Here is a 41870-nt window from a genome sequence, read left to right as displayed (position 1 = left end):
CAGCGCGCCGAGGAAGCCGCCCACAAAGCCCCGGTGAAGATGCTGTTCCCGATGGTGCTCTTCATCTTCCCCGCCTTGTTCGTGGTCGTGCTCGGCCCCGCGGTGCCACGCGTCCTCGAAGCGTTCCAGGCGTTCAACTAGTGGGCCTACGTACGCTCTCGCCCGCCAGCTCGGGTGAACCGGCGGCCCCGCAGCCGGCGACCGCTCGGCAGACCGGAGTACAGGTCACGCGCGGCGCGCTGGCCCTGCTCACTACGCAACCCATCACCTGGGCGAGCAGCCTTGCGACAGCCGTCTTCATCCCGAGGTTCCTCGGCGACGACGGTCTGGGCAGGTACGCGATCGCGTGGGCGGTCGCGAGCTTCATCGGCACGATCTCGACGCTGGGTATACCTGCGCTGCTGCAACGACGCGTCGCTACGGATCCAGAGCGCGCCTCGAGCTACGCGTGGGCCGCCGTCGCTGTGACCACGGGCTGCTGGTTCGCCCTTGCCGCTGGTCTGCTCGGCGGCGTCGAGATCTTCGGTGTCCAGGCATTCGATCTCCGGCTCCTGCCGATCGCGATCGGCGCGGCCCTGGTCGGCTCGATCTTCGCCGTGCTGACGGCGGTGCTCAACGGCATGGGCCGCCACTCGCGATACGCGTGGTCCCTCGCGGGCGCGACGATCGCGAACACCACAGCCTCACTGGGCACCCTCGCGCTCGGTGGCGGCGTCCTCGGCCTTGCACTGGCGATCCTCATCACCCAATCGATCACGGTGGTGGTGCTCTGGTCGACCAGCGGCCTACGGTTCACCCGCGGCGCCTTCGACCTCAGCCTGCTCCGACAGCTGGTGGTCGGAGGACTGCCGTTCCTGGGCTGGAACATCGCGATCCGGGTCCGCGCCGATATCGACGTGATTCTGACCGGCATTCTCCTGCAGTCGAGCGCGGCGGGATGGCTCGCGGCCGCCTATCGGATCATCGGCGTGGCGGTCTTCGTCCCGACGATCATCACCACCCCGTTGCTGCCGGCGTTGAGCCGCAACAAGATCCGGCCGGAGATCTTCCGGACCCTTCTCGGCGAGAGCCTTGCGACCGTGCTCCTGCTGACCGTGCCCATCAGCGCGACGGTGTTCGCGATGGCTCCCCTCATCCCCGGGCTGCTGGGCTGGTCCGATGGACTGCAGAACGCGGTGCCACTCATGATGGTCCTGGCGTTCCAACAGACCCTCGTCGGCGCCGACATGGTCCTCGGGACCGCACTCATCGCCCTGGGACTCGAGCGTCGCTGGCTCGGCGTGGCGACGATCGGCGCGGTGTTCAACCCCACGCTCAACCTCCTCGCGATCCCCGTGGCACAGTCGCTCACGGGTAATGGAGCCGTGGGGGCCGCCGTTGTCGAGCTCGCAACCGAATGTCTCTTCCTCGCAGGTGCATTGCGCCTTCTCCCTCGCGGTCTTCTCGGCCGAGAGAACATCGGTCACGCGGCACGCATCGTTTGCGCGGGCGGCGTCATGCTCGCCGCGCTTCTCCTCGTCCGACCGTACGGTGTCGTGCCGGCGTTGGCCTGCGGCGGTGCCGCCTACGCAGCGGCGGCGACGGCGTTCGGTGTACTCGGCCTCCGACACGTGCGAGCGGTCCGGAGCGCGGTGGGTCTGGCATGAACGTCGCGCAGGCCGAGACGCCGATCCGTACAGCCAAGCGCGCCGCGGCACGGCTGCGCAAAGGCGGCCTCCGCGGCCACCTCCTCGGCCTGATCGTCCGGGCGCGCCTGTCGCGCTCAGGAATCATCGTCGTCCACGGCGGCTGGCATCTCCCTGAGATCGATGACCGGGGCGGATGGATCGAGGTCGGGAACTGCGCGTTCTTCCCCGGGGTCCGCCTCGAGTGCTGGCGTGGGGCGAAGATCCAGATCGGCAACGGCACCTATCTCAATCGAAACGCGGAGATAGTCGCAGCGGGCTCAGTGCAGATCGGGCGCGACTGCATGATCGGACGCGACGTGATCATCATGGATAGTGATCAGCACCCGCTCCCTGGTGAGGAGTTCGCAGCGGCCGCAGTCACGATCGAGGACCGCGTGTGGATCGGGGCACGCGCAATCGTGCTCAAAGGTGTGACCGTCGGACACGACAGCGTCATCGGTGCTGGCGCGGTCGTTACGAGGAACGTTCCTCCGCGATCCATCGCGGCGGGTCAACCCGCGCGGGTCATCAGGACGCTGGATCAGCCGCGCGCGTAGGGTCGATCTGCCGCGGCGTTCCTTCGAGCTCATCGTGAACGCCCTGCCAGTACAAGAGGTTGAAGAGCGCGCTCAGTGACAGGCTCGCGACCTTCTCGGCGCGCAGGAAACCTGCGGCGTGGACTACCCCAACGAATGCTGCCGCCGCGAGGCGGGATCGCAAGTGACTCCCCGCGCAGAGCGCGACGACCGTGCGGCTGAGCATGTGACGCCCCTGGAGCTCTCGGTACGCGATGGTCAACGTATTGCTGCCCTTGTCGCGATGCATCGCGACCTCGGCGCGGCCGTACCGGTAAGGAGTCTGACGCCACGCGCCGAAGGAGCGCGTCGGGTAGTGCCACGCGCGCGCCGACGGCTCGAAGACGAAGCGGAGGCCGCGCCGGGCGAGTCGGTAACCGAGTTCGATGTCCTCCGCGCGGCGAAAGTCCGTGTCGAAGCCACCAGCCGCTAGGAAGTGTGAACGCCGCAGTGATGCGTTTCCGGTGAAGAACTGGCGATACGTGCACTCGAATCGTTGTGCGGCCATCGCGTCGTACTGGCGCACGAGCTTGGTCTCCTCCCAGCGGATCCAGGAAGGCCGGCGCCACTTCGCCGGCGGGAGCATCGGACCCGTCACCACACGGTCGGGCCAGTCGCGATGCGCCTCGCGGTGCTTCGCGATGAGGTCGGCGGCAGGGACAACGTCGTCGTCGAGAAAGATGATGAGCTCTCCCAGGGCGTCGACGACGCCCCGGTTCCGTGCAGCTGCCGGACCGCCGTTCGCCTGCTCCACGACGTGCAGCGCGTACGGGGTGCGCAGCGCACGCAGCCACGCGCGCGTGTCATCCATCGACCCGTCGTCCACAACCACGACCTCGAAGTCCGCTGGCCCCTGCTGCGCTGCGAGCGCGTCCAGTAACCGCCCAAGACTCGCGCGCCGGCCGTACGTGGGTACGACCACACTCACCGCCGGCCGGGTGGATGTCACTGCGCCACCTCGGCGAGACGTTCAGACCTGCGGGGACGGGCCGCGGCGGGCACACCGACGGCGACATGATCGTCCGGCACGTCTCGCAGGACGACGGCATTCGCGCCGATCGCTACGTTGTTGCCGATCGTGATCCCACCGAGAACGCGCGCGCCGGCGCTGACGTACACGTTGTCGCCGATGAGCGGGAACGCCGGCTCGTTGCGCATCCCGATCGTGACACAGCTCACCAGCGTCGCGCCCGCGCCGATGCGTCGCGCCATCACGACCGTGCCGAAGGGATGAGGGACGTAGAGACCTGGGCCGATCGGCACCGACGGCGGGATGTCGATGCCGTGGAGCGTGGCATTCAGCCGACCGACCATCCCCGGCAGCACGTGGATCCCCGAACGGTGGAGGGAGTGGCTGACGCGGTACAGGATCGTCGCGCGCAGACCGAGCTGCGTCCACGCGTAGCGGAGACCCGTTAGGAAGCTCGGGTCTTCGATGCGACCGGCGGTGGGCTGCGACCAGCGACTGACCCACGCGACGACGTCGCTACGGATCAGACCGCCGAGACCCAATTCGCGATCGGTGACCACGTTAGGCGCTCGGTTCCCCGACAACGCGCTTGGCATCCGCGCGCGGGAGGACGGCGATGACTCCCAGCACGGTGCCGAGTAGTACGGTGATGCGACCCGAGACGAATGCCAGGTCGACGTAGCCGTACACCAAGATCCCGACTAATGCGACCAAGCTGAAGAGCGCGGCCGACTTGAGGCGTGGATCCGCCACGCGTTTGGCCGAGTACGCAGCGCGACTCATCGCGGTCCCGAGCAGCGCCCAGAACGCGACATAGCCATACACCCCCGTCTTCATCCACATCCACAGCACGTTGTTGTGGGTCTCGAAGCGCCAGAAGGGCCACCACGAAAGATCGGGCAGAGTGGCCTCGACGATGAACTCGCGGCCGAAACCGACTCCGAGGATCGGATCCGAGTGGATGGTCACGTTGATGTTGTAGGTCTCGAGCAGCCGATAGAGGTTTGACGACGCGTCGCGCGCGTCAGGCTCGTAGAGCGACCGCAGCGCGCGCGCCGGCTGGCCGAGCGTTCCTGAGGCGTCCCAGAACACGCCGAGGTACGCGACGATGGCGACCAGCGCCGGGATCATCCCGATGAAGAACGCCTTTCGCCTCACAACAAGCAAGGTGAGCGCCGTGACGAGAAGGCCAACGAGCAGGACGATGATCCCGGAGCGACGATTCGACGCGAGCAGCGTGAACATCAGGACCGGAGCCGCGACCATCGAGAGGAGCCTGATCCGACCAGCCGTGCGGAAGATGAAGGCCGAGAGGGCAAAGATCAGGAACGTCGCAAGGAAGATGACGTCGTCGTGCTCGTAGAAGAGGTCAGGACTGCTGAGCAGTAGGCCAGGGTTGATCAGTCCGAACTTGCGATAGGCACCTTCGACAGCGAACGCGGTGGCTGCGACCAATCCGGTTCCGAAGAGCGAGGCCACGTGTTGTGCGCTCCTCAGAGAGATCCTCGCGATCGCAAAACATGCCGGGATGTACAGGAGATATCGGCCCTCCCAGAGACCCACGTACATGTCTCCGCCCCCCAGTACGCCACGTGCGAAGCCAGCCACGAGCGCGATGAGGAAGAGCGCGACTGGCCAGCCGAGGCTTGACGCCGCACCGGACCGCCGCTCGGTCGCGGCCGACGCGAGCGCCAGGAGGAGCCCGACGACCACGAGGAGCTCAAGCGGCGAGAAGATGATCGGCAGGCCGGTCCAGCTTCCGATGCCGCGATGGATGTACGTTCCGAGATCCATCAGCGGGTCCGGTGTTTGCGCCTCGAATGCGATCACGGATACGAGTGTCACCTTGAGCACGAGCCGAGCTGCCCCGCCGCGTTGGATCGCCGCCTCAGGGCTGGCTTTGAGCGCGACCGCCGGCAACCGACCGAGGAGGACGTCCTGGGCGATCATCGCCGTCTAGAGGAAGCGCGGGAAGACGAACTGGATCGAGACCAGTACGACGGCGACGACTACGACCAGGCTCTGGTGACGCCAGTCGAAACGACCTGAAGACAGTCCGATGATGATGATGATCGCGATCGCCCCAAGTACAAGCTGCATCGCTGCGACCTACAGGTGGACGAGCTGACGGACCGCGCCCGGTACCGATGAACGCGCGTCGTTCACGATGATGCCGCGAACCTTCGCTCCCTGGATCCGGCCGAGCGCAGAGGTCAGTGCGTGCGCGGGTGTCACCCCGGTGCGGACGACGAAGACGACGTCGTCGACCATACGCGCCAGGAGCGCGACCTCGCTGTGCGCGAGCGCCGCGGGCGTGTCGAGGATGAGGACGTCGTGCGTTCGCCTCAGCTCCTCGATGATCTGGGGCATTCGAGCCGAGCGCAGGAGCCGCTGCGCGCCGGCGACCGCGCCGCCCGCGACGACGAGCGATAGGTTATCGAGCGACGTCGAGCGCAGCGTGCTGAGCACCGGCGCGCGATCGAGGAGACTGTCCACGAGGCCGGGGACCGTCTCGATCCCGAAGTCCTTCGCGAGCACCGGGTGCCACAGATCGGTCTCGACCACGACGACGCGCTTATCCGGTAGGTCCTGTGCGATCGCCAGCGCGAGACCGAGGCTGATGGTGGTCTTGCCCTCACCGGATACCGCGCTGCACACGGCGAAGCTCGCACCTTGCATGACCTCGAAACCCGTATACAGCGAGCGGAAGAGCTCGTCGGCGCCGGGGATCAGCCAGTTCCGTCGCGGCTGAGCGATGCGCGGCCGCAGGTCGATGACGTCCAGGCGACCAGGGGCGAAGCTAGCGGTCTTGCTCGTCATGACGCCTCACGCGCCTTTCCACCGCGCAAGGGGACGATCGCGCCAGCCACGAATGCGACCGCCCGGCGCGTCACAGCTGGTCCGCTCCTGCGTGCCACGCCTTCGGGCGTCAGATGCGGAAGCACCCCAAGGATCACGGTGTCAGGAGCGAGATCGGCGATCGACCGGATCGAGTGGTCGGACAGGGCGAAGAGGAATAACAGCGAAGCGCTCAGGATCACGCCGAACACGAGTGCCGCGATCGGATAGATGAGCGCCTTCTTGAGTTGACGCGATGGGGTCAGCGAGGCCTGCGGTTCGTCCGCCAGCCGGAAGCTGAGCTCGAACCCCTTCGTGCCCGCCGACACATCGAGCTCGGCGCGGTCGAGCGATTCCCGGGCTTTGTCGGCATCACGCTGCGCGGCATCGACTCGACGCTGCGCCTCCGCGAACTGAGGGTCCGCGCGAGCAACGTCGACGCCGCTCCTGCTGAGCGTCGTCGCAATGTTCACGTTGGCCGCGAGGAACTTGGCGAGGTCCGCTCGCGCCGTCGCGAGTGTCGCCTCGGCGTCGCTGAGGTTCGTTTGATAAAAGCTGATCGCCAGCTGCGCCTGGCCGTAGCGATCCGCCGCTGCTCGCGTCCTGAAGGACGTGAAGATCGTGCTGAGGACCTGCAGCGCGAGGTCGCGGCTTTCCGCGCGGAATTTCAACGTGAGCAAATGGTCACCGGTCGCGCTCGACTCAAAGTCACGCGCGAAGATATCCCGCAGATCGTCGCTGCCCGTCGGCCGCGCCGCGATCTCGGCCAAGCCTGTGTTCTTGGCGACGGCATCAAGGAAGCTCCGCGTCTGCATGAGCTCGACGAGCCGGTTGCGCTGGTTCTGCGCTGGCGAGAGATACCGATTGATGTCGTCAATGCTGTAATTGAGGTACGTCGCCTGCTCCACCCACATCCCCGCGGACGCTTCGTACTGCGGCGGTGTCGAAAGCACTGATGCAGCCACATCCAATGGGATCACGATGACCGGCAGAAGAATCAGGAGCCAATGCCGGAAGAACGCTTCGAGCACCTTCTCGATCACGCCACGCTCCTTGCGACCATCGGTCGTGCGACCGACGCAAGAATGTCGAGGATTGCCTGATTGTTCCGCTCAGCGTCGAACCGTTGTCGCGCGAGAGCGTGGCCGGCACGCCCAAACCGCGTGCGCAGGGCCTTGTCTTCGACAAGCGAAGCGATCGCGGACCTGAGACCCCGCGGATCGCCGGGGACAACGACGTGCGCGTTCTGCCCGTCGACGGCCGCTTCGCCGAGCGCACCGACGTTCGTCGAGATGACCGCCATGCCGGCCGCGGTCGCTTCCATCAGCGCGATGGACAGGCACTCGCCGCGGCTTGGAAGCACGAAGATGTCCGACTGTCGAATGAGGTCCAGGAGCTCGGTGCTATTGGGTCGAATCCCTCGATGCACAAACACCCCGGGACGAGACGCGACCGCATCACGCGTGACGATGTGGAGCTCAGCCTTGCCGTCGGCGCGCGCTGCGGCAAATGCGCCAAGAAGATCCGCACCACCCTTCCGTTGGAAGTCGCCGCCCACGAACAGCAGACGGACCACGCCACCGCTCGTTGTGCTCGCCTGGCGCTCGGCTCCGATGGCGAAGAACGCGCGAGCGGCACCTGGCGCGATGACCGAGATCTTCGCCGAGTCGATGCCATAGTCCGCCACCAGCGACGCGGCCGCCCACTCGGACCAGGTCACGAGCGCACGCGCGGCCTGGAATGACGCCCTATTCATTGAGGACTTGCGCGCATCGAGCCACGTATGACCGGCGGCGGAGTGCCCGTAGGCCGCTCCGACGGAGTCGAAGTTAATTGGGGTCGCGTCGAGCGACACGACCGCGGGCAGGCGGCGCATGAGTCGAACACTGAAAAGCGACGTCACCTGCGTGTGAAAGAACAGAACGTCGTGCTGCCAGGTAGCGAGCACCTCCGACAACCCGCGCCTGGCGCGATAGCTGGCGCGGACCGACCAGTTGTTCGCGTACGCCGGCACGTATCGCCCGGGGCCACTAACCTCGAAGGGGATCGGGATCCAGCTCGCCTCGATCGTGGTCTGGCGAGCGATTGCGTCCCGGAGGTTCTGGCCGTGCGTCACGTGGCCGAGGGTTTGTTCCATCACGAAAGCAGCCCTGAGCACAGAGTGATGGTCGTGCCAAGCCCGTTCGGGCCTGTTCACAGAAGGTTGAGAAGCGGTTGAGCTAGTACGCGCCCTTGTTCGCGACGACCGCCGGGATGGTCCGCAGCATGATCTCGAGGTCGAGGCCGAACGACCAGTTCCGGACGTAATGGATGTCGAGACGGACCATGTCATTGAAGGGGACTTCGCTGCGCCCGCTCACCTGCCAGAGACCGGTCATCCCTGGCCGAGCGCGCAGTCGCGCCATCTGCCAGTCCTCGTACTTGGCGACCTCTGTAGGGAGTGGCGGGCGCGGACCGACCAAGCTCATGTCACCGCGAAGCACGTTCACGAGCTGAGGAAGCTCATCGAGGCTATAACGCCGGAGGATCCGACCCACGCGGGTCACACGCGGATCGCGTCGCATCTTGAATATCGGGCCGGTCGCTTCATTGTGCTGACTGAGCTCGGCCAACATGCCTTCGGCCTCGACGCACATCGATCGGAACTTCAGCATCTCGAAAGGAACACTGTCTTTGCCCACTCGCCGCTGGCGATAGAGCAGAGGGCCGCGGGAGTCGAGTCGGATCGCGATCGCGATCGCAATAAGGAGCGGTGAGCCCAGCGCAAGAGCAGAGGTCGCGAGCACGATATCGACGGCGCGCTTGAGCCACGTCACCGGAGCCACGGGCGCGAACGCGATGTACGGGCGCGAACCGAATCGCCCCAGCTCCAACCGTCGCGGCAGCTGCTCGCCAAGCTCGGTCACGATCTTCACGTCGACCTGACGGCCGAAACCACGAGCGATCACCCGATCGACCTGCTCGCGCCTGTCCGCGGGTAGCGCGATGACGATCTCATCGACGGCTGCCGAGCGCACGACCGCCTCGAGCTCGGCGATCGGCGACAGAAGCGGACGGTCGAGGGCAAGGAGATCCGTGCCGTTGTCGACGTACCCGAGGACCTCGTAGCGCGCCTCGAGCTCGCGCGCGAGCTCCTGGCCAACGATGTTGGCGCCGACCACAAGCGCCCTGCGCCGAGGAGCGAATCGGCGACGGATAGCCAGGTACGCCGGCGGTGCGGCCGTGCGCCACGCGATGATCGATACGAGCGAGAGCGTCCAACCGATCGCGAGCCACGCGCGAGACAGACGCTGGTCCTGGTCGAACGTTATGACCACGGCCATGACCGTCCCGGTCGAGAGCGCGGACGTGATGGCGCGCAGTCTCGTCGGCCACGAGCGTCGTCGCTCCAGATCGCCTAGCCCCTGGAGAACGAGCAGTGCGGCCGCGATCGCGCCAACGAGGACTCCGGTCCGAAGGTACAACGTGAAAGGAAATGCCTCGGCGACCGCGTCGGAGAGGACGAAACGCACGTCGTACGCGAGCACGAAAGAGACCGCGACGAGCGCCACGTCCACAGCGAGCAGGACCAGCACCGACAGCGACAACAGAGCGCGCGTTGATCGGGCCTGTGCGGCGGCAGGCAGTGGCTCGACGACCGGGAGCTGGATGATGCTCATCCGACGTCCAGCGCGATGCGTCCGCGCGCCGCGCGCGCGCCGAGCCGGAGGATGAACGGAACATCCTCGACCAGATAACGTCGCCAGAGTCGGCGCGGCTCCTGCATCAGCCGCCAGATCCATTCGAACCCGGTGCGCTGCATCCAAAAGGGTGCGCGACGCAGAGTCCCGGCGAAGATGTCGAACGACCCGCCCACGCCCATAGCGATCGCGGCGTCGAATTCGTGCAGGTGATCGCTGATGAACCGGTCCTGACGCGGAGCGCCGAACGCGACCAGCAGCACACAGCGGCCAGCGGCCGAGACAACGCGCACGATCTCTTCATCGCCTTCGGAGCTCGCGGGCCCGAAGGGCGGCGAGTAGGTGCCCGCGATCCGCAGCCCGGGATAGCGTCCGCTCAGCACCCGCGCAGCCTCCGCCGCAACGCCAGGCAACGCTCCAAGGAAGAACACCGGCACGGACTCCTCAGTAGCGAGGCGACAGCACTGCTCGACAAGGTCGATCCCCGCGACGCGCTCCGGCAAGGACGCCGTGCCAAGACGTGAGAACCAGACCAGCGGCATCCCGTCGGCCACTGCGAGGTCGGCGCGGTTCAGGACCGCGCGGTAAGCAGGGTCGCGATCAGCGAGCCGCATGAAGTCCAGGTTGACGGTCACGATCTGGTGTCGGCCTCCGTCACGTAAGAACCCGCGCAGCATCACGATCGCGCTCGCCCGATCCACACGATCGACGAGCACGTCGAACAGCGAGACTCGTGGCCGTCTCGTCCGGACATCGCTGGAATCCAACCGAAACCCCCACCCTGCGCGGCTCTTGGCCTCGGAAACATCCGACGCAGAGCGAGTTTCCGGTTCGCAAGTTCTATGGCGGTCTACCGCCGGTTGACCCGAGGTTGTGTACGAAATTGGTTCAGTCTCAGAATCGCATCAAACCTCAACTGGCCTGATACCTCTACCGGTTTACAACACGTCACGGTCCCGCTAGAAAGTGCGGAGTACTAGTCACGCGTAGTACCGGTGGGGCATAGGTGGGGGCGGACATGGGTGGGATTCGCGTCAATCTGTTCGCATTGCGTTCGGCTTTCTCACAATGGCCGTGATCGTTCACGAGTCTCCAAGTCTGATTGCGACCGTCGCACATGAGCTGCGAGGCCCGCTCACGGCGCTCGAGTCTGCATCTGAGGTCCTCGGACGCGACCTCGACAGTCTCGACGCGGGCCAGGTTCGCGACCTCGTTTCTGCGATACATCGCCGGACCATTTGGATGCGTGGCCTGCTCGAGAACCTGCTCGCGAGTGCGGCGATCAGCGAGGGCCGCTTTCAGGTCCACCTGCGCCCGCTTGACATCCTCGAAGCGATCGGGGAGATCGAGTCGGTCGTTCGACCGAGCTTCGATCGCAAACGACAGACGATCCGCGTCTTCTCGCTTCCGACATGCCCGCTCGTGGAAGCCGATGACCACCGGATCTCTCAGGTGCTTCTCAACCTCCTCTCCAACGCGAACAAGTACGCCGACGCGGGCACGGAGGTGGAGATCGCCGTCTCGACCGTCGCCGGCAAAGTGCGCGTGAGCGTCTCCGACCGTGGTCCCGGTCTTCCGGACGGGGCGCTTCGCACCGCGTTCCGCGCATACGACCGCGCGGGTCGCTCAGGCGGCGAGGGTCTCGGGATCGGGCTTTGGGTCGTGCGGTCGATCGTGCGCGCGCATGGCGGGAGGGTCGGTGCATTCAATCGCGTTGGTGGTGGCACCACGTTCTGGTTCGAGTTGCTTCCCATGATGGGTAAGGCCGTCCCCGCCTCGGAAGAACCCGGTGCAATCGCGGAAAGGATGGACGCGGTATGAAAGTGCTGCTCGTCGAAGACGATGCGGATCTTCTCGATCTGTTGACCTACGCCCTCGGTCGAGAGGGTTACACGGTACTGACCGCGATGGACGGGCAACAGGCCATCCGACGCTGGGAGGAGAGCTCCCCCGACATCGTCCTCCTTGACGCGAACCTGCCCAAGGTGGACGGCTACGAGGTCTGCCGACGCCTGCGTCACGAAGGCGCGACCCCGATCATCATGCTCACGGCACGCGACGAAGAGGAGGACGTCCTTCACGGATTCCGTGTCGGGGCGGACGACTACGTCAACAAGCCGTTCAGCGCCAAGCAGCTCGGCGCGCGCATCAAGGCCGTGCTTCGCAGGGCGCAGGCTGACCCGTACCGCCAGCCCGTGCGCGAAGTGAAGATCGGCGAGGTACGCCTTGATCTGCAGTCCTACGGTGTCACAGCCGGAGATAGGCAGATACAGCTCACGCCGCTCGAGTTCCGGATCCTCTATTTGCTCGGCGTCAACGAGGGCCGTGTCATTCCCTATTCGCGTCTCGTGGAGTACGCCTGGGGCTACGAGGGAGGCGACTCAAGCCTCCTAAAGACCCACATCTGCCATATCCGCCAGAAGCTGAACCTTTCGGCCGGCAAGAACGGCGGTATTCGAGCTGTTCCTGGGGTCGGTTACAGCTTGGCCATGTCATAACTGCTACCGAGGTTGTGTTCGCAATGCCACGTGTTCTGAAGCAGGGGCAACACGCTGATCCGCTCGTGGATCCGGCCCCGGACCGCGCGCTGTGGCCGGCGCGACAGCGGCGCGCTTTCGTCAGCGCCGCTATGGACCTCTATCGAGAGTCACTGCAGTTCACGGGTGCCGGTGACCTCCGCGCGGCGGTGCTCGATGACCTCAGCACCTTCTTTGGCCTGGCAGCGGACGAGTGCGCACGCCGCTGCATCGAATGGGAGCAATGGTCGGTCGAAGAGTGGACAGCAGAGCGGCGCGACTCCGAGGAGGCGATGACCGCCTTCTATCGCGCGACGAAGTCATGGGCGTTCGATCTGCTCTGGTATTCGTATCTCCAAGCGATGGGTTATGCCTATCCCGTGAGCGTGGCGATCGCGCAGAGCGTTCCGCGCGCGCGTTCTGGCGCTCGGCATCTCGATTTCGGATCAGGCATCGGGGCGACGAGCCAGCTTTTTACGCGGCTCGGATACGAATCCGATCTCGCGGACATCTCGACGTCGCTCTTGGATTTCGCGCGATTCAGGCTTGAGCGGCGCGGTGACAGAGCGACGTACTTGGATCTTAATTTCGAAACGATCCGGCCAAGCAGCTATGACGTGATCACGGCCGTGGACACGCTGGTGCACATCCCCGACGTGCCCGCCGCTTGCCGGATGCTTCATATGGCGCTGCGTCCGAACGGTCTGCTCTTCGCGAACTTCGACGTGCGTCCGGCGAGCGCCGAGAACGCACCGCATCTCTATGACGACGACCTGCCTTTGCGCTACCAGCTCCAGCGTGCGGGCTTCGAGCCGGAAGAGAACCTCGACGGAATGGTCACTCGCTATCGGCGCGTTGAGTCCGCGGGCCTCGCGCACGCGCTGCGCGGCACACGCGACGTGGCGCTCTACCTCAGCCCGCTGCGCCCGGCGTATCGGGCACTCCGACATCAGCTCGCAGATTTCTTCGCGCGCGACCGACGAACCAAAGCTTCGGTGAGGATGGGATGAGCGGTGACCAGTCCCGCGCTCGCGTCTGCTTGATCTTGCAGTCCACGGCGGTGGGCGGCATGGAAACGCACTGCGTCGACCTGGCCGCCGAATACGTCCGCCGCGGCATTCCCGTCCGGGCGGTGCTCCCCGAAGGCAGCGCATTCGATGGGCTCGACGCGCGATTCCGATCCGGCGGAGCCGAGGTCGACCGGCTCACGACTGACGCCCGTAGCGGTCGGCGCGCGCAGCTCGCGCGGCTCTCGAAGCTCGCGTCGATCCTCCGCGCCTTCCGTCCGACCGTGGTGCACGTCCAGACCGGTGGCGCGACGGGTGGCCTCGGTGTCGTCGCTCTGTCGCGCGCGCTTACGGGGGCGACCGTCGTCCTCACCGAGCACGATGTCCCGGCGGAGCGGATGGCGCTGCAAGATCGCGCCACGAAGAAGCTGACGGATCACCTGGTCCACGGCCTGGTCGCGGTATCACGACGGAACGCGGCGCTACGCCGCAATCGCGGCGGTGCCCGGGAGCACCGTTTCGGGTCGATCCTCAACGGGGTGCCGATCCCAGCGGTTACCGACACGGAGAAGGCGCGCAACCGCGCCGCCGTTCGAGATCAGATGGGGATCCCGGGTGACGTCGTGGTGATCGGGAGCGTCGTCCGACTCGCGAACGGCAAGGGACTCGACGACCTCTTGCGTGCGTTCGCGATCGTCCGCCGCGAGATGACGACTCAGTTGCTTCTTGTCGGCGACGGCCCGCTTCGCGCCGAGCTCGAGGCTCTCGCAAGTGAGCTCGGCATCCGCGCGGACGTGCACTTCGCCGGACAGCGTGAGAACCCAGGTGTGTTCGTCGACGCCATGGACGTCTTCGTGCTCGCCGTGCCCGCCGGCTCCATGTCGATCGCGCTGCTCGAGGCAATGGCTCGCGGAGCGCCCCCGGTGATCACCTTCTGCGGGCCGGAGGAGGCTGTCATCACCGAGGAGACCGGTCTCAGCGCGCCACCCGCGGATCCACGCGGGCTCGCCGCGGTGCTCGCACGCATCGTGCGCGACGACGCGCTGCGTGCGAGCCTTTCGAAGGCGGCGGCCTCACACGTGAGCACGCACTTCTCGGTCGAGCGTGTCGCCGACGACCTTCTCGAGCTCTATGCCTCGGTCGGCGTCGGACGAGTTCCCGCCCGACTGCGTGCCGACGGTGCCCCGAACCCACGGCCAGGGTCGCGCCAGCGCGCCGCTGTCCGCCCGTAGCGAGTCATCGTTGACCGCGGGTATCGCCAACGCGGGCGCTGCCGAGGGAGTGATCGCACGCGATGGTCGGATCCGGCTCGCGATGGTGGCGTGGATGGTCGCGGGCGTCCAAACGCAATACAGGCACCTGAGGAAAGCCTTCCCCTCCGATCGCTTCGAGGTCGTCGGGGTCGAGACGCGTCCCTACGTCGATGGCGGCTGGCTCGAACGACTCCCGATCCCGCACAAGCCGCGCGGCCACGTGCGCTCGCTCTCGTGTTTGCTCCCGATGATCTGGTCGCGTTCGGTCGACGCCGTCTGGTCGCAGCTCAGTGTTCTGCTGTTGCCGTACACGCTGACGCGGGTCATCCCTCAGAACATCCCGCTGTTCTTCGCCGTGGACAGCACTCCGGCACTCTATGCGGGCCTTCAGGAGCACTACGTGGATCAGACCGATCCGGCCACGCTGAAAGGCCGCGCGAGTGGTGCCCTCCACCGCCTTTTCTATCAAAAGTGCACGGGACTGCTGCCGTGGTCCAAGTGGGTCGCCGACTCGATGATCAATGACTTCGGCGCTCCGCCCGAGCGGATGCACGTCGTGCACCCGGGCGTCGACACGGCGCGATGGCATCCGGACGAGCGCCGGACGAGGAACGAGCGGCCGCAGCTCATCTTCGTCGGAGCTGACTTCGCCCGAAAGGGCGGACCCCTGCTGCTCGACGTGTATCGCACGCACCTGCGCGACCGCTGCGACCTTCATCTCGTGACGCGCGCCGACGTCGCCGAGGAGCCCGGGGTGCATGTGTACCGTGACTTCGGGCCCGATGACGATCGTCTCCTGCGGCTGTACCAGAGCTGCGACGCGCTCGTCCTGCCGACGCTGGCCGACATGTTCTCGATGGCGTCGATCGAGGCGATGGCGTGCGGCATGCCTGTGGTGGTCTCGGCCGTTGGCGGGATCCCCGAGATCGTCAAGGACGGACGCACCGGTCGTTTGGTCCCGCCGGGAGACGGTCCGGCGCTCGCGACGGCGATCGACTCCGTCATCCTGGATGTCGAGCGCGGTGCGAGCTGGGGCCGCGCGGCCCGCGAAGATGCCGTGCGGCGCTTCAGCACCGAAGTAGAGGCTCGTCAGGTCGCGGCCCTCATCGAGGAAGCAGTCGCGGGTCGGAGCAGCCGACGAACGAGGGCGGGCTAGAAGAGGGCCGAACCCGTAGCCACGGCAAGTGGCGGAACGGTGGTCACCATGCATGAGGCGACCGCGTCGAGCACGCTGGCAACCGAGATCGGACGCAGGCCGGCCATCGGGCATTCGTAGTTGTGACAGCCGCCGAAGATGTCCTTCGGTTCTTTGCAGCGGTTGATGCGGTCCTTGAGCTCGAGAGACATCGAGTTCACGACCGAACGTCGTGTCTGACCGTTCGGCGGACGCTCGGCGTCTGACGGGCCGGCGAGCACGACCAATGGGGTCTTCGTGCGCAACGCCAGATCGTGCGCGGCGCTGTCGACGCAGATCATGAGCGTCGCGCGTGCGATGAGCGCTTCAAGCTGGGCGAGCGTCGTCAGACCGGCGAACGACACGGATGCTGCCCGCATCTTGTTCTGGATGCTCGCGATGTACTCCATCTCGCTGGAGATGCCGGTGAAGGCCACCTGCGCGCCATAGTTAGCTGTGATGGCGTCGGCGAGCGCGGCCCAGCGCTCGACGAGCCACTGCTGGCACGCCCAGTCGGAACCCGGATGAAGGAGCACCAGCGAGCGCGCTCCGTCGATCCCTTTCTGGTCGAGCAGCCTCGCGACGTCCCGGTCCTCGGCCGCGGTGCGGAGTGTCGCCTCACCGAGTTCCGATGCCGAGACGCCCAACGTCGCAAGCAGCCGCCGATGTTGGGCGGTCACGTCCGAGTACGGGTCGTAGGGTCCGAGGTGCGACGACAAGAGCCATGGGAAGCGATTCGCGAAGCCGACCGAACGCCGCGCCGCCAAACGGGCGAGGACGTTGAGCACCGTGCTACCGACTCCGAGAGTCATCGCGAGGTCGTAGCCAGAGCCGACGCGAAGAAGCAGCTTCGAGAAGTGGGTGGCTTTCCGCCAGCGCAGGCGGAGCCCTTCCGCGTCTCGTCCCTGGTACAGGTCGCTCGCGATGAGTCGGTCGAACGGTCGGACACGCTCGAAGACCGCGGCTGCGCGTGCATTGATAAGGAGCGTGATGTGGGCGTCGGCGAACGCGCTGCGCATCGTGTCGAGGCAGAACTGAAGACGGATCGCGTCGGCTTCGTGGCAATTGTCGAGGATCACGAGGATCCGCCGCGGGCTCACAGCCATTCGTGCCAACGATCGAACGCACCTGAGAGCGCCGCGCGGAACACTCGATCGCCGTCGTCACGTGTGATGAAGGTCCGACCGCTTGTGCCTGCCGGACGGCGATCTTCGGCCTGCGCGTAGATTAGCTCATACCCAGTCTCGCGCGCAGCCCTCGCTGCCGCGGCTGTCCAGTTGCGTGGGCCGCCAAGCGGGATCGCGAAGGAGGTCGGTGCCACTCCGAGGTTGCGCTCGAGGGTGTCGCGAGAGTCGCTCAGCTCGCGAAGCGATCGGTCGGCGGAGAGCCGACCGAAATCCGCATGGCTCACCGAATGGCTCCCGATCGCGACGCCGGAGGATTGCAGCCGATCGATGTCGCGCCACCCGAGCATGACATCCTGGCCGAAGGAGTGTCGACCGTCAGCCCAATCGGACACCACGAAGAGGGTCCAGGGGATGTGAAGCTCGGCGAGGATCGGGGCGGCGTTCGTCGCTACGCTCGAAAGACCGTCGTCGAAGGTGACGGCCAGCTCTTGGGCGAGACCTTCGCCGCGCGCGATGCGATCAGCGGGCACGAAACGGTAGCCGGCGGCAAGCGCCGCTTCTAGCTGTCGCCGGAAACGTCCGGGTGAGAGGTCGTTGACGCCCCAGGCCGGTGTGCCGATCGAGTGGTAACAGAGGACCCGCCCAGATGAACGCGCGCTCGGTGACGAAAACACAGCGAGCGTGGAACGCTCCCAGCGGAGCCGAATCGACGCGGCCGTCGCGCGCCGGAGGCCAACGCGCCGCGCGAGCGGCTTGAGCGCGGCGAGCGGACGCGCGACCGCCGCAGCGTCCCCCATCTTCACGCCGGGAGTGTCGCGACCTGCGCTCCCACGTCGGACGAGGCGCGATGGCGCTTCGTCTGCCTGCGCTCGCCTGGCCGCGGGAGCCTCACGCAGAAGTATCGCTGCGGCCCGTACGGGCTGGCGTGATCGAACGACTCGATGACGTAGCCGTCGAACCAGCGCGCAAGAGAGTCCGCCCACCCTCGCACGGTCACAGCATCGAAGTCCATACGCTCGTACGAGCGGCGCACCAGGGCCTCCTCAAGCTCCCGCATCATCAGCCAGCCCAAGCGTCCGTGCCGATACCGCTTGTCTGTCGCGATGCTGGCTGCGTATGCGGTCGACGAATCTCGCTTGCTCGGATGCGCGAAGTTGTTGCCGTATATACGGCCCGTGGTATCGCGGATCAGGATCACGACAGTCTTCGGGTCGGAGTACATCTCGCGCAGCACGGACACGCGCATGTGCCGGCCGAATGCCTGGAACTGAAGGCGCATAAGCGTCATTCCGCTCTTCCGCCACAGTTCAGGTGAGCCCGCGCACGAAGAAACGGAGAAGGGCGGCCGCGCCGGGCGTGCGCATGCGCTGAGCGCGCTGAAGAACAACACCACCATGTTCTGAGCGATCGCTCGAAGAAGTGACCGCACCGACCGTGGCAGCAACCTGGCCATCACGTCGTTCCCTTTGGCGCGAACCTTCGCACCGACCCGAGCGCGGAAGCGCCGGCCTTGACGGCGCTGCGCATGAAGTGCAGGTGCGCGGGCGCGACATTGAACATCCAAGCCGTCCCGTCGCGGACAGCCCACCGTTGCTTGTAGCTCTTCCCATAGCTGACGCCCATGTCGATCGATCGCACGCCCGACCCGTACGCCCACGCGACGACGAGGTCGTATAAGCGCGTCTGTGCGGCATGCCAGCGATAGTCCTCGGAGTGGAAGTTCACCTGCGCGAGCAGCTCGTCACCGACCACAAGGAACATGCAGCTTGCGGCCTTCACGCCGCCCTCGCGCAGAACGGCCACATGGCACAGGTCACGCTGCGCGAAGTACTCGGCAGCGAGCAGCAGATCGCTCTCGGCCTCGTACGCATGCCACTTGCGAGCCCAGTTCCGAATCGTCCACTCGGCGGCTCCAGGCGGGTCGATCTCGAACATGAAGCCACGCGTCCGGTTCCGCGCTTCGCGGATCCGCTTCCAGTGACCGGTCTCACGCCAAACCCGCTCGGAGTCTGCACAGGGGATCTTGTAGACCGGAAACTGTGTTGCGCTCCGGACCCGTCCCATCTCGGGGGCAGATCGGGTCACCATCCAGATGTTGAGCCCGGTCGCCGCGAGAGCGGGGAGCAGCTCGGCTTCGTGCGCGGCAGAAGTAAAGCGTTCATTGATCGGACCGCGCCACCAGACCGGTTCCCAGAAGCGCATCCACCGTCGCAGGCCGAGCACCGCGACCGGACGACCGCCACGTGTCACCAGCGCCGTGCGTTTCCGGCCCGTCGTTACGTTCCGCATGAGCAGCCCGAGGAGCTCGTGGGGCGATGTGAGTGATTCGGGCAGGCTCCGAAGTGCAGACTCGAGACTCAAGTCCCATGGCTCGAACCATTCGACGGCGAGACCCTGCCGATCGAGCCAAGGCACCGGCAGCCTCTCGAGCAGCTCCGTCAATTCCATTCGCGGCACCCGACCCTCGGCGTCTCCACAGTGGTGAACCTAGATAACACCACGGCACGCGGCGTTGTTCGGCGGTTGAGGGACGGTTGAGCAGGCAGTTCGGGCTACTGGCCGGCCGCGGAAGCAGCCGTCGTGGCGCGGCCGGCGGCGCCGTTTCTGAACGAGCTGAGACTCGATCGCGCCACGCGCACGGCCTTCTTCACGACGTAGAGCGGCGTCGGGCAGACATTGAAGTACCACCTCTGCCCGTCTTCCGGCGCCCACTTGGCCTTGTAGGCATGGCCTCCGCCGATGTCGACCTTCGCGTAGCCGGCTGCCGCGGCCCAGTCGATCACGAGATCGAACAGACGGATGCCGACGCTGCGGCGTTCGTACTCGGCCTCGCGGTGACCGCAAACGAGCACGATCTCGCCGCGGTACACCGCCCCGACGTAGCCGGCGGCCGGCTGGCCGCCATCGAGCAGCCGGAACGTGTGTAGAAGCCCGCGCGGCTGGAAGTACCGCGCGGCGATCAGTTGATCTTCAACGCAGATCGTCTCTTGACTCGGGTGGTGCCGCCATTGGCGACCCCAGTTTTCGATGACCCATTCCGTCGCGCCCGGAGCATCGACCTCGAGGGTGAACCCCCTGGTGCGATTCCGACCGATCTCGACGGCTCTGGCATTCCCGCTCTGCCGCCAATGCTCCTCGGCGCCTTTCCCGCAGTCGACCTTGTACATCGGTAATGAGAAGGCGCTTCTCACGTTCGGGAGTGATCCTTCCGGGGCATCCTCCCAGCCGCCCGTCCAGACGTCGAGGCCGAGGGCGGCAAGCGCAGGAAAGAGCATCCCGTCGCGCGCGGGCATTTTCGCGCGCGGGCAAACGCTCGCAGAGAACACAGGCTCCCAGAAGTGCTTGCGGCTCCGCAAACCCACAACGGCCACAGGCTCGCCTCGCAGCGTGATGATCGCCGTGCGCTTACGCGTTCGAGTCGGACCTTGCATGAGCTCCGCGAGCAGGTCGTGAGGACAGCTTTCGGGCTCGGGAAGCAACAGCAGTGCCGCGTCGACCTCCGAACTCCAGGGATCGAACCATCGGACGCGCAAACCTCGGCTCATGGTGCCGGCGCGATCGGAAGCGTGTGGCCGAACGGGCAGTTCGATGTTCGGATGCGATCCCACGCCGGTCACGCCGTCACGCCCGGCCTGGATCCAAAGGTGCTGAACCCTGTGGCCACGGCGCGTCTGCCAAAACGCACCCCCTCACGAACGAGGTGAAGATGCAGTGGCGCGACGTTCCACAGCCACGAGCTCCCATCTCGGGGTGCCCAGCGGCGCTTGTATGAGTCCGCTTGGTAGCTGCACCCGAGATCCATCGTCGAGTATCTCGTTCGAGCCCAGGCGAAGACCAGATCGTCGAGGCGCGTTTGAACGCCGTTGCGTCGGTACGCCGCGTCGAAGTAGTTGAGCTGCGCGAGCAGCACGGTTCCGTCGACGATGTAGGTGCAGCCCGCGATCGGCGTGACGCCGTCATACAACCGGAACGCGTGAAACCGTGATCGGTCCGCGTAGAACTCCGCCGCGGCGAGCAGATCGGACTCGGCCTCGTGCGCCGACCACTTCCGCGCCCAGTTGCGTAGCGTCCACTCGGCCGAACCGGGTGCGTCTACTTCGAGCGTAAATGCCGCCGATCGTCGGCGAGCCTGTTTGACGCTGTCCCACTGACTCGAGGACTTCCAGTGCTCTTCGTAGGCGCCGCTCAGCGGCGCGCCGAAACGCGGTAGCTCGGTGACGGCTCTCACCGCGTTCGAGGCGGACGGCCGGTCGCGGCTCATGATCCAGACATTCGCGCCGGTCGCGGCGAGCGCCGCCGACGCGTACCCCTCGGCGACGGCGAGCCGAAAACGCTCGTTCACGCCGCCGCCCCAGACGGGCTCCCAGAACATCTTTCGCCTTCGCAGGCCGAGCACCGCTACTGGACGATCGCGATCCGTGACGAGAGCCGTACGCTTCGCCATTGCCGACGGATTGCGCATCAGCAGACCGAGAAGTTCGTGCGGGCTGGCCTCGGTCTCAGGCAGGGCGGCAAGCGCCTCGTCAAGCGTGCGTTCCCAGCGCTCGAACCAACGGACCCGCAGCCCACGCCGATCGATCGAGGGCACTCGCACACGTTCGATGACGTTGAGCACGTCGACCATGTCGCGATGCCTACGCAGTCTGTCGTCCCGCTTCGAGCGGGGACATCAGCGCATCGCGATACCAGGCAAGCGTCGCGCGCAGCCCTTCATCGATCGGCGTCGTCGCGCGCCAACCGAGGTCGCGCTCGGCCATCGTGGTGTCCGGGCATCGCCGCTGGATGTCCTGCGGCCGTCGGGGCACGAAGTGGATCGGGGTCATCCGACCGGTGGCGCGCGCGACGATCTGAGCGAACTCAAGGACGGAGACCTCGTCCGCTCGGCCGATGTTGTAGACGCTTCCCGGAGTGCCTCGCTCCATCGTGGCGATCAGACCACGCGCCGTGTCCATCACGTAGCAGAGGCTGCGGGTCTGGGATCCATCACCGTGCACCGGTATCGGCTCGCCGCGAATCGCAGCCGCGATGAAGGTCGATGGCATGCGGCCATCGTTCAGCTGCATACGCGGCCCGTAGGCGTTGAAGATCCGCGAGATGCGCGCGTCAGCGCCGCGTTCGCGGACGTACGCGACCACGAGAGCCTCGGCGAAGCGCTTGGCTTCGTCGTACATCGAGCGCGGCCCGATCGGATCGACGTTGCCCCAATAGCTCTCAGGCTGCGGATGTACGAGCGGGTCTCCGTAGACTTCGGAGGTCGAGGCCATCAAGAAGCGCGCTCCAGCGCGGGCGGCCACGTCGAGAAGGTGCTTGGTGCCAGCGCTGTTCGCCATGAGCGTCGCGACCTGATTGCGGCCGTACGCCTCGGGGCTTGCGGGGCTCGCGAGGTGATAGACGCGGTCGAAATTTCCGTCCGGCGCGCTCTCCGCATCTTGCCGCACGAAGTCGAGGCTGGGCCGCGCAAGGTGCGCGAGGTTGCGCGTCGAGCCGGTGAGCAGATTATCGACGACTGTGACGTGGTCGCCTTGCTCGACGAGAAGCTCGACGAGATGCGACCCCACGAAACCGGCGCCGCCCGCGACCAGTACCCGCATACGGATCAGCTCGCGACGGCCGGCAGCGGCTCCTCGACGGCACACTCGCGGATCCCGGCCGTGGAGAAGCTGAAGTAGTCGAGGCCAGCACGATGCGCCGACGCAACATCGAAGAGGCCGCGACCGTCGATGAGCAACGATCCGCTCATCGCCCGACGCACGGCAGCGAGATCGAGAGAGGCGAACTCAGGCCACTCAGTCGCAACGATCACGACGTCCGCGCCCTTGACGGCCGACATCGCGGACCGAGCGAGATGCAGTGTCGGAGCGAGGCTCTTGAGCTGCGGTGCCGCGACCGGGTCGTAGACGGTGACCAGTGCGTGCAGCTCGTCGAGCTGCCGTGCGAGCGCGAGGGCCGGAGATTCCCGCAGATCGTCGGTGTTCGCCTTGAAGGTGGCTCCGAGCAGCGCGATGCGCCGCTCGGCGATGGCGCCAAATCGGTCGTGAAGGAGATCGACGACCCGCGACCGCTGTGCGCGATTCACCGCGGCGACCGCGGTGAAGAATCCGGATGAGTCGGTGAAGCGGCGTGCAAGCTGCTCGACCGCGGCCAAGTCCTTGGGTAGGCAGGACCCTCCGAAGCCAAGGCCGGCTCGCAGGTGACCGGCGCCGATGCGCGGGTCGAGCGAGAGGGCCTTGGCCACACCCTCACCGTCAGCGCCGACGGACTCGCCGATCCGAGAGAGCACGTTCGCGAACGAGACCTTCGTTGCCAGGAAGGCGTTCGCCGCAAGCTTGCTGAACTCGGCCGAGACCGGATCGGTGTGGACGACGGGGGCCCGGAGAGGCGCGTACAGGGTGGCGACCGCTTCCGCCGCGATGCGGTTGCGCGAGCCGATGACGATGCGCGATGGGTGGAAGAAGTCTTCCACGGCCCGTCCCTCGGCAAGGAACTCGGGGTTGGAGACGACGTGGATGTCCTCGCCATCGAAGAGTCGAGCGACCACATCGCCGGTGCCGACCGGGACCGTGCTCTTGTTGACGATGATCGGGCGCGGTGCTTTCGCGTACTGCCGGATGTTCGAGAAGGCACTCCGCAGGTAGCTGTCGTCAAGCGTCCCTTCGCTGGTGGTGGGCGTCGGAACACAGACGAACACGAAGCGAGCGCGCGCCAGACCGGCCGGGTAGCTCGTGGTGAATGTGATGCGCTTGCGCGACAGCCCCCGTGTGAGCAGCTCGGGCAGGCCAGGCTCATAGAACCAGATCCGACCGCTGCGGAGCATGGCAACGCGCTTCTCGTTGACATCGATGACCCTGACCTGGTGACCGAGCTCGGCCAGACCAGCCGCGTAGACGACACCGACGTGTCCCGCGCCAACGATCGAGACGCCACTCATTCGGTTATTCCCACCCCTTGGTGCGGCGAGCGTACGGAGACGTCTTTCCGCTGCCGTTGTCCGAGGGTTGAGTGTCGGTTGAGCGTGACGGGGCGCGAAACGTTAGGGCGAGACGGTGATCTGGACGAACACTCCCTGATCCTCAAGCCACGTCACGCCATCTACGACTGGCCGCAGCCGGAGGGCGTAAACGCCCGGCCGGTCGGGTGCCTGCATTCGGAAGGTGAAGCTTCCGAAGTCGCCGGTCCGGACCGCCGATTCCGTCTGGACAGCGACGCGGTCGGGCGCGGGCCAATCGATCCCAAGATCGGCCCACGATCGGTCGTCGCCGACGACCCCGAGATGCATCTCGCGGGCGGATCCTTTGATCCAGCTTGCGTTGCCCGTGTTCCTGAAGACGACCGTGATCGGCGCGCTTAACTCGCCAGCGCGCAGGACAGGCCACGGGGTCTGCGCGACCCAGGCGCTGTGCAACCCGGCGTCGCTGTTGACGACGATGTAGACGCCTTGGTCTTCCAGCCATGCGACGCCATCAGCGACGAGCGCGAGGTCGATGCGATATTCCCCAGGCGGTCTCGTCGCGCGCACCTTGAAGGTGAAGGTGCCGATGCCTCCTGGCGGCACGAGCGACTCGGAGGTGGTCGCCGGACGATTAGGGCTCAGCCACGCCTCGGCGAGGCCGCGATCTGCAAACTCGGTCGAATCTCCAACGACCCCGATATTCACCTGTCGGCCGGGCACGCCGACTTGCCACGACTCGGTGCCGAGGTTGCGGAAACGCACGGTGACGGCGCCGAGCTCACCCGGAGCCAGCTGCGGATACGCGCTCTGCTCGACCCACCCGCTGTGGAAACCCGGTGTGAGCGCGAGCGTGCCCGGAAGAGTCCCCGGTGGCGTTGGCACGACTGCGACAGGACCCGGCGTTGGCGCGGGCGGCGGTGGGTTTCCACCGCCGGGCGGCGGCGGCGTCGGGTTTCCCCCGCCGGGCGGCGCGGTGGGCAGCGGCGGCACCGTGGTCGGCGCGGCGCTCGCCCAGATCCCCGCGCTACGCACCAGCCATGGCCCACCGTACCAATCGGTCCCGCGGAATAGGACGCTCTTGGTGCCAGCAGGGATCGGCGTCCAGTAGGAATCAAAGTGCTCCTCGCCCAGCTGCTGGCCGTACGCCTGGCGCTGGGCCGCCTGCCACGTCTGACCGCCATCGAAGCTCACGGCAATGTTCCTTCCGATGCCGGCGAAGCGCAGATGCGAGTTCGAGGGAGCGGGTGCCGCGAACGTCATCGCCGAGGAACTCGAGGCACTGGCCGTCGCACGGCTCGCATTGAGGATCGTGAACGGCGTCGCGGGCGAGATCGAAATGTTGTCCCAGTGCCACGTGTTCGCGGAGCAGGAACTGACTTCGACGGGCGGCCCGCAGCCATCGCTCTTTTCGGGGTTGTAGCTGTGGTGGCCGATCTGCAGAACACCGCTCGTCCAAGCCAGATCGGCCATGTCGCTGTCTACCCACCACGCCCCCAACGCCGGGATCCCGAACTTGAGGTGCGTGCGCGACACCCGAAGCTCGAACGTCGTCCGTACCGTCGCTGACGGCACGAGCACCCTCTCCAGTGCGAGAGCGTCATTCGCGCCGACGAGGAACTCGTTGAAGTTCCGCACGACACCGCCGCGGAAGATGGCCATGCGGTTGATCTGGTCCTGACGGATGTGCACCGCGTTTCGCGAATACCCGTTCAGGTCGACGTCGCCGATGTCGCCGACGAGCTGGACGTTCTGGTCGAACGGCGTGATCCAGAGATCGATCCAGTCACGATCGCTCGTGCGCAGCGTGGAGACATCGAAACGAACGACCGCCTCGCCCCCACTGAAGTCGACGAGCTGATTCGGCGTGAGGTACACCACGCCGTAACCGCTCGCCTTGATTGCCGTCATCACGTGATCGCGGCAGAGGAAGACGGCGTCGCCGTACGACGAGATGTCGTGCGTGGCCGGCGGAGCCGAACAATCCACACCGTGACCGGCGTGCATCAACTCCAGCGACGTGAACGTGTCGACGTCCCGCGAATGCACCGTCACGTCCCAGTTCGCAGGGTGCCAGGGCGTAGGCATGTTCGGCGCGCCGTCGAATGTCTCGAGAAAGGTGACGCTCGCCGCGGAGCGCGGAGTGTTGCCGAGCGACAGAGCGGCCACCAGCACGGCCCCGCCAAGGATCAAGGCGAGCCGCTTAATGCGCATGACCGCAAACGAAGACGGATCTGGCTGAAAAGATCGAGATTCTCCTCATCGCGACCCCGCTGCAATTGGCAGTCTACCCACGATCGTTGAAGCGTGATTCGAGTCCCGGACGACTCAACGGCAATTCAACCCCCGAGTAACGCTCCCAGGCGGGCCAGGAACCAACATGCGTGGCGTGCAGGGCTGGCGCGACCGCGTCGTTGTCACGGGCGGGGCGGGGTTCATCGGTAGTCACCTCGTTGATGCGCTCCTCGACGGCGACGCCGTCGAGGTCATCGTCGTCGACAACATGACGCGGGGGCGACCGGAGAACCTCGCCGCCCGGGAGAACGACCCCCGACTCCGGATCGTTCACGCGGACGTACGGGACCTTGCGGAGATGCGGCGCGTCTTTCGCGGGGCGACGCTCGTCTATCACCTGGCGGCCCAGTCCACGGTCATGGGCGCGGCCGCGGATGCCGACTACACCTTCGGCACGAATGTCGTCGGGACCTACAACGTCCTGAATGCGGCGGCAGCCCACGGGATCCGTCGCGTCCTTTTTACGAGCTCACGTGAGGTGTACGGAGAGCCCGTGAGCCTTCCGGTGGACGAGGCTCATCCGCTCTATTCGATCAATCTCTACGGCGCGAGCAAGGTCGCGGGCGAGGCTCTATGCCGGGCGTTCGCGCGCGAACGAGGTGTCGAGACGACCGTGTTGCGGTTGGCCAACGTATACGGGGAACGCGACTTCGGACGGGTCATCCCGCATTGGATCGGCGAAGCTCGGAAGGGCCGTGACCTCGTGGTCTACGGCGGGGAGCAGATCATCGACTTCATCTGGATCGGCGACGTGGTCCGCGCGCTCAGACACGCGGCTGACGCCGATGTCGCGCTTCCCCCGATAAATGTCGCGAGCGGCACGGGCACGAAGATCCTCGACCTCGCGCGACGGATCGCACAGATGTCAGGCGCGAGCATCGAGATCCGTGTTGAGCCACGCCGGTCCATCGAGGTCGTGCGCTTCGTGGGGAGTACTGATCGCATGGTGGCGCTACTTGGGGTGCAGTCACCTCCAGATCCGCTCTATCAGCTCGTGAGCATGATCCGCGGTGTCGCCGGCGCCGCAGCGTGACGAGCCCTCGCGTTCTGCTGACGGTCGGCACAGACACCACCCGCGACACGTCAGACGCGCCCCGGCGCGACTTCACGGTGCTGGCGGCGGACCTTGAGGCAACGCTGCTCGATCGCAGTGCCGTGGAGCGGTCTCGGGTCGCGCGTGCGATCCAAGCCGTGCTGGGATTCGCTCCGGCCCAAGCATGGCTTGCCTACCGGCGCCGCGACGCCTTCGACGTGATCGTCACCGACGGAGAGCACGTCGGCATCCCGCTCGCCCTTCTGCTCAGGACTTCGCGGTCGCCAGTGCGGCATGTGACGATCGGACATCGGTTGACCTCGCGAAAGAAACGCCTCTTCTTCCGCGTCCTGGGCGTGCAGCGCCGCATCGACCGGTTCGCGCTCCACTCGCGTCGACAGCGCGACGTCGCCGTCCAGAAGCTAGATGTTCGGCCCGACCGGGTCGCGCTGATCCCGTATCAAGTGGACACGAAGTTCTGGGCACCGCGGCCGAGCGCCGACGAGCGTCTCATCGTGAGCGCGGGCTTGGAGCACCGTGACTATGGGACCTTTTTCCGCGCCGTCACCGGTCTCGACGCGCACGTAGTCGTCGGCGCCGCGAGCCACTGGTCCAAGCACGCGTTCACGCACGCCAAGCCGCCTGAAAATGTCCGCATTGGAACATTTGACTATGCGGGGCTGCGAAGCCTCTATGCGCGCGCCGCGATCGTCGTCGTGCCACTCAACGACGTCGACAATCAGGCGGGCGTGACGACGATCCTCGAAGCGATGTCGATGGGAAGGCCGGTGATCGTGACGCAGTCGCTCGGTCAGACGGACGTGGTGGAGGACCGTCGTCGCAACGCCCGCGGCGCCATGCGGCAGCGACCGCAGAGCCTCGCCCGATCGCTCGCGACCGACGCGGGCATCCCGATCGAGCCCACGGGCTTCTACGTCGCACCCGGCGATGCCGCCGGTCTCCGCAAGGCCATCGACTATCTGCTCGCGCACCCCGAGGAGCGCGAGCGTCTGGGGCACGCGGGTCGTCGGCTCGCCGATGAGCTCTTCACCGTCGAACGGTTCGCCGAGCGAATGCGAGCACTGGTGACCGCATGCGTACTCGACACGTCCGCCCAAGGTTTCCGCCGCACCGTGTCCTATGGCTGAGCTTGCGGCCGTCGTCGGACTGTTCGCGGCCGTCGTGGCCGCGCCGATCGGCGCAATGGCGGCGTATCTCCTCGCGCTCAGCGCCGCAGCCTTCACGAAACGGCGGGCGCCGCCCGCGGAGGCGGCGCACCGCACGCACTTTGCCATCCTGGTCCCGGCGCACGATGAAGCACTGGTCATCGAGCGTCTTCTAGCGAGTCTCACCGCCCAGCGCTACCCACGCGATCACTACGACATTCATGTCGTCGCCGACAACTGCGGCGACGAAACGGCGGCCCTCTCGCGTCGAGCTGGCGCAATCGTCCACGAGCGGAAGGACGATCAACGACGCGCAAAGGGCCATGCGCTGCGCTGGCTCCTCGACATCGTCCGCGCCGGAGGCTATGGGGCGTATCTGGTGTTCGACGCGGACTCGGTCGTGGCACCGGACTTCCTCGCGCGCATGGATGCGCGCCTGGCAACAGGTTCGCTGGTCCTGCAAGCGCATTACACCGTGCTCAACGGCGCCGACTCCCCTGTCGCCGCGGTGCGCGAGGCCGCGCTCGCGTCACTGCATTACGTCCGACCGCTCGGTCGATCGGCGCTCGGCCTGAGCTGCGGCCTCAAGGGCAACGGCATGTGCTTCGAGGCGCGAACGTTGGACCGTCACGGCTGGGGAAGCGTTGGGCTTGCCGAGGACGTCGAGCTGCACCTCGCGCTCGTGCGGCGTGGAGTGCGGGCCGAGTTCGCGCCAGAGGCTGTTGTGCGCGCCGACATGCCACTGACGCTCGCGGCTGCCTACAGCCAGAACGTGCGGTGGGAAGCCGGTCGCCTCGCCAGCGTGCGCGGCGACGTCGTGTGGTTGCTGCGCGATGGCCTTGTGGCTCGTGATCCCCTGCTCGTCGATGCGGCCATCGAACAGCTTGTACCGCCCCTATCCGTCGCGGTCGCAGTCGCCGCCGCGTGCGCGTTCGTCGGTGTCGTGACGGGGAATGCCGCGGCGGCCGCGCTCGGCGTCTTCGCGATGACGGGCCTGATGGTCCACGTGCTCTCAGGCCTGATGGCCGTTCGGGCACCCGTTACCGTGTATCGCGCATTGCTGCTGACGCCGGCGTACATCGTCTGGAAACTGATCCTCTACGCGCGCGCGACGGTGACTCCGGCGGGTCAAGCTTGGGTACGGACCGAAAGGCGGCGCTCCACGAGCCCTGACCAGTGAGCCGGACGCTCGCGCTGCGCACGATCGCGATCACCACTGCCTTCGCCGCGATCCAAGTGGCCCTCATCCTCGCGGGGCCGTCCTCCGTGCCGCTGCCGACCGGCCTGAACGTGACGATCCTCGCCATCCCGACGATCCTCGCGGGCGTGCTCGCCGGAGTTCTCGGCGGCGGTGTAGTGGGCTTGGTTTTCGGCGTCACGAGCCTCGCTGTATCAACTACTCCACTTTTCCGGGACCCGGTCGTAGCCCTTGTGCCACGGATCCTCGTCGGCATCGTCGCGGCACTCGTGTTCCGCTATTCGCGCTCGATCAACGAGGTCGTGGCGCTGGCCCTCGCGGGCGCCACGGGAGCGCTCGTGAACACCGGCGTCGTGCTCGCTTTCGCCGCGGTCCTCATCGGCCCTACCGGTGCTCCTTATCTGCCACCGGATGCGGCCAGCGACGTCGCGCGCGCGAACATTCCGTCTGAAGCGCTTCTGGCGATGCTCTTGACCATCGCCGGCGGGCTTGCCGCGCGCGCCGCCAGGCTCCTGCTCAAGAGATAGCGCCCTCAACGCCGTCGAGAGGCCCGCAATGTGGTTGTAGCCCGAAAGGACTAGTACGCGCGCGCTTGTGAGCCAAAAGGACTAGGTTTCCTAGCCCATTCACGCTAAAGCCAATGGGGCAGACGGTCAGTTACACGTAGCAGGGCATGAAACTCCGAGGAACGCTGCTCGTCTCCCTGGCCCTCACGATCTCGTTGGTCGGAGCTTTGGGCTTGCCCAGCAGCGTCTATGCGGCCGGGACATTCCTTGAGACCTTCACCGGTGCGCCGTCAGTGCCCACGCCATGGCATGGACCCAACTGGGATGTCACGGTCACGTCCCGTGATGTGGGGACCTTCAACAGCCTCGACGCGATGAACGCCTCGCATGGCAGCGACTGCGGTGCCCCACCGGCAACGCACGTCAACACGAGCTACGAGGGTGTGGTGTTCCAGTGCAAAGACCACGTCATGACGGCGATCAAAGGCGAGGGATACGCGGCGATCTACCTCACCCCGAACCAGCTCGTCGACTTCTCCGCCGGCGAGGCCGTCGTGAAGTTCGACGTTTCGACCCAGAGGACCTCGAACCGTGACTTCCTCGATTTCTGGATCACGCCGTTCGACCAACAGCTGCAGCTTGCTGGTGACATTGGCGACGTTGACCTGAACGGGTTCCCGCGGAACGCGATCCAGATCCGCCAGGACCAGTTCAACTCGGGGACGATCTACCGCGGGAACGTGATCAAGAACTTCAGCGGAGTGCAGGTCGGCGCCAACGACGGCCTCTCGGTCCAGCAGGTGCTGGCTGTGTCCGCCAGTGTTCGCACGACATTCGAGCTTCACGTTTCGCGCACGCACCTGAAGTTCGGCATCCCGTCGGTCAACGCTTGGTGGGTCGACACGAACATCGCGGACCTGGGCTGGTCGACCGGTACATTCACGATCGGCCACCACAGCTACAACCCGGAGAAGGCCGATGGGTGCGGACCACCTCCTGGGATCGCCGCCTGCGCAGCCGGTACCTGGCACTGGGACAACGTCTCCATCTCGCCGGCGATCCCGTTCACGATCCTGAATGCGGACCGTCGTGCGGCGAGCGCGAGCAGCCCGGGCGCGATGTCGTTCCCGGCACCGGCGCCGGCTGACTCGCGTCTGCGCTTCACCGGCATCGGACGCAGCCTCGCTGTGAGCTTCAACGGCGGCCAGACATGGCAAGCGGCTCAGCGCCAGGCGTACAGCCAGCAACTCGGCGAGGAACACTTCGACTCCTTCTGGATGCCGATCCCCGCCGGCACTCAGAGCGTGCAGTTCAAGGGCAGCGATTGGTACGGTGGCCCGTGGGTCGTTCAGAACGTCGGCGTCTGGTCCAGCACCGTCGGCGTCGGCACGACGCCGGTACCGACCAGCCCGCCGCCGCTTCCCACGGTGGCTCCGCCGGCGCCGCCGACCGTCGCGCCAACCGTCGCGCCGACCGTGGCGCCGACCGTGGCGCCGACAGTCGCGCCGACTGCGCCGCCGCTGCCGCCGGGGACGGGTCTTGCCGCCGCCAGCTCGATCCTGTGGCAGGGCGCGCAGTACTACGTGCACGGAGCGAATGTGCCTTGGTACAACTGGGCCTGCGACTTTGGCTGTGGCACCGGCTCTGGCGTCTCGAACTCGGCGGTGAACGCCGCGCTCGACGCGCGGTTCGCGCAGGCGAAGGCCGCTGGTCTCCACACCATTCGCTGGTGGGTCTTCGAGGGGACGGCGTGGCAGGTCCGAACGGACAGCGCCGGAACTCCGACCTCCATCGATCCCGCGGTTTTTCCCGACTTCGATGCGGCTCTCGCGCTCGCAGCGAAGCACGATCTGTACTTCGACTTTGTGCTCTTCAGCGCGCCCTCGGCGTTCCCCGCGGCATGGCAGACCGACGCGACGAAGCGCGCTGCGTTGGCAACAGCCCTAGGGCCGCTGTTCGCGCGTTATCGCACGAACCCGCGCATCCTCTCATGGGAGATCTACAACGAGCCTGAGCTCGACGTGTGGAATGCCAAGATCGACCAGGCTTCGGTCCAGGCGACGGTCCGCGCGATCGGTGCCGCGGTGCATGCGAACAGCAGCGCCTACGTCACCGTCGGCTCCGCCACGCTGGACGGCCTCCCGATGTGGAAGGGCCAGGGCCTCGACTACTACCAGGCCCACTGGTACGACTACATGAGCAGCGGTGATTGGTGCGCGATGTGCACCGATTACGCGACGGTCCGAACGCGGTACGACCTCGATCACCCGCTGGTGATCGGCGAGTACTACGCCGGAGCCGACACGTCGGGCCGCTTCACAAGCTTCTTCGACAAGGGCTACGCCGGCGCTTGGCCGTGGTCGCTCTTCCCGGCGAAGACCTCTGACCAGCTCGCCGTCGACCTCACGCAGGCGACCGCGTTCACCGCGTCTCACGCAAGCGTGGTCGGTCCGCGTGTCGGTGGGACGACTCCGACCGCCCCACCAACGACTGCCCCCACGGTCGCGCCGACCCCAGCGCCGACCGTCGCACCAACGACTCAGCCGACCATCGGGCCGACGCTCCCGCCGACGGTGCCACCGACAATCGGGCCGACGCTTCCGCCGACTCCGGCTCCCACCGTGGCGCCGACCATCGGGCCCACCCGGCCGCCGACCACGGCACCGACCGTCGCTCCGACCCCGAGCGGCGCGCTTCCGACCGTCCCCGCCCCGTCGCAGGTCGTTGGTGGCAGCGGCGGTGGCACCACCGGCGGTGGCACCGTCGTACACATGCCTCCCGCCACCGCGGCGCCCGCGATCGCGAACGTCCAGCCCACGCCGCCGCCAGCGAGCGCGTTCCACTCGCGCTGGGTCGATCAGTCGGACTACCTCACGATGCAGCCTGGTCAGATCGGGCGCGTGACCATGCGCTTCCGCAACACTGGCACGGCCCCATGGGTCAAGGGCGTCCAGGGGCAGCAGGCTCTCCTGGGCGTGAGCGGAGAGCCGACCCCATACGTCTACGCCAGCGCGGATGACTTCTACCGCGCGGTCGCGGCCGATCGTGGATCCGGCATGTCCTTCCAGGCGAGCGCACTCGATAACGTGCCTGTCGTGCTCCCGCGCGTCTCCGAATTGGTTGCGGTGGCGTGGCCGAGCGCGGACCGCACCGCCGTGCAGAGCGAGGATGTCGTGGCCCCCGGCGAGCTCGGCACGTTCGCGTTCAACGTCCGCGCCCCGCTCGAGCCAGGCGTCTACAAGCTCGGTCTGCGTCTCGTCATCGACGGGACTGTCTGGATGGAGAACGCGGGAGCGTTCATCCTCATCACCACGCTTGCCGACTATCACGTCCAATGGGTCGGCCAGAGCGCCTACCCCACCGTTCGCGCGGGCACGACGAGCGCCCCGATGAGCGTGACCTTCCGGAACACCGGGTCAATGAACTGGGTGCGTGGTGTGCTCGGCCAGCAAGTCAACCTCGGCGTGACCGACTCGGCGGACGCGTGGCAGCCGTTCGCTGCGAACTGGCCGACCGGCGACCGCGTCGCGGTCCAATCCGAGGCGAAGGTCTTGCCCGGCCAGAATGTCACGTTCACCTTCCAGGTTCACGCCCCGCCCGCGCCCGGTAGGTACATCCTGCGGCTCCGACCGGTCGTCGATGGGTCCATGTGGCTCGAGGACCAGGGCGTGTATATGTTGATCACCGTCATTCCGTGAGTGGTCGCGTGGCCGATGCCCACACGTTCGTCGCGAGCCTCCGTGCGTCAGAGCAGCAGCGGCCAGCGTTCGCGGCGATCGTCCGCCAGACCTGCGCGCTCGCGCTACTGGTCGCGGCGAGTCTGCACATCGCCGTCGGTCTCGACCACGCCGGGTCGATGTTCGGAAACCTCTCGTTCGCGGCCGGGGTCGCGCAGGGCGTGTTCGCCACACGGATGCTGCGTCGCGGGGCCGGCGCTCTCGCCCTTCGGGCTGTGGTGCTGCTCAATCTCGTCCTCATCCAGCTCTATCTGCTGAACGTGACCGTCGGTCTGCCGCCGGCTATCGCGCACAGTCACGAGAGCGGCGAACGCACGGTGTGGATGTTCACGCTCGCAGTGCCCGGCGCCGTGGAATGGCAAGGCGCCCTTGTAACCGCGGCGCAGATCACGAGTGCCGCATGTGCGGCGTGGCTCAGTCGACCGACTCGGTCGCGCTAGTTCTAAGACTGACGGACTTCGTTGAACACTATTGGAGCTTCCAGAAGACAGGAAGATCCAGATGACCGAACGAGAGCTCTCGCGCTGATATGGCGCGGCCGGTCAACTGTGATCGGTGGAGCGAGCGCAAAAGGGAGCACGCGGACACGTGGCAGCGGCGCTTCGCCACGCTGATATTCGCGGATCTGTCCCGCATGTCGGTGGTACGCCGGAGGCTGCCCCCCACTAGTCACGTGGCTCGGACCGTGGTCCGCCACATAGCTGAAACGGGGATCCCTCCGAAGGGCTCGCCCGCGGGCTCCCAGCTGCGCGCGCCCCAGATGCAGCAACGTTCAGCTCGCGGTCCGTCCGCTCATGAGGCCCCAGACGAGGCCCGCGAGTTCGCGCGCGGCCGCGACCGTCGCGACCTGAGTCGGCTTGCCGCGCTGAGCGATGCGCCAGTACCGCCGGTGCAGCCGCTGCTGCGCGCGCATCACGTACTGCACGACGTCGGGACTCTGACCTGCGACCCGGCGACGGAAGGCCGCGCCAAAGCTCGGCCGGCGCGGCGCGGCCCAGGCCGCCTCGACCAGGATGCGCCGCAGGTGGGCGTTGCCGGTCTTGGTGATCGCGCCCTGGCGGCGCCGCTCGCCGCCGGAGCGCTCGCTCGCGGTGAGCCCGGTGAAGCCCATGAAGTGTCGGGCCGTCGCGAAGCGGGTGAAGTCACCGGCCCTCCACCAGCAGCGTCAGCGCTCTGAGCTCCTTGATGCCGCGCAGGCAGCTGAGCCGCCGCACCGGTTCGGCGTACGGCTCGCTGTGCGCGACAGCGGCGATTTCGGCGTCGAGCGCGCTGCGCTGGGCCAGGCGGGTCTCGATCACCGCGAGGTGATGGTCGAGGAGCGACGCCAGCAGCGCGCTCTCGAACTGCTGCTCGCGGATCCAGCGTAGGTGCTTGGCCGTCCAACCCTTGCCCTCGCGGTACGCGCGGCCGTGGCGCAGCAGCAGCTTGGTGGTGCGATGCCGGGCGCGCAGGATGTCCTCGGTCTGGTCCTCACGCGCCCGGACCAGGTCGCGCACGATCTCTTCGGCGGGGCTCGGCGTACGCACCGCGGTGAGCTCACCCGCACGGTGCAGCCGACAGAGCATCCGCGCGTCGCGGCGGTCGGTCTTCACGCGCTGCCCGGGTCGCTTGGGATCAGCGCCGGGGCGATCACCGCGCAGTCGACACCCGCGGCGAGAAGCTGGCGCTGCAGCTCGTATCCGGTGGGCCCGGCCTCATAGCAGACGCGCCGCGTGGCCGGATCGCCCCAGCGGCGCAGCTGCCTGCGCACCGCCTTGGGCGTGTTCGCGATGGTCTGCTCGAGCGGGACGTGCTCGCCTGGGCGCAACAGCGCGATCGCGATGCTGTGCTTCGAGACGTCCATCCCAATGAATGTGGCGCTACCTCGGTCATGGCCGGCGTCCTCCGTCTGCGTGCTCTGGGTCCGGGAGACCGGACCTAATCCGCGAACATACGGTGCGGCGCCGGCCGCGCCATCCGGACTAGCTCTTTCCCGTGAGCACCGGCACGAGGAGCAGCCGGATCGACTTGTCGCGAAGCACGCTCATCGCGAAATGTGGCGGTGACGAAAGGAACGAGTAACGCATCGCCGTTCGCGCGAGCGCGACGTCCCCAGCGCTGTAGTGCGCCCGGGCGGCCTGTCCGAAGTAGAACGAGTACGTCCCACGATGGGCGATGAACGCCGTAATGGTGCTCAGACGCACGTTCCCTGGCATCCGTAGGGCGTTGCGCCACATGACCGTGCTGAGGTACGGAAGCCTCGTCCACATGAGATGCGTGTCCGTCCCGATCGGTCGCTGTCGAAAGAGCACCGACGGCCGCGGAACGAATCCGATGCGCGCGATCGCGGCAAGGCGGAGCTGCCAGTCCCAATCCTGGTCGCCCTTGAGTCGTTCGTCGAACTCACCAACACGCTTTGCGACGCTCGCGCGGACGATGGTCGTGCCGATCTGCGGGTGGAATGAGAAGAATTGGGTCGCGACGCGACCATCGGAGCGAATGCGCGTCGGCCATGGCTGGCCGAGCTCACGGCCAGTGATATCCGTGTTGACGGCTTGACCAATCGCTGCGTCGAATTCGGGGTGCTCGGCCAGCATGAGCAAGTGCGGTCGCACATGCGACATGAGCCACAGGTCGTCGTCGTCCAGGAACGCGATGAAGTCGCCAGCCGCGAGCCGAAGGCCCACGTTACGTGCTGCGGCGGCACCCCTCGTCTGGACGGCCGCGTATGTCGCGTCGAAACGAGCGGCGACGTCCCCGGCGGGCCGGCTGTGGCCATTGTCGGCCACGATGATCTGGAACCGAATGTCCGGTCCTTCGATCGCACGAATGCTCGCGAGGGCCTCAGCGAGCATCTCGGGGCGGTCGCACGTGGGGACGATGACCGAGACGAGGGTCGGAGTCGCCAACGGCTCAGTCCACGTTCGGCGCGCATCAGGCTGGCCACCACCAAGTGCCGTGCAGCGCTTCTGCCGGCTGCGCACCGTCGACGTGAGCGCGGACATCCTTCGGCGGAGGGCCGCGCCGCGACCACGCCCGAGTGCTTCGACAGCCGACACCAGACCCGCGAGCTCGATCATCGATGCGAGCGGGCTCGACTCAATGGCAGCTGCGAACTGCAATGGGTCTCCGGTCCGGAACGCGACCTGCACGTGCTGGCAATCCCGGAACTGCATGACGAGGGCCGCCGCACGGCACCCGTCGTCGAGGGTGGAGAAGGACGCCGTGTCCGCGGAGCTCCCGGCGCCCGCGTGGTGCGCGCGCCCGGTGTAACCGGCCCAACCAGCGCCCTCGAGCTTCAGCGGGTTATGCGTTCCGTCGTCGCGACCACCGGTCCTGCGGTGCACCACCGCGGCAAATACGGGCGCCATCGCTGGCGACGGGTCCATGCCCTGAAAGCAGGCGAATGCCGCGTTGATGGAGCTGCCGCAAGCGGCGTCGTACGCGGTCAGCCGATCATCGGACCCAGAAACTCGCTGTCCCACCCGCCCGGGAGCCTGACGGTCCGCCGTTTGGGAGTGGATACGGCAAAGTTGAGCGGCGGTTGCGGCGGCCAGCCGCGGAGCCCCGTTAGCCTCCGGGTGTGAGCGCAGAGGAGGCAAGGCGAGCGCCGGCTGGTCGCGTGCTCCTGGCCCTCCAGTCGGTCACCGTCGGCGGGATGGAGGGCCAATGCGTGGACATCGCGGTCGAGCTCGTCGGGCGCGGCGTTGAGGTTGCCGCTCTCGTGCCGGTCGCGCCCGCGTTCGACGGGCTTGCAGGGCGTTTCGCCGCCGCCGGCGCCCGCGTCGAGCGGCTCGACACCGACGCCCGCCACGGCCGCGTGGCGCAAAGCGTCGCGATCGCGCGTGTGATCCGCTTCATGCGCGATTGGCGACCCGATGCCGTCCACGTCCACACCGGCGGCCCAACGGGCGGCGTCGCTCTCATCACCGCGGCACGGATCGCCACCTCGGCGACGGTCGTGTTGACCGAACACAACGTGCCGTTCGCGGAGCCCGGGACGCGACTGCGCCTCGCGACACGGCTGAAGGATCGACTGCTGCACGCGGTCGTCACACTTTCCGCCAGGAATGCCGCGCTGCGCCGTACCTGGCTGGGTGAGCCGCGCAACTTCGTAGGCATCCCGCCGGGCATCCGCATCGCGGAGGTCGATCCGGATGTCCGCGCGGCGCATCGCGCGCGGATCCGTGACTCGCTTGGGATCCCGACCTCGGCCGTCGTCATCGCGTGCGTGGCGCGCCTCGCGGACGAGAAGGGCCTCGACGACCTGATGCGCGCATTCGCCCAAGTGAGGCTCAACGCGCCCTGCTGCCTGCTGCTGATCGGGGACGGCCCGCTCCGGGACCATCTTCACGCGCTTTCCGCGGAGCTCGCGGTCGCGGACAACATTCACTTCCTCGGGCACCAACTCGACCCCGCGCCATTCCTTGATGCGAGCGATGTCTTCGCTCTCGCGGCGCCGCTCGGCTCGGGATCGGTCGCATTGCTGGAGGCGATGGCACGAGGGCTGCCTTCAGTGATCACGTACTGCGGACCTGGTGAGTTCCTGGTGCCCGACCAGACTGGCCTATGCGCGCCGCCGGCCGACCCGGTCGGCCTGGCGCGCGAGCTGCTGCGGCTCGTCCAGGATGCGGACCGTCGAGCTGACCTCGGCGCAAGAGCGGCCGTGCGGGCTCGTGAGAAGTTCCGCATCGAGAATGTCGCGCGCGATCTGCTCGACGTCTACGCGTCGGCAAAGACCGGTATCCCAGAGCGCCTCCGTGCCTCGCGACTCCTCACATGGTGACCCAACCGAAACTCGACCGCTTCCCATCCAACCCGCAGACAATGGATGTCAGTGTGTGTTGGGCATATGGAACCGATCTTGGTGGAGGGCGCAGAAGCTCGCGCGACCAGCGCGGACGCACAGGGACGCGACGAGTCCTCGCGGGAGGAGCAGCGCGCGCGGCGAAGCGTGACAATCGCGATGCGCCTCCTCGGTCCGCCCGACGCCGGGTCGGTGAACAACGTCGAGTAGCTTCGGCGGCAGTTCGACCGCGTGCGCACTGGGGCTCAACCGGATCTCCACCGCGACCGGTTAGGCCTGTCGGACGCGGCGTCGGGTCAGGTGAGCGAGTAGGGCGTGTTGGATCCAGGACGGCCGGGGATGGTGGGATACCCGCTACTCAGCCCTGACCCGATACGCCGTTTGGGCTGCCGAAGCTGGGTCGCGCGCGTCGCGTTCGAGTTGTCGGCCGTGCTCACTAGGATCACACGGCGCGCGTAATCACCGAAACACCTGCTTCTTTGCGTCTCGGCTATCTAGATGAAAGGCGCGGGGCCGCCGCAGCGTTGGTGGGTGAGCGAGCGGTGACCCCGCGCAGCCCAACTAGACCCCGTTTAGTGGTGAGGTCTGCGTCCGCGCTGGTTGCATCTTCGTTGTGAACGTATCTGCGGTGTCTCGATCTCTTGGCGCGCGCGATTCGCGCAGTAAAGAAGAGCCCCGCCGTTAGTTCCGGCGGGGCTCTCTTCCTGCGTCGCCTGACAGCGGCTAATAGTCCATCCCGCCGCCACCGGGCATCGCGGGAGCCTTTTCCTTCTCGGGAAGGTCCGTGATGAGCGCCTCGGTGGTCAGGATCATCGCGCCGATGGACACCGCGTTCTCGACCGCAGACCGGACGACCTTGGCGGGGTCGATCACGCCGGCCTTGAACAGGTCGACGATCTCGTTCTTGATGACCTCGTAGCCCCAGACGTTGGACTTGGTCTCGGCCTGCTTGCGGCGGATGCCGTCCAGCATGACCGAGCCATCGTGTCCGGCGTTCGCGACGAGCTGACGGAACGGCTCCTCGAGCGCGCGCCGCAGGATGTTCACACCGGTGAGCTCATCGCCCTCGGCCTTGACCTTGTCCAGAGCCTTGATGGCGTTGAGCAGGGTGACCTCGCCGCCCGGGACCATGCCCTCTTCGACGCCCGCGCGGGCAGCCGAGAGCGCGTCCTCGACGCGGTGCTTCTTCTCTTTGAGCTCGACCTCTGTGGCCGCGCCGACCTTGATGACGGCGACGCCGCCGGCGAGCTTCGCGAGACGCTCCTGGAGCTTCTCCTTGTCGAAGTCGCTGGTCGTCTCTTCGATCTGTGCCTTGATCTGCTTCACGCGGGCCAGGATCTTGTCCTGGTCGCCGTGACCCTCGACGAAGGTGGTCTCGTCCTTGGTCGCCGTAACACGGCGAGCGCGTCCGAGGTCCTGGATCGTCGTTGAGTCGAGCTTGCGGCCGGCCTCTTCGGTGATGACCTGGCCACCGGTGAGGATCGCGATGTCCTCGAGCATCGCCTTGCGGCGGTCACCGAAGCCCGGCGCCTTGACGCCGAGCACGTTGAGCGTGCCGCGCAACTTGTTCACGACGAGCGTGGCGAGCGCCTCGCCGTCGATGTCCTCTCCGACGATGATGAGGTTCTTGGAGACCTGCACGAGCTTCTCGAGCACAGGCAGGATGTCGGTGATCGCGGAGATCTTCTTGTCGGTGATGAGGATGTACGGGTCCTCGATGATGGCTTCCATGCGGTCCGCGTTGGTGACGAAGTACGCCGAGATGTAACCGCGGTCGATCTGCATGCCCTCGACGAACTCGGTCTCGAACTGCAGGCCCTTGGACTCCTCGACAGTGATCACGCCCTCGCGACCGACCTTGTCCATCACGTCAGCGATGAGCTGACCGATGCTCTCGTCGGCGGCGGAGATCGTCGCGATCTGCGCGATCTCGGCCTTTCCCTTGACTTCCTTTGCGTCGGCCTTGATGGCCTCGACGACAGCCGCGCCACCCTTCTCGAGGCCGCGCTTCAGGAGCATCGGGTTCGCGCCAGCGGCGATGTTGCGCAGACCCTCGTGAACGATGGCCTGCGCGAGGACGACCGATGTGGTCGTGCCGTCACCGGCGATGTCGTTGGTCTTCGTCGCGGCCTCCTTGAGCAGCTGTGCGCCCATGTTCTCGAATGGATCCTCGAGCTCGACCTCGCGCGCGACGGTGACGCCGTCGTGCGTCACGGTCGGCGATCCGAACTTCTTGTCGAGCGCGACATTGCGGCCCTTCGGGCCGAGCGTGGTCTTCACGGCGTTCGCCATGACGTCGACGCCCTGCTTCAGCTTCTTGCGCGCCTCATCGGTGAATACGAGTTGCTTTGCCATGTTTATCCCTCTCCCTATTCCTCGATGCGCGCGAGGACGTCCTTCTCCGACAGGATCAGGTACTCCTCACCATCGAGCTTGAATTCCGTTCCGGCGTACTTCTGGTAGAGGACGCGCTCGCCCTCTTTGAGCTCGACCGGAACGCGCTTGCCGTCCTCGTCACGGTCGCCGGGACCGACCGCGAGGACGCGGCCTTCCATCGGCTTCTCTTTCGCGGTATCGGGTAGGAAGATCCCACTCTTGGTGGTCTCCTCACGGTCGAGGGCCTTGATGACCACGCGGGATCCGAGCGGCTTGAGCTTGATCTTCTCTGCGACTGCTGGCATTCGAATTTCCCCCTTCACTTCGCCCGCGCCGGTGCCCGGCTGGGGCCGTCGTTTTGAATTAGCACTCGCCCTGGTGGACTGCTAACACTGTAGGCAGGGCCGAAAACCCTGTCAAGGCGAGCGGTCGCTAGGTCCCGGCCGCCGCCTCGGTCGTCTCGGTCATGATGCGGTCCTTTCCTGCCCGCTTGGCCGCATACAGCATCGCGTCGGCGGCCTCCACCGTGTCCTCGGCCGTGCGGCCGGTGCGCCACGCGCTCACACCGGCGCTCACCGTGATCGCAGTGTGCGGTTCGGCGCGGCCCTGCGCCGCGAGAGCCTCCCGCACCCGCTCGGCCAGCACGCGGGCATCGTCCAGGCCGCCGCGCGGGATCAGGACCAGGAATTCGTCGCCGCCCGTCCGCACGCCCACGTCCGACCCGCGCGCCGTCTTGCGGAGCACGTTCGCGAATCCGCGGAGCGCGAGATCGCCGGTCTCATGGCCGTAGGTGTCGTTGACCTGCTTCAGGCCGTCGACGTCGAACGCGATGACGGCGTAGCTCTGGCCGTGGCGCGTCGCGAGCGAGTGCAGCAGGCGGAGCTGCTCGCGGAGGAAGTGGCGGTTGTGTAGCCCGGTGAGGCCGTCGGTCGTGGCCTGGCGCTGCGCGGTCTCGAGCACCCGGCGGTTGGCGATCGCGAGCGCGACACGATCGGCGGCGGCGATCGTGAACGTGTCCTC

At 66.7% G+C, this 41870-nt stretch carries 40 protein-coding genes; 15 read left to right on the top strand and 25 right to left on the bottom strand.

The window, feature by feature from the left end:
• The 3 genes from VI056_06560 to VI056_06550 all read left to right on the top strand — a co-directional run.
• Positions 1-141 (top strand): type II secretion system F family protein (locus VI056_06560; GenBank protein ID HEY6202688.1); only part of this gene is annotated, 141 nt, incomplete at its 5' end.
• Positions 141-1646 carry an oligosaccharide flippase family protein gene (locus VI056_06555; GenBank protein HEY6202687.1) on the top strand — a complete coding sequence of 502 codons (1506 nt, stop codon included), beginning with the start codon at positions 141-143 and terminating at the stop codon, positions 1644-1646. The genes VI056_06560 and VI056_06555, both read left to right, overlap by 1 nt.
• On the top strand, positions 1643-2224 hold the full coding sequence (locus VI056_06550; protein HEY6202686.1) for an acyltransferase: 582 nt from the start codon (positions 1643-1645) through the stop codon (positions 2222-2224). The genes VI056_06555 and VI056_06550 overlap by 4 nt, the downstream gene beginning before the upstream one ends.
• Here VI056_06550 and VI056_06545 read toward each other — a convergent pair.
• The 9 genes from VI056_06545 to VI056_06505 all read right to left on the bottom strand — a co-directional run bounded on the left by VI056_06545 (position 2196) and on the right by VI056_06505 (position 10446).
• The gene (locus VI056_06545) at positions 2196-3164 is read right to left on the bottom strand and encodes a glycosyltransferase family 2 protein (GenBank protein HEY6202685.1); all 969 of its coding nucleotides are present in this window, start codon (positions 3162-3164) and stop codon (positions 2196-2198) included. The genes VI056_06550 and VI056_06545 overlap by 29 nt on opposite strands.
• 23 nt (positions 3165-3187) lie before the next feature.
• On the bottom strand, positions 3188-3772 hold the full coding sequence (locus VI056_06540) for a serine acetyltransferase (GenBank protein HEY6202684.1): 585 nt from the start codon (positions 3770-3772) through the stop codon (positions 3188-3190).
• Position 3773: 1 nt separating this feature from the next.
• Positions 3774-5162, bottom strand: a complete 1389-nt coding sequence (locus tag VI056_06535) for an O-antigen ligase family protein (GenBank protein HEY6202683.1) — start codon at positions 5160-5162, stop codon at positions 3774-3776.
• Between the two features lie 6 nt (positions 5163-5168).
• Complete coding sequence (locus VI056_06530) at positions 5169-5312, bottom strand: hypothetical protein (GenBank protein ID HEY6202682.1); 144 nt, start codon at positions 5310-5312, stop codon at positions 5169-5171.
• Positions 5313-5321: 9 nt separating this feature from the next.
• Positions 5322-6032: a CpsD/CapB family tyrosine-protein kinase gene (locus VI056_06525; protein HEY6202681.1), complete on the bottom strand. Its 711-nt coding sequence runs from the start codon at positions 6030-6032 to the stop codon at positions 5322-5324.
• The gene (locus VI056_06520) at positions 6029-7093 is read right to left on the bottom strand and encodes a hypothetical protein (protein HEY6202680.1); all 1065 of its coding nucleotides are present in this window, start codon (positions 7091-7093) and stop codon (positions 6029-6031) included. Before VI056_06520 ends, VI056_06525 begins: the two co-directional genes overlap by 4 nt.
• Positions 7090-8187 (bottom strand): glycosyltransferase family 4 protein, encoded by a 1098-nt coding sequence (locus VI056_06515; GenBank protein HEY6202679.1) that lies wholly within the window; start codon positions 8185-8187, stop codon positions 7090-7092. Before VI056_06515 ends, VI056_06520 begins: the two co-directional genes overlap by 4 nt.
• 82 nt (positions 8188-8269) lie before the next feature.
• Positions 8270-9709, bottom strand: coding sequence for a sugar transferase (locus VI056_06510; GenBank protein ID HEY6202678.1), 1440 nt, complete (start codon positions 9707-9709; stop codon positions 8270-8272).
• Positions 9706-10446 (bottom strand): WecB/TagA/CpsF family glycosyltransferase, encoded by a 741-nt coding sequence (locus tag VI056_06505; GenBank protein HEY6202677.1) that lies wholly within the window; start codon positions 10444-10446, stop codon positions 9706-9708. The genes VI056_06510 and VI056_06505 overlap by 4 nt, the downstream gene beginning before the upstream one ends.
• A gap of 352 nt (positions 10447-10798) precedes the next feature.
• Here VI056_06505 and VI056_06500 point away from each other — a divergent pair, with 352 nt between their 5' ends.
• The 5 genes from VI056_06500 to VI056_06480 are packed head-to-tail and all read left to right on the top strand — an operon-like array spanning position 10799 to position 15662.
• Positions 10799-11551, top strand: a complete 753-nt coding sequence (locus tag VI056_06500) for an ATP-binding protein (GenBank protein ID HEY6202676.1) — start codon at positions 10799-10801, stop codon at positions 11549-11551.
• Positions 11548-12228 (top strand): response regulator transcription factor, encoded by a 681-nt coding sequence (locus tag VI056_06495; protein HEY6202675.1) that lies wholly within the window; start codon positions 11548-11550, stop codon positions 12226-12228. The genes VI056_06500 and VI056_06495 overlap by 4 nt, the downstream gene beginning before the upstream one ends.
• Before the next feature lie 23 nt (positions 12229-12251).
• Complete coding sequence (locus VI056_06490) at positions 12252-13256, top strand: class I SAM-dependent methyltransferase (protein HEY6202674.1); 1005 nt, start codon at positions 12252-12254, stop codon at positions 13254-13256.
• 29 nt (positions 13257-13285) lie between these two features.
• Complete coding sequence (locus VI056_06485; protein HEY6202673.1) at positions 13286-14485, top strand: glycosyltransferase family 4 protein; 1200 nt, start codon at positions 13286-13288, stop codon at positions 14483-14485.
• A 10-nt stretch (positions 14486-14495) separates the two neighbouring features.
• Positions 14496-15662 (top strand): glycosyltransferase family 4 protein, encoded by a 1167-nt coding sequence (locus VI056_06480; GenBank protein HEY6202672.1) that lies wholly within the window; start codon positions 14496-14498, stop codon positions 15660-15662.
• Here the strand turns inward: VI056_06480 and VI056_06475 are convergent.
• From VI056_06475 to VI056_06435, 9 genes are all read right to left on the bottom strand, one after another.
• Positions 15659-16786 (bottom strand): glycosyltransferase family 9 protein, encoded by a 1128-nt coding sequence (locus VI056_06475; GenBank protein HEY6202671.1) that lies wholly within the window; start codon positions 16784-16786, stop codon positions 15659-15661. The two genes, VI056_06480 and VI056_06475, sit on opposite strands and share 4 nt — an antisense overlap.
• Positions 16777-17604 carry a polysaccharide deacetylase family protein gene (locus VI056_06470; GenBank protein ID HEY6202670.1) on the bottom strand — a complete coding sequence of 276 codons (828 nt, stop codon included), beginning with the start codon at positions 17602-17604 and terminating at the stop codon, positions 16777-16779. Before VI056_06470 ends, VI056_06475 begins: the two co-directional genes overlap by 10 nt.
• Before the next feature lie 2 nt (positions 17605-17606).
• A complete protein-coding gene (locus VI056_06465; GenBank protein HEY6202669.1) occupies positions 17607-18095 on the bottom strand; it encodes a hypothetical protein in 489 nt (162 codons plus the stop codon).
• A gap of 164 nt (positions 18096-18259) precedes the next feature.
• Positions 18260-19255, bottom strand: a complete 996-nt coding sequence (locus VI056_06460) for a hypothetical protein (GenBank protein HEY6202668.1) — start codon at positions 19253-19255, stop codon at positions 18260-18262.
• Between the two features lie 104 nt (positions 19256-19359).
• Entirely contained in the window at positions 19360-20340 is a 981-nt protein-coding gene (locus VI056_06455; GenBank protein HEY6202667.1) for a GNAT family N-acetyltransferase, read from the bottom strand.
• A gap of 80 nt (positions 20341-20420) precedes the next feature.
• Positions 20421-21431, bottom strand: coding sequence for a GNAT family N-acetyltransferase (locus tag VI056_06450; protein HEY6202666.1), 1011 nt, complete (start codon positions 21429-21431; stop codon positions 20421-20423).
• A gap of 10 nt (positions 21432-21441) precedes the next feature.
• Entirely contained in the window at positions 21442-22398 is a 957-nt protein-coding gene (locus VI056_06445; protein ID HEY6202665.1) for an NAD-dependent epimerase/dehydratase family protein, read from the bottom strand.
• A gap of 5 nt (positions 22399-22403) precedes the next feature.
• Positions 22404-23735, bottom strand: a complete 1332-nt coding sequence (locus VI056_06440; GenBank protein HEY6202664.1) for a UDP-glucose/GDP-mannose dehydrogenase family protein — start codon at positions 23733-23735, stop codon at positions 22404-22406.
• A gap of 102 nt (positions 23736-23837) precedes the next feature.
• The gene (locus tag VI056_06435) at positions 23838-25967 is read right to left on the bottom strand and encodes a hypothetical protein (protein HEY6202663.1); all 2130 of its coding nucleotides are present in this window, start codon (positions 25965-25967) and stop codon (positions 23838-23840) included.
• A 175-nt stretch (positions 25968-26142) separates the two neighbouring features.
• On the opposite strand from VI056_06435, the gene VI056_06430 reads away from it, so the two are divergent.
• The 6 genes from VI056_06430 (at position 26143) to VI056_06405 (ending at position 34128) form a co-directional block, all read left to right on the top strand.
• On the top strand, positions 26143-27081 hold the full coding sequence (locus VI056_06430; protein HEY6202662.1) for an NAD-dependent epimerase/dehydratase family protein: 939 nt from the start codon (positions 26143-26145) through the stop codon (positions 27079-27081).
• Positions 27078-28229, top strand: a complete 1152-nt coding sequence (locus tag VI056_06425; protein ID HEY6202661.1) for a glycosyltransferase family 4 protein — start codon at positions 27078-27080, stop codon at positions 28227-28229. The genes VI056_06430 and VI056_06425 overlap by 4 nt, the downstream gene beginning before the upstream one ends.
• Positions 28222-29427 (top strand): glycosyltransferase family 2 protein, encoded by a 1206-nt coding sequence (locus VI056_06420; GenBank protein HEY6202660.1) that lies wholly within the window; start codon positions 28222-28224, stop codon positions 29425-29427. The genes VI056_06425 and VI056_06420 overlap by 8 nt, the downstream gene beginning before the upstream one ends.
• Positions 29424-29972 (top strand): ECF transporter S component, encoded by a 549-nt coding sequence (locus VI056_06415; GenBank protein ID HEY6202659.1) that lies wholly within the window; start codon positions 29424-29426, stop codon positions 29970-29972. The genes VI056_06420 and VI056_06415 overlap by 4 nt, the downstream gene beginning before the upstream one ends.
• A gap of 212 nt (positions 29973-30184) precedes the next feature.
• Positions 30185-33649 carry a cellulase family glycosylhydrolase gene (locus VI056_06410; GenBank protein ID HEY6202658.1) on the top strand — a complete coding sequence of 1155 codons (3465 nt, stop codon included), beginning with the start codon at positions 30185-30187 and terminating at the stop codon, positions 33647-33649.
• Positions 33646-34128, top strand: a complete 483-nt coding sequence (locus tag VI056_06405; GenBank protein ID HEY6202657.1) for a hypothetical protein — start codon at positions 33646-33648, stop codon at positions 34126-34128. Before VI056_06410 ends, VI056_06405 begins: the two co-directional genes overlap by 4 nt.
• A gap of 332 nt (positions 34129-34460) precedes the next feature.
• On the opposite strand, the gene VI056_06400 is transcribed toward VI056_06405, so the two are convergent.
• The 4 genes from VI056_06400 to VI056_06385 form a co-directional block, all read right to left on the bottom strand.
• Positions 34461-34799 (bottom strand): transposase, encoded by a 339-nt coding sequence (locus VI056_06400; GenBank protein ID HEY6202656.1) that lies wholly within the window; start codon positions 34797-34799, stop codon positions 34461-34463.
• A 31-nt stretch (positions 34800-34830) separates the two neighbouring features.
• Complete coding sequence (locus tag VI056_06395; GenBank protein HEY6202655.1) at positions 34831-35280, bottom strand: transposase; 450 nt, start codon at positions 35278-35280, stop codon at positions 34831-34833.
• A complete protein-coding gene (locus VI056_06390) occupies positions 35277-35531 on the bottom strand; it encodes a hypothetical protein (GenBank protein HEY6202654.1) in 255 nt (84 codons plus the stop codon). Before VI056_06390 ends, VI056_06395 begins: the two co-directional genes overlap by 4 nt.
• Positions 35532-35649: 118 nt before the next feature.
• A complete protein-coding gene (locus VI056_06385; protein ID HEY6202653.1) occupies positions 35650-37152 on the bottom strand; it encodes a glycosyltransferase family A protein in 1503 nt (500 codons plus the stop codon).
• Positions 37153-37250: 98 nt separating this feature from the next.
• On the opposite strand from VI056_06385, the gene VI056_06380 reads away from it, so the two are divergent.
• On the top strand, positions 37251-38453 hold the full coding sequence (locus tag VI056_06380; protein HEY6202652.1) for a glycosyltransferase: 1203 nt from the start codon (positions 37251-37253) through the stop codon (positions 38451-38453).
• Positions 38454-39197: 744 nt separating this feature from the next.
• Here the strand turns inward: VI056_06380 and groL are convergent.
• The 3 genes from groL to VI056_06365 form a co-directional block, all read right to left on the bottom strand.
• Positions 39198-40829: a chaperonin GroEL gene (gene groL / locus VI056_06375; protein HEY6202651.1), complete on the bottom strand. Its 1632-nt coding sequence runs from the start codon at positions 40827-40829 to the stop codon at positions 39198-39200.
• Between the two features lie 14 nt (positions 40830-40843).
• Positions 40844-41155, bottom strand: coding sequence for a co-chaperone GroES (gene groES / locus VI056_06370; protein HEY6202650.1), 312 nt, complete (start codon positions 41153-41155; stop codon positions 40844-40846).
• A gap of 127 nt (positions 41156-41282) precedes the next feature.
• Positions 41283-41870: GGDEF domain-containing protein (locus VI056_06365; GenBank protein ID HEY6202649.1), on the bottom strand; the 588-nt coding region annotated here is incomplete at its 5' end.

This window comes from Candidatus Limnocylindria bacterium, assembly GCA_036523395.1.
Taxonomy (GTDB): Bacteria; Chloroflexota; Limnocylindria; order P2-11E; family P2-11E; genus CF-39.
The sequence above is the reverse complement of the archived record's forward strand: the minus strand, read 5'-3'. Positions and strand labels throughout refer to the sequence as shown.

Coding starts and splice junctions, on each gene's coding strand:
- VI056_06465 (HEY6202669.1), bottom strand. CDS start 18,095: ATGACGCTTATGCGCCTTCAGTTCCAGGCATTCGGCCGGCACATGCGC.
- VI056_06515 (HEY6202679.1), bottom strand. CDS start 8,187: ATGGAACAAACCCTCGGCCACGTGACGCACGGCCAGAACCTCCGGGAC.
- VI056_06525 (HEY6202681.1), bottom strand. CDS start 6,032: ATGACGAGCAAGACCGCTAGCTTCGCCCCTGGTCGCCTGGACGTCATC.
- VI056_06390 (HEY6202654.1), bottom strand. CDS start 35,531: ATGGACGTCTCGAAGCACAGCATCGCGATCGCGCTGTTGCGCCCAGGC.
- VI056_06435 (HEY6202663.1), bottom strand. CDS start 25,967: ATGCGCATTAAGCGGCTCGCCTTGATCCTTGGCGGGGCCGTGCTGGTG.
- VI056_06475 (HEY6202671.1), bottom strand. CDS start 16,786: ATGGCTGTGAGCCCGCGGCGGATCCTCGTGATCCTCGACAATTGCCAC.
- VI056_06460 (HEY6202668.1), bottom strand. CDS start 19,255: ATGGAATTGACGGAGCTGCTCGAGAGGCTGCCGGTGCCTTGGCTCGAT.
- groES (HEY6202650.1), bottom strand. CDS start 41,155: ATGCCAGCAGTCGCAGAGAAGATCAAGCTCAAGCCGCTCGGATCCCGC.
- VI056_06400 (HEY6202656.1), bottom strand. CDS start 34,799: ATGGGCTTCACCGGGCTCACCGCGAGCGAGCGCTCCGGCGGCGAGCGG.
- VI056_06510 (HEY6202678.1), bottom strand. CDS start 9,709: ATGAGCATCATCCAGCTCCCGGTCGTCGAGCCACTGCCTGCCGCCGCA.
- VI056_06530 (HEY6202682.1), bottom strand. CDS start 5,312: ATGCAGCTTGTACTTGGGGCGATCGCGATCATCATCATCATCGGACTG.
- VI056_06550 (HEY6202686.1), top strand. CDS start 1,643: ATGAACGTCGCGCAGGCCGAGACGCCGATCCGTACAGCCAAGCGCGCC.
- VI056_06440 (HEY6202664.1), bottom strand. CDS start 23,735: ATGAGTGGCGTCTCGATCGTTGGCGCGGGACACGTCGGTGTCGTCTAC.
- VI056_06500 (HEY6202676.1), top strand. CDS start 10,799: ATGGCCGTGATCGTTCACGAGTCTCCAAGTCTGATTGCGACCGTCGCA.
- VI056_06490 (HEY6202674.1), top strand. CDS start 12,252: ATGCCACGTGTTCTGAAGCAGGGGCAACACGCTGATCCGCTCGTGGAT.
- VI056_06445 (HEY6202665.1), bottom strand. CDS start 22,398: ATGCGGGTACTGGTCGCGGGCGGCGCCGGTTTCGTGGGGTCGCATCTC.
- groL (HEY6202651.1), bottom strand. CDS start 40,829: ATGGCAAAGCAACTCGTATTCACCGATGAGGCGCGCAAGAAGCTGAAG.
- VI056_06470 (HEY6202670.1), bottom strand. CDS start 17,604: ATGGGGGACGCTGCGGCGGTCGCGCGTCCGCTCGCCGCGCTCAAGCCG.
- VI056_06420 (HEY6202660.1), top strand. CDS start 28,222: ATGGCTGAGCTTGCGGCCGTCGTCGGACTGTTCGCGGCCGTCGTGGCC.
- VI056_06535 (HEY6202683.1), bottom strand. CDS start 5,162: ATGATCGCCCAGGACGTCCTCCTCGGTCGGTTGCCGGCGGTCGCGCTC.
- VI056_06495 (HEY6202675.1), top strand. CDS start 11,548: ATGAAAGTGCTGCTCGTCGAAGACGATGCGGATCTTCTCGATCTGTTG.
- VI056_06450 (HEY6202666.1), bottom strand. CDS start 21,431: ATGGTCGACGTGCTCAACGTCATCGAACGTGTGCGAGTGCCCTCGATC.